This window comes from Streptococcus sp., assembly GCF_030825805.1.
In the GTDB taxonomy this organism is placed as follows: domain Bacteria; phylum Bacillota; class Bacilli; order Lactobacillales; family Streptococcaceae; genus Streptococcus.
Map to the genome: position 1 here is coordinate 1 of NZ_JAPJPF010000007.1, position 50,751 is coordinate 50,751.

42 protein-coding genes are annotated in these 50,751 nt (G+C 42.5%); 37 read left to right on the forward strand and 5 right to left on the reverse strand.

Features of this window, described 5'->3' with window-relative positions:
- Positions 1-79: 79 nt before the first annotated feature.
- Positions 80-1,420, forward strand: coding sequence for a dipeptidase (locus tag RCH62_RS01990; protein WP_285338106.1), 1,341 nt, complete (start codon positions 80-82; stop codon positions 1,418-1,420).
- A 50-nt stretch (positions 1,421-1,470) separates the two neighbouring features.
- Here RCH62_RS01990 and RCH62_RS01995 read toward each other — a convergent pair whose 3' ends face one another.
- Together RCH62_RS01995 and queA are read right to left on the reverse strand one after the other, a co-directional pair.
- Positions 1,471-1,941, reverse strand: a complete 471-nt coding sequence (locus RCH62_RS01995; RefSeq protein WP_006596653.1) for an arginine repressor — start codon at positions 1,939-1,941, stop codon at positions 1,471-1,473.
- Between the two features lie 12 nt (positions 1,942-1,953).
- Positions 1,954-2,982, reverse strand: a complete 1,029-nt coding sequence (queA, locus tag RCH62_RS02000) for a tRNA preQ1(34) S-adenosylmethionine ribosyltransferase-isomerase QueA (protein ID WP_048689224.1) — start codon at positions 2,980-2,982, stop codon at positions 1,954-1,956.
- 203 nt (positions 2,983-3,185) lie between these two features.
- On the opposite strand from queA, the gene RCH62_RS02005 reads away from it, so the two are divergent.
- The 12 genes from RCH62_RS02005 (at position 3,186) to alaS (ending at position 18,288) form a co-directional block, all read left to right on the forward strand.
- Positions 3,186-3,887 (forward strand): glucosamine-6-phosphate deaminase, encoded by a 702-nt coding sequence (locus tag RCH62_RS02005; RefSeq protein WP_129822235.1) that lies wholly within the window; start codon positions 3,186-3,188, stop codon positions 3,885-3,887.
- Between the two features lie 107 nt (positions 3,888-3,994).
- Entirely contained in the window at positions 3,995-5,329 is a 1,335-nt protein-coding gene (locus RCH62_RS02010; protein ID WP_129822234.1) for a DUF1958 domain-containing protein, read from the forward strand.
- A gap of 72 nt (positions 5,330-5,401) precedes the next feature.
- Positions 5,402-6,565, forward strand: coding sequence for an MFS transporter (locus RCH62_RS02015; RefSeq protein ID WP_306474505.1), 1,164 nt, complete (start codon positions 5,402-5,404; stop codon positions 6,563-6,565).
- 80 nt (positions 6,566-6,645) lie between these two features.
- Entirely contained in the window at positions 6,646-7,935 is a 1,290-nt protein-coding gene (locus RCH62_RS02020) for a D-alanyl-D-alanine carboxypeptidase family protein (protein ID WP_306474506.1), read from the forward strand.
- A gap of 474 nt (positions 7,936-8,409) precedes the next feature.
- Positions 8,410-8,961, forward strand: coding sequence for a hypothetical protein (locus RCH62_RS02025; RefSeq protein ID WP_306474507.1), 552 nt, complete (start codon positions 8,410-8,412; stop codon positions 8,959-8,961).
- Positions 8,962-9,323: 362 nt separating this feature from the next.
- Positions 9,324-9,878, forward strand: a complete 555-nt coding sequence (locus tag RCH62_RS02030) for a hypothetical protein (protein WP_023026610.1) — start codon at positions 9,324-9,326, stop codon at positions 9,876-9,878.
- Between the two features lie 424 nt (positions 9,879-10,302).
- Complete coding sequence (locus RCH62_RS02035) at positions 10,303-11,253, forward strand: competence protein CoiA (protein WP_023026611.1); 951 nt, start codon at positions 10,303-10,305, stop codon at positions 11,251-11,253.
- 70 nt (positions 11,254-11,323) lie between these two features.
- Positions 11,324-13,126, forward strand: a complete 1,803-nt coding sequence (gene pepF / locus RCH62_RS02040; protein ID WP_023026612.1) for an oligoendopeptidase F — start codon at positions 11,324-11,326, stop codon at positions 13,124-13,126.
- Position 13,127: 1 nt separating this feature from the next.
- A complete protein-coding gene (locus tag RCH62_RS02045; protein WP_023026613.1) occupies positions 13,128-13,841 on the forward strand; it encodes an O-methyltransferase in 714 nt (237 codons plus the stop codon).
- A gap of 77 nt (positions 13,842-13,918) precedes the next feature.
- On the forward strand, positions 13,919-14,860 hold the full coding sequence (locus RCH62_RS02050; RefSeq protein ID WP_048717181.1) for a peptidylprolyl isomerase: 942 nt from the start codon (positions 13,919-13,921) through the stop codon (positions 14,858-14,860).
- 290 nt (positions 14,861-15,150) lie between these two features.
- A complete protein-coding gene (locus RCH62_RS02055; protein WP_006596642.1) occupies positions 15,151-15,633 on the forward strand; it encodes an LURP-one-related/scramblase family protein in 483 nt (160 codons plus the stop codon).
- A gap of 36 nt (positions 15,634-15,669) precedes the next feature.
- Complete coding sequence (alaS, locus tag RCH62_RS02060; protein ID WP_154852415.1) at positions 15,670-18,288, forward strand: alanine--tRNA ligase; 2,619 nt, start codon at positions 15,670-15,672, stop codon at positions 18,286-18,288.
- A gap of 115 nt (positions 18,289-18,403) precedes the next feature.
- Here the strand turns inward: alaS and nrdF are convergent, their stop codons facing one another.
- From nrdF to nrdH, 3 genes are all read right to left on the reverse strand, one after another.
- Positions 18,404-19,363, reverse strand: a complete 960-nt coding sequence (gene nrdF, locus RCH62_RS02065; RefSeq protein ID WP_023026617.1) for a class 1b ribonucleoside-diphosphate reductase subunit beta — start codon at positions 19,361-19,363, stop codon at positions 18,404-18,406.
- A 122-nt stretch (positions 19,364-19,485) separates the two neighbouring features.
- Positions 19,486-21,645 carry a class 1b ribonucleoside-diphosphate reductase subunit alpha gene (gene nrdE, locus RCH62_RS02070; protein ID WP_154852418.1) on the reverse strand — a complete coding sequence of 720 codons (2,160 nt, stop codon included), beginning with the start codon at positions 21,643-21,645 and terminating at the stop codon, positions 19,486-19,488.
- Positions 21,646-21,776: 131 nt separating this feature from the next.
- The gene (nrdH, locus tag RCH62_RS02075; protein ID WP_006596951.1) at positions 21,777-21,995 is read right to left on the reverse strand and encodes a glutaredoxin-like protein NrdH; all 219 of its coding nucleotides are present in this window, start codon (positions 21,993-21,995) and stop codon (positions 21,777-21,779) included.
- Positions 21,996-22,425: 430 nt separating this feature from the next.
- Here nrdH and RCH62_RS02080 point away from each other — a divergent pair, with 430 nt between their 5' ends.
- The 24 genes from RCH62_RS02080 to RCH62_RS02195 all read left to right on the forward strand — a co-directional run bounded on the left by RCH62_RS02080 (position 22,426) and on the right by RCH62_RS02195 (position 50,690).
- Entirely contained in the window at positions 22,426-22,689 is a 264-nt protein-coding gene (locus RCH62_RS02080; protein ID WP_006596636.1) for a phosphocarrier protein HPr, read from the forward strand.
- Positions 22,690-22,691: 2 nt separating this feature from the next.
- A complete protein-coding gene (gene ptsP, locus RCH62_RS02085; RefSeq protein ID WP_120702149.1) occupies positions 22,692-24,425 on the forward strand; it encodes a phosphoenolpyruvate--protein phosphotransferase in 1,734 nt (577 codons plus the stop codon).
- 388 nt (positions 24,426-24,813) lie between these two features.
- Positions 24,814-26,715: a 1,4-alpha-glucan branching protein GlgB gene (gene glgB / locus RCH62_RS02090; RefSeq protein ID WP_306474508.1), complete on the forward strand. Its 1,902-nt coding sequence runs from the start codon at positions 24,814-24,816 to the stop codon at positions 26,713-26,715.
- A 117-nt stretch (positions 26,716-26,832) separates the two neighbouring features.
- A complete protein-coding gene (locus tag RCH62_RS02095; protein WP_195348176.1) occupies positions 26,833-27,975 on the forward strand; it encodes a glucose-1-phosphate adenylyltransferase in 1,143 nt (380 codons plus the stop codon).
- Positions 27,965-29,101 carry a glucose-1-phosphate adenylyltransferase subunit GlgD gene (gene glgD / locus RCH62_RS02100; RefSeq protein ID WP_123160097.1) on the forward strand — a complete coding sequence of 379 codons (1,137 nt, stop codon included), beginning with the start codon at positions 27,965-27,967 and terminating at the stop codon, positions 29,099-29,101. Before RCH62_RS02095 ends, glgD begins: the two co-directional genes overlap by 11 nt.
- A complete protein-coding gene (gene glgA, locus RCH62_RS02105; protein WP_123160098.1) occupies positions 29,101-30,528 on the forward strand; it encodes a glycogen synthase GlgA in 1,428 nt (475 codons plus the stop codon). The genes glgD and glgA overlap by 1 nt, the downstream gene beginning before the upstream one ends.
- A gap of 244 nt (positions 30,529-30,772) precedes the next feature.
- Entirely contained in the window at positions 30,773-36,619 is a 5,847-nt protein-coding gene (locus tag RCH62_RS02110; protein ID WP_306474509.1) for a ZmpA/ZmpB/ZmpC family metallo-endopeptidase, read from the forward strand.
- Between the two features lie 272 nt (positions 36,620-36,891).
- Positions 36,892-37,092 carry a F0F1 ATP synthase subunit C gene (locus RCH62_RS02115; RefSeq protein ID WP_006596628.1) on the forward strand — a complete coding sequence of 67 codons (201 nt, stop codon included), beginning with the start codon at positions 36,892-36,894 and terminating at the stop codon, positions 37,090-37,092.
- A gap of 32 nt (positions 37,093-37,124) precedes the next feature.
- A complete protein-coding gene (gene atpB, locus RCH62_RS02120; protein WP_287517113.1) occupies positions 37,125-37,841 on the forward strand; it encodes a F0F1 ATP synthase subunit A in 717 nt (238 codons plus the stop codon).
- 15 nt (positions 37,842-37,856) lie between these two features.
- The gene (gene atpF / locus RCH62_RS02125) at positions 37,857-38,351 is read left to right on the forward strand and encodes a F0F1 ATP synthase subunit B (protein WP_306474510.1); all 495 of its coding nucleotides are present in this window, start codon (positions 37,857-37,859) and stop codon (positions 38,349-38,351) included.
- The gene (locus RCH62_RS02130) at positions 38,351-38,887 is read left to right on the forward strand and encodes a F0F1 ATP synthase subunit delta (protein WP_293887095.1); all 537 of its coding nucleotides are present in this window, start codon (positions 38,351-38,353) and stop codon (positions 38,885-38,887) included. The genes atpF and RCH62_RS02130 overlap by 1 nt, the downstream gene beginning before the upstream one ends.
- Positions 38,888-38,902: 15 nt before the next feature.
- Positions 38,903-40,408: a F0F1 ATP synthase subunit alpha gene (gene atpA / locus RCH62_RS02135; protein WP_238656160.1), complete on the forward strand. Its 1,506-nt coding sequence runs from the start codon at positions 38,903-38,905 to the stop codon at positions 40,406-40,408.
- A gap of 15 nt (positions 40,409-40,423) precedes the next feature.
- Positions 40,424-41,305 carry a F0F1 ATP synthase subunit gamma gene (locus tag RCH62_RS02140; protein ID WP_306474511.1) on the forward strand — a complete coding sequence of 294 codons (882 nt, stop codon included), beginning with the start codon at positions 40,424-40,426 and terminating at the stop codon, positions 41,303-41,305.
- A gap of 88 nt (positions 41,306-41,393) precedes the next feature.
- Complete coding sequence (gene atpD / locus RCH62_RS02145) at positions 41,394-42,800, forward strand: F0F1 ATP synthase subunit beta (protein ID WP_006596622.1); 1,407 nt, start codon at positions 41,394-41,396, stop codon at positions 42,798-42,800.
- Between the two features lie 13 nt (positions 42,801-42,813).
- Positions 42,814-43,233, forward strand: coding sequence for a F0F1 ATP synthase subunit epsilon (locus RCH62_RS02150; protein ID WP_125335373.1), 420 nt, complete (start codon positions 42,814-42,816; stop codon positions 43,231-43,233).
- A gap of 239 nt (positions 43,234-43,472) precedes the next feature.
- On the forward strand, positions 43,473-43,703 hold the full coding sequence (locus RCH62_RS02155; protein ID WP_306474512.1) for a DUF1146 family protein: 231 nt from the start codon (positions 43,473-43,475) through the stop codon (positions 43,701-43,703).
- A gap of 66 nt (positions 43,704-43,769) precedes the next feature.
- Entirely contained in the window at positions 43,770-45,053 is a 1,284-nt protein-coding gene (murA, locus tag RCH62_RS02160) for a UDP-N-acetylglucosamine 1-carboxyvinyltransferase (RefSeq protein ID WP_287517082.1), read from the forward strand.
- Positions 45,043-45,231 (forward strand): DNA-directed RNA polymerase subunit beta, encoded by a 189-nt coding sequence (locus RCH62_RS02165; protein WP_006596916.1) that lies wholly within the window; start codon positions 45,043-45,045, stop codon positions 45,229-45,231. Before murA ends, RCH62_RS02165 begins: the two co-directional genes overlap by 11 nt.
- A gap of 105 nt (positions 45,232-45,336) precedes the next feature.
- The gene (locus tag RCH62_RS02170; RefSeq protein WP_195550211.1) at positions 45,337-46,149 is read left to right on the forward strand and encodes a DNA/RNA non-specific endonuclease; all 813 of its coding nucleotides are present in this window, start codon (positions 45,337-45,339) and stop codon (positions 46,147-46,149) included.
- A gap of 166 nt (positions 46,150-46,315) precedes the next feature.
- A complete protein-coding gene (locus RCH62_RS02175) occupies positions 46,316-47,035 on the forward strand; it encodes a matrixin family metalloprotease (RefSeq protein WP_195550172.1) in 720 nt (239 codons plus the stop codon).
- 2 nt (positions 47,036-47,037) lie between these two features.
- Positions 47,038-47,409 (forward strand): hypothetical protein, encoded by a 372-nt coding sequence (locus tag RCH62_RS02180; protein WP_306474513.1) that lies wholly within the window; start codon positions 47,038-47,040, stop codon positions 47,407-47,409.
- Between the two features lie 82 nt (positions 47,410-47,491).
- Complete coding sequence (locus tag RCH62_RS02185; protein WP_306474514.1) at positions 47,492-49,399, forward strand: ABC-F family ATP-binding cassette domain-containing protein; 1,908 nt, start codon at positions 47,492-47,494, stop codon at positions 49,397-49,399.
- 54 nt (positions 49,400-49,453) lie between these two features.
- Positions 49,454-49,810: a hypothetical protein gene (locus tag RCH62_RS02190; RefSeq protein ID WP_129268810.1), complete on the forward strand. Its 357-nt coding sequence runs from the start codon at positions 49,454-49,456 to the stop codon at positions 49,808-49,810.
- A 4-nt stretch (positions 49,811-49,814) separates the two neighbouring features.
- Entirely contained in the window at positions 49,815-50,690 is an 876-nt protein-coding gene (locus tag RCH62_RS02195; protein WP_306474515.1) for an XRE/MutR family transcriptional regulator, read from the forward strand.
- Positions 50,691-50,751 lie beyond the last annotated feature (61 nt).

A 50,751-nucleotide genomic window follows, 5' to 3' on the forward strand; every position in this document is an offset into this window, starting at 1 on the left:
CGATTGTAGTGATTACCATTGCCCTTCTTCTACTAGGAACTGTGGTTCCATTCTTACAATAGAATAAAGTAGGTGTTTCATGAAAAATAGAATAAAGGACGATGTAAAAGAGCAGTTTTTAACCTCTCTTCAAACCATCATTTCTTATCCTTCGGTTTTAAACGAAGGCGAAAATGGAACACCGTTTGGACAAGCTATCCAAGATGTCCTTGAGAAAACGTTAGAAATTGCTCAAGAAATGGGCTTTCAAACTTATCTAGATCCTGAAGGATACTATGGATATGCAGAGATCGGTCAGGGGGAAGAACTCCTGGCCGTTCTTTGTCACTTGGATGTTGTTCCAGCCGGTGATTTAGAAGATTGGCAAACGCCACCTTTTGAGGCAACTCTGAAAGATGGATGGTTGATTGGACGTGGGGTACAAGATGACAAGGGGCCATCCCTTGCGGCCCTTTACGCAGTTAAGAGCCTGCTCGACCAAGGAGTTGTATTTACCAAACGGATTCGCTTTATATTTGGTACAGACGAGGAAACTCTCTGGCGCTGTATGAATCGCTACAATCAGATAGAAGAAAAAGCAGATCTTGGCTTTGCTCCGGATTCTTCTTTCCCATTAACCTATGCTGAAAAAGGCTTGCTTCAAGTGAAGCTCCATGGACCAGGCTGGGAGGATCGTCCTTTGCAGGCTGGTCGTGCCCTCAATGTGGTTCCAGATAAGGCGACTTATAAGGGGGAACGTTTAGAGGAACTTTTACCAGTGATCGAGCAAAGTGGTGTGAACTATACAGAAGAAGCAGGAGCAGTAACCGTTCTTGGACTGTCTAAACACTCTAAAGATGCGGCTGAGGGTGTCAATGCTATTGTCGGCTTAGCGGAAAGTCTTTCCTTGATTCAGCCTCATCCAGCTCTTCTCTTTATCGCAGATGCTGTTGGGGAAGATGCGACAGGAGTAGCTCTCTTTGGTGAAATCAAAGATGAACCAAGTGGTGCTCTTTCCTTCAATATTGCGACCCTCTCTATTGATGAAGAGCGATCTGAGATCGGGATTGATATTCGGATCCCTGTCCTAGCAGATAAGGATGCTTTAGTAGAGCGATTAACTGAGGTGGCGGCTAGTTACCAACTTCAGTATGAAGAATTTGATTATTTAGCTCCACTGTACGTGCCGTTAGATAGTCCATTGGTAAGTACTTTGATGAAGGTCTACCAAGAAGAAACGCGTGATCAAACCCCAGCTATGTCCTCAGGGGGAGCGACTTTTGCTCGAACCATGGAAAATTGTGTGGCTTATGGGGCACTCTTCCCTGATGCTCTCCAAACAGAGCACCAAGCGAATGAACGTGCTAAACTGGACGATTTGTATCGTGCAATGGAAATTTATGCCGAGACCATTCGACGGTTAGCAGGCAAGGAAGTCTAATATAGATTTGAAAAAGAAAGCTTAGATGGTCTGACCATCTAAGCTTTCTTTTATTTGCTAAAGAAGAAGGGAGGAGTAAATTCTTTCAATTTTTCAAAGCAGTCCAAGGCACCTTGATTGTCTTCACAGATGATGAGACAGACGTCATCTCCGCAGACGGTTGCGACAATTTGTGGTAATTCCAGGGCGTCTAGGATAGCACCGAAAGACTGAGCCAGTCCAGGGAGAGTTTTCACCACCACTTGGTTTTGGACGGGACGAAGCATGACGAGGGCATCCTCCATATAAAAACGCAGTCGATTTTCCCAGCGAGATGGGGCAATGCTATTGATAGCATAGTAAGAGGTATCCCCTTCGTTAATTTTTACTAGATTCAAGGATTTGACATCTCTTGATAGAGTTGACTGGGTCACGATGATGCCGTTAGCTTCCAGGCTGTCCTGTAATTCCTGTTGGGTTCGAATTTTCTTTTCTGAAATAATGGACCGGATCAGACGGTGGCGACTTTCAATCTTATTCATAAGGGGCTCTCCTTATTTGATAAACATAGCATCTCCAAAGCTGAAGAAACGGTAGCCTTGGTCGATAGCGTGCTGATAAGCATCCAGAGTGAGTTCTCGACCTGCGAAGGCAGAAACGAGCATGACTAAGGTTGATTTTGGTAAGTGGAAGTTGGTTGAAAAGGCATCGACAACCTGCCACTGATAGCCTGGTTTGATAAAGATATTGGTCCAACCAGAGTCGGCTTGTAACTCCCCATTAAACTTGTTCCCAATTGTTTCTAAGGTTCGGATAGAAGTGGTTCCAACAGCTACGATGCGGTGACCGCTCGCTTTAACTTGCCGAAGGGTTTGGGCAGCCTCTTCAGAGAGTTGATAAAACTCGGAATGCATCTCATGTTGGTCGAGATCGTCGACAGATACAGGACGGAAGGTCCCAAGTCCGACATGGAGGGTTAGATAAACCAAGTGAACGCCTTTGTCTTCAATTTTTTGTAAGAGCTCGGGTGTGAAATGGAGGCCAGCAGTAGGAGCAGCGGCGGATCCATTTTCTTTGGCATAGACTGTCTGGTAACGTTCCTGATCTTCTAATTTTTCATGGATGTAAGGTGGTAGGGGCATTTCCCCTAGACTTTCCAAGACTTCAAGGAAAATCCCTTGGTAAGAAAACTCTACGATACATCCTCCGTGTTCTAACTTCTTGATCAGAGTTGCTTGGAGACGTCCATCACCAAAGCTAACGACCCCACCCTCTTTGAGACGTTTGGCAGGTTTGGCAAGAACCTCCCATTGATCGCCCTCGATATTTTTTAAGAGGAGAAGCTCCACATGTCCCCCTGTATCCGGTTTGACCCCATGGAGACGGGCAGGAAGGACACGGGTATTGTTCATCACCAAAGCATCCCCTGGTTCTAATTCATTGATAATGGCATCAAAATGCTGATCTTCCATCTGACCTGTTTGACGATTGAGGATCAGTAGTTTTGAGGCATCGCGCTTTTCTAGAGGAGTTTGCGCAATTAACTCCTCGGGGAGGTGGAAATCAAAGTCGTTTGTATTCATGGTCTCTCCTTGTTTCTAAATTCTTCTATTTCTTACATTTAACCTTCCCCATTATATCATGAAATAAGAGTGAAACAAAGGAAATCACTAGGCGAATTTTAAAGGGATGAAGGTAAAAAATCCTTCTTTCGTATGAAGAAAGCGCTTGACAAAAATTGGTCTATACCATATAATGAATATAAGAAATAAGTGGAGGTTTAATCATGAAAGTTATTGAAGTAGCCAATCAAATTGAAGGAGGGCAGGTTGCTTTTGACCTGTTAAAAGAAAAGTTAGAACAAGGTGCGAAAACGCTGGGGCTTGCGACTGGAAGTAGTCCACTTGAATTTTATAAATTGATTCGAGAAAGTGACTTGGATTTCTCAGACATGGTCAGTGTCAACTTGGATGAGTATGTCGGTTTGACGGGAGAAGATCCTCAATCTTATCGTTATTTTATGCAGGAAAATTTATTCAATGAGAAACCTTTTAAAGTCAGCTATCTTCCGAAAGGAAATGAAGATACTGCAGAAGAAGAAACAGCTCATTACAATGAAATCTTGGCCCAAAACCCAGTAGATCTGCAAATTCTAGGGATTGGTCGCAACGGGCATATTGGATTTAACGAACCTGGAACCCCGTTTGACAGCCAAACGCATTTGGTCCATTTGGATCAATCAACGATTGAAGCCAACTCTCGCTTCTTTGAAAAAATTGAAGATGTGCCAACTCAAGCCATTTCAATGGGAATTGCAAATATTCTCGCTGCCAAGTCCATCATTCTCTTTGCATATGGTGAATCGAAAGCAGAAGCGATTGCTGGAATGGTCAATGGTCCAAAAACAGAGAGTTTACCTGCGAGTGCCCTTCAAGGTCATCCAGATGTCGTGATTATTGCAGACCAAGCAGCCTTGAGCCTACTGTAACCAGTTGAAACAGAGAGACCTATCTAAAATATCCTGAAAGATAGGTTTTTTTATAGATTGAAGTATGGTACAATAAGATAAAATTCTATATTTGAGGAAAATATATTTTGAAAAAGAAGTTGCTCGTTTTAGGAATCATCGTCTTATCTCTGTTCCGACCTTTGTCGATCGTGGCTGATGAGTTAGTGGATATGGCGCAAAAAATGTATCCCAATGATCATGTGCAGGCCTATAACCGACCAAGGTCTTCCCTCGTTATCGACGCGAATACCGGGGATGTTTTATGGAAAGACAATATTGATGAAGTGCGGGATCCTGCAAGTATGAGTAAGCTCATGACGTTGTATCTGCTTTTCGAATCCATGAAAGAGGGGAAGATTACCAAAGATACGGTTGTCACTGCAACAGCTGCGGATCAATCCATGTCAAAAATCTATGAGATTTCCAACAATAACATCGTTGCAGGCGTAGACTATACGGTCTCTGAATTGATTACCATGACCGCGGTTCCATCCTCCAATGTGGCCACGATTATGTTGGCCAATCTCCTTTCTAACCACGATGCGGATGCCTTTATTCAGCGGATGAATGAAAAGTCCAAGGAGTTGGGGATGACCAATACCATTTGGAACAATCCTAGTGGTGCGGCCATTTCAACCTTCCGAGGTTTATATACCAGTTATAACTATCCAAATGATGTTGCTAACCAGACGACTGCAAGAGACTTGGCGATTCTCGTCTATCATTTCGTGAAAGAATATCCTGATATCCTTAGCTATACCAATCAGGCTAAGGTGACCGTCAAACAAGGAACTCCTTATGAGGAGACCTTTGATACCTATAACTATTCCTTGCCAGGAGCTAGATATGCTCTTGAAGGAGTAGATGGTCTGAAGACAGGCTCGAGTCCTCGCGGTGCCTTCAACTATATCGCAACTGCTAAACGAGGAGAACAACGAATTATCTCCGTAGTCATGGGAGTTGGTGATTGGTCTGACCAGGATGGCGAATACTATCGACATCCATTTGGCAATGCCTTGATCGAAAAAGCTTTTGCAGATTATCGTTATAAGAAATTATTGGACAAGGGTGTTCAGACGATTGATGGAAAGACCTACACCCTAGATCAACCTTTCTATGCCACGGTCAAAAAAGGCGAAGAGGATCCAAAGCTAGTTGTTAAAGATGGACAAGTAGAGGCGGATTCAGGCTTGATGACCCTATCAGAAAAGATTTCTGATGGACTTCCAGTCAAAGAAGGAGCCGTGAATCAATCGGATACTCAAAGTACTACGGCTTCAACTACAGGGAAATCCTTCCATTTTCCTCTTGAAAGCCTGGTCATTCTGATTCCAATTTTCATTCTCGCTATGATTCTGTATTTAGAAAGAGCCCATCGTAAAGAACGTGCGCTCAAGGCTCAGGATCGATACAAAAAATAAATAATCAAAACTCAACTGAAATCCAGTTGGGTTTTGTCATTGCCTCTTATATTTAAATTTGAAAGGAAACTAATGAAAGCATTTCGAAATTCCTATCCTGCTTATTTATTTTTATATAGTTTTTACTTCATGTCGACTGCTCTCTTTACGACTCTAATCTCTGTCTATCTTATCGGCCAGCAGTATTCAGCCAGTCAAGTCTCTCATTTGGTATCAATGGCCTTTTTCCTATCCATGCTTACCCAGCCCTTATTTGGTTATATCAATGAACGATTTGGCATTGTTAAAATCACCACTTTGAGCTTGGGAGTCCTCATGGCAGGAGTGGCTGGCTTCATCTGGGCCCCTAACTACTTTTGGTTGACGATTTTTTATGGCTTGGTTTTGCTGTGTCTAAATGGGACGGCTCCCATGATGGAGGTTTTCGCTACCCAGAGTTCCTATGCTTTTGGAAAAATCCGCGTTTGGGGGACACTAGGGTATGCGGCTGGAGCGCAACTAGCTGGTTGGCTTTATGCTCATCTTAGCCCCCAGTCTGTATACTATTGTGTTTTGGTAACTATCCTTCTTAGTTTCCTCACTTTAGGAGCTATTCGTATCGACAAGACCAGTCGGGTACAGAAAGAAGCTGTATCGATCCGTCCTTTGCTCCACAATGGTCCCTATCTCTTTTTCTTACTTTTGATGGGGCTTGTGTCGGGCGTGGGCAATATTGGCCATACCTATATTCCAGCTCTCTTGATGGATAGTGGGCTCCCTGTCCAAATCGCATCTACGGTTGTGGCGATATCTGTCGTTGTTGAAGCGCCTCTTATCTTTTTCTCGGACCGTTTTATGGACCATTGGCCCTTGCGTCTGCTGGTTTTGCTTCCTGTGGGGATTCTCCTGCTCCAGTATTTCATCTATGCTCTTCCGAGTCCTGTCTTCTTAAAAGTGCTGGTCACTCTTTTGGCCAAGCATACGACGGGGATGGTGTTGATCATGGTCTCTTTACGTTTTATCTCTCAACAGGTGGATAAGAAAGATCTAGTCTTAGCCATGGCTCTCATGCAGGGAGTTCGCTACCTTGGTACCATTTTATTGCAACCGATAGCGGCTTTCTTTGTGGATCACGGAGGATTTTCAATGATGAGTTACTTCTTGGTGCTTGTCCTGATCCTCGTCCTTCTTCTCAGTATCTTTTTAAAGATGCCAAAAGGAAAATCTCCGGGTCTCTTTGGGAGTATGAAGGAGTAAAAAGATTAGGAAATAGTGTTTCTGAATAGAGGGACTTATGCTATAATGGAGAACGATGATGATGAAAGAAATGAGAGAGAATGAAGTTTAAACGTGCCTTATTTGCGACACTTTCCCTTGCTTGCCTATGTTCCCCACTGCTAGCAAAGGCGGATGATATTTACCAACAAGAAGACATCATGTCGATCACAGAAAAATCAGGGACATCGGTGGATGAATTTTTCCGTCCCAAGGCAGATATTGTCGTTGATGCTCACACAGGAGCGATTGTTTATGGAGATAATATTGATGCACCTCGTGACTCCGGTAGCATGGCTAAATTGATGTCTGTCTATGTTCTTCTGAAAGCCATTCAAGAAGGGCAACTGGATTATGACACCCTAATTACCGCGACAGATACAGATGTGATCATTTCTCAAAATCAGAAGTTGAGCAATAGTCCGATTGTGGCGGGTGCTAAATACAAGGTATCAACCCTCCTAAATATGATTTTTGTTCCTTCTTCAAGTGCTGCTACCATCATGATTGCCAATAAGGTGTCTGGAGGAGATCCGGATAAATTCTTGGATTTGATGAACCAGCGGGCTCAGGAAATTGGAATGACCAATACCAAGTGGAACAATCCTAATGGTGCCCCAACTGCAGTCTTGGATGGCTACTATAATCCGACACGCTATGATCAAAATGCCATTAACCAAACAACAGCGAGAGATATGGCTATTTTGGCCTATCACATGGTCAATGAGTTCCCTGAAATCCTCAACTACACCAAAAATGCCAAGATTACCCTCTTCAAAGGTACAGATTATGAAGAAACGCATGAGAATTATAATTATTCCTTAGAAGGTGGAAGGTATTCTCTTAAGGGAGCGGATGGTCTGAAAACAGGCTCTAGTCCGACCGCAGATTATAATTACACCTTGACGGTTAACCGTGGGAACCAGCGATTTGTTCAAGTCATTATGGGAGTTGGCCATTACGATGTGGAGATTGCAGAGAGCCTGCGCCACGTCATTGGAAATGCCCTGATTGAAAGACTCTATCAGGATTATGAATACAAAGAGGTGCTGCCGGCGGGGGATCACACCATTCAGGGGCAAACCTATCACTTAGAAAAACCTTTCTATGCTACGGTGAAAAGAGGGACCAATCCAGAGGTCAGTGTTCAAAATGGCCAGCTACAAATTGCAAATGGCTTGCAAACTGTTTCTCCGTCTATTCAGCAAACACAGGCTGTAAGCGCAGTACAGGCGTCCCATCAGAAGTCCACTAGCACGCGTCAAAAAGGCTGGGATCCAATGTGGCTTTTTTGCTTCCTTCCCTTCATTTTCTTAAGAGTTTTCTTTAACATCAGATATAAGAGAAAATAAAAAGATTTCCAGATTTGGAAATCTTAAATTAAAGAAATAGTATTCCTAGAAACTTTCCTTAGGTGAGTACGGACGTCAGCGAACTTCGAAGAAGTTCCATGACTTAGTTTTGGATCTAAGGCTCCAAAACTCCCGAGTGCTAGAAACAAGAGTGTTTCTAGCACTTTTCTCACAGCGGAAAGTTTTTGTCCTTCTTAAATGCCTAAAAAATATAAGTCATTCTTTGATAATCATCCGACTATCTTAAGTAAAAAATAGTTTCTCTACATTCGAAGATTTCCAAATACGGAAATCTTTTTTTGTAGTGAACAAAAGGAACCGCTGCTTCCTGGGAGGAGAGAAGCAGTGCTAGAGCAGTTGTTCTCCTACATTTTCGGATTTGATTTCACAATCTATCATCAGTTAGTGATTGATTTGACTGTCAAATTATTCGATGATACAATGGTCTCGAATCAATATTAAAGGAGTAATCGAATGAAAAAATTGATTTTATCTACTACAGCCTTGTTGGCAGCTGCTTCGCTTGCAGCTTGTTCAGGTAAGCAAGAAGTAAAAACCGAAGCTTCTTCATCTACTGAGAAGACAGAAAAGGTAACAAGCAAGTCTTCTAGCTCATCTAAGACAGAAAAGACTTCTTCTAATACTAGCTCTCAAACAACTAGTGATATATTCCCATCAGATGAAGAGCTTGAGAAGTTAAAAACAGTTGGTGATTTTAAAAAGTGTTTCGCAAAAATCTTGGATGAATCCAATCGCCTGATGACTGAATCAATGGAATCTCTTCCTGAAAGTGCCAAAGAGACATTTGCTCAAACGGCAGATTCTCTTAAGGAGACTCTTGCAAAATCTAAGGAAGCATTTAACAAAGCGGTTGAGCGTTATGGGGATGATAATGCGGAAGTTCCAAAAGAGTTTCGTGAAACCTTTATTGAACAGTTGAAGGATGCTCGCGACTCTGCCAAAGATTCATCAGAGTCACCAGTGGACCATGATTCAGACGATGAAGACAGCGATTCAGATGAATAAATAGATGGCTAGCATTGGACTTTTTGGTTAAAAGCCAAAAGGAGGAGACGAGTGGAGGGATTTTCTACTTGCAAGAATCTCCCTCTTCCCTTAGGGTATCCTCTCTTATACCTCATGTTGGAGAAGTTGTAGAGATAGAAGAACTTGTCCACGTGATGCCGATATTTTCTAGGATTTCGACAGTGAATCAACCTTTAAGTATCTGGAGATAAGGGAGAGGTGCGCCTCATCCAAATAAATCGATAGACCGGAGATCAACTGATCTCTGGTCTTTTTTAGAAAGTCTCAGGGAGGATGCATGAATTGACGGCAACCTAGCTTGATGCTAAAATGGTAGTGGAAGCTTAAAAAGGAGAGAGTGAATGAAAAAAATACTATTATCGACGCTTGCTTTACTGGGAGTGATGGGGCTAGTAGCCTGCTCGAATCAAGAAGGGACCTCGTCCAGTGAAAAGTCTGTAAAGGAAACACGCCAGTCATCAACCTCTTCTCAGGGCAAGAAAGTGACCAGCTTGAAAGGATCCTCAGAGTCTCCTTTTGTCTTGTATACAGATGAGGAACTTGAAAATGCTAGAACTGTTGGAGACTTTAAAGCGCTCTATGCTTTGATGATGGACCGAACCGTTGCTCATTCAGAGGAAGCAGGAGCATCACTGACGGGCTCAGCTAAAGAGACCTATGAGACCTATCTGAAAGATTTGAAAGAGAAAATGGAAACGAGCAAGGCCCGCTTTAATGAATCCATGGATACGATAGGGTCCGAAGATACCGAAGTTCCGGAAGCTACTCGTGCAACCATTGTTGAAAAATTTGAAACGGCTCGAAAACAAGCTGAAGCATCTGAAAATGGGACCGCTCCATCATCGGAAACTCCAGATCCGGCATCAGACGAGAATTCGAGCGAGTCAGATCAATAAGCGAGGGATGTTTTTAAACGTCTCGTCTAGGATGGATGAGCAGTTGCTTTACATGTAAGGACGATTATATCTAAACAAGGAGCTTGGCTCCTTTCAGATTGAAGATAAAGTAATTTTAGAAACTTTCCTTAGGTGAGTACGGACGTCAGCGAACTTCTACGAAGTTCCATGACTTAGTTTTGAGCCTAAGGTCTCAAAACTCCCGAGTGCCTGAAACAACTGTGTTTCAGGCACTTTTCTCACGGCGGAAAGTTTTTCATCTTCTTAAACGACTAAAAAATGAAAGTCATTTTTTGAAAATCATCCAGCTGTTTTATAAAAAAATAATAGTTTGTCTGGATTCAACAAGGAGCTGGGCTCCTTTTTTTCTTTCTCTTCTATAGAAGCCTCTTCGGTTACGAATTATATAAGTGGAGGTGATGACATGTTTATTGCGACAGATGCAAAGCAACAGCGTTGGAATTGTTTGGAGAAGATCCCGATGAAAAAGGAAGGTCCTTTTTTCTGTCTCTTGTGTGGAAAGGAAGTCCGCTTAAAGAAAGGGGTCGTGATGCGTCCTCATTTTGCTCACGTTAGCCTAGAGGCTTGCCCCTTTCATCATGAGACGGAAAGTCCCGAACATCTAGAGTTAAAGCTGGGGCTTTATCAATGGGCCAAGCAAAACTCAGATGCTGAAGTAGAAAGTCCTCTGCAGGCTTTCCAACAGATTGCGGATGTTCTCCTTCCGGATCAAAAGATTGCCTTAGAAGTGCAATGTAGTTCCTTGTCTATGGAGCGTTTGAAAGAACGGAGCGATGCCTATCGCAAGCATGGTTATCAGGTCTATTGGTTGTTAGGGAAAAACTTGTGGCTTAAGAAAAGCTTGTCTGCTCTGCAAGAAGGTTTTGTCTATTTTAGTCAAAATAGGGGCTTTCATCTCTGGGAGTTGGACCTAGAGAAGCAGGAAGTTCGTCTCCACTATCTCATTCATCAAGACTTGCGAGGGCGTCTTTATTATCGGACTCAACATTTTCCTTTTTATGGAGGGAATCTGTTAGAAGTTTTGCGGACGCCTTATGCCCAACAAAACTTGCAACAAATGACAGTCCCTCTAGACAGACAGTTTAAGGACTATCTTCGTCAACAGCTGTACTACCGGCATTCTAAATGGATGGCTCTTCAGGAACAACTCTATCTGAAAGGAAAGCATCTCCTGGAATTGGACTTGGAAGCTTTTTATCCCCTTTGTCGGCCGCTGAAGTCTTCCCATTTTATCCAGATTAGGGGAGATTGGCGAAGCTATTACCAGGACTTTATGACCTACTATCGTTCAACTGGAATGAAAGCGACGCAGACTCTTTATTCACCTCGTTTTTATCAGAATGGGAAAGCTTAAATTTCCGTGAATTAAATACCCCCAAATGGTAATATATGTGATAAAATAGAAACATTGGAGGATTTTTGTAATGGTAAAACAACGAAATGAAATTGATGAAAAATACCAATGGGATTTGTCAACCATTTTTGCGACAGACCAAGCTTGGGAAGAAGAAGCAACTGCTTTAGCTGCAGCGATTAAAGATGCTGCCCATTTTGCAGGCTCTTTATTGTCTTCTCCAGCCAACCTATTAGAAACAACAGAAGTTTATTTGGACTTGAGCCGTCGTTTGGAGAAGGTCTATGTCTACGCCCATATGAAGAATGATCAGGATACGCGCGTAGCCAAATACCAAGAATTCCAATCAAAAGCCATGTCCCTTTACAGCCTTTTAGGGGAGACTTTTGCCTTCTACGAACCAGAATTTATGGAGATCACCGAAGAGCAATATGCCAACTTCTTGAAAGAAGTCCCTGCCTTAGAAGCTTATGCTCATTACTTTGACAAATTGCTCAAAACCAAAGAGCACGTTCTTTCTCAAAAAGAAGAAGAATTGCTAGCAGGAGCGGGTGAAATCTTTGCTGCTGCGGGTGAAACCTTTGAGATTCTGGACAATGCCGATATCGTCTTCCCAATGGTGAAAGATGACCAAGGGCAAAAAGTGCAGTTGACTCATGGAAACTATATTTCTTTGGTAGAGTCGAAGGATCGCCAAGTCCGTAAGGAAGCTTACCAAGCCTTGTATGGTGTCTACGAACAGTACCAACATACTTATGCCAAGACCCTTCAGACCAACGTCAAGGTCCACAATTACAATGCTAAGGTTCGCAAATTCTCTAGCGCGCGTGAAGCAGCTCTTTCTGCTAACTTTATCCCAGAGAGCGTCTATGATAGCTTGGTAGAAGCGGTTAACAAGCATTTGCCTTTGTTACAACGCTACGTGAAACTTCGCTCAAAAATCTTGGGAATTGAAGATTTGAAGATGTATGATGTCTACACACCATTGTCTTCTACTGATTACAAGTTCACCTACGAAGAAGCCCTTGCTAAATCTGAGCAGGCTTTGGCGGTGCTTGGTGATGATTACCTATCCCGCGTGAAGCGCGCCTTCACCGAACGTTGGATCGACGTCCATGTCAACCAAGGGAAACGCTCAGGGGCCTATTCAGGTGGTTCATACGATACCAATGCCTTTATGTTGTTAAACTGGCAAGATACATTGGACAACCTCTTCACCTTGGTGCATGAAACTGGTCACAGTATGCATTCTAGCTATACACGTGAGACCCAACCTTATGTCTATGGAGATTATTCTATCTTCCTTGCTGAGATTGCTTCCACAACCAATGAAAATATCTTGACTGAGCAATTGTTGGCAGAAGTAGAAGATGATGAAACCCGTTTTGCCATTCTCAACCACTTCTTGGATGGTTTCCGTGGTACCGTCTTCCGTCAAACCCAGTTTGCTGAGTTTGAGCATGCCATTCATAAAGCAGATCAAGAAGGACAAGTCTTGACCAGCGAATTCTTGAATGAGCTCTATGCGGACTTGAACGAGAAATACTATGGTCTTTCTAAAGAAGACAATCCAGAAATCCAATACGAATGGGCTCGTATTCCTCATTTCTACTATAACTACTATGTTTTCCAATATTCAACCGGTTTTGCAGCAGCTTCTGCCTTGGCTGAGAAAATCGTTCATGGAACACAAGAAGATAAGGACAAATATCTAGAGTATTTGAAGGCCGGAAATTCAGATTACCCACTCAACGTCATCCGCAAGGCGGGTGTTGATATGGAAAAAGAAGACTACCTCAATGCCGCCTTTGAAGTCTTTGAACGTCGTCTCAATGAATTTGAGGCCCTGGTTGAAAAATTAGGATTGGCCTAAGATGGTAGAGTCTTACAGTAAAAATGCCAACCACAATATGCGCCGCCCAGTTGTCAAGGAGGAAATTGTCTCTTTCATGCGGGAGCGCCAAGCGCCGGTAACGGATGCTTTAAAGGAGCTAGAAGAATTTGCTCGACGGGAAAATATTCCCATCATCCCTCATGAAACGGTTGCTTTCTTTCGTCTCTTTTTGCAGACCATGCAACCCAAGTCAATCTTAGAAATTGGGACAGCAATCGGCTTTTCGGCCCTCTTGATGGCAGAGCAAGTGCCTGATGCAAGGATTACAACCATTGATCGCAACGAGGAAATGATTGGTTTTGCCAAGGAAAACTTTGCTCGTTTTGATCAACGTAACCAAATCACCCTCTTAGAAGGGGATGCGGTCGATCTGCTGGAGCATATCGAGCAACGCTTTGACTTGATTTTTATGGATTCGGCTAAGTCCAAGTACATCGTCTTTCTTCCAGAAGTTCTCAAACGGTTGGAAGTTGGGGGAGTGGTGATTTTAGACGATATCTTCCAAGGGGGAGATGTAGCACGTGATATTATGGAAGTCCGTCGTGGACAACGCACCATCTATCGAGGTTTGCAACGTCTTTTTGACGCCACTTTGGACCATCCTGGCTTGACGGCCAGTCTGATTCCGCTCGGTGATGGCATTCTCATGATCCGTAAAAACGAGGAAGAGATTTCCTTGCCGACAGAAGAGTAGCTTTTAGTCTTATTTAAGTTATCCTTTTGAATTTGTGGTAAAATAGAAGCAGTGAATTTTAGAATGGAGAAATAAACATGAAGAAAAAATTTGTAGCTGGAGCGGTGACCCTTTTATCCGTTGTAGCGCTAGCAGCTTGTGCAAAAGGTGGCAGTGACAAAGATATCGTCACAATGAAGGGTGACACGATCACTGTTGGTGATTTCTATGATGAAATCAAACATAACCAAGGTGCACAACAATACCTGTTCCAAATGACCATTAATAAAGTCTTTGAAAAAGAATACGGCTCAAAAGTCTCAGACAAAGATGTTGAGAAAAAAGTTGATGAGCAGAAAAAACAATTGGGTGAAGCCTTCAATAGCTACCTCACTCAACAAGGGTTGACAGAAGAAACCAACAAACAACAAATCCGTAGTAACCTTTTGTTAGAGTATGCGGTTGACCAAGCTATTTCAAAAGAGTTGACAGACGAAGCTTATAAAAAAGCCTTTGAAAGCTATACACCAGAAATCACTGCAAATGTGATAAAATTGGATTCAGAAGAAAAAGCGAATGAAGTTCTTGCAAGTGTAAAAGCTGAAGGCGCTGACTTTGCACAAATTGCCAAAGAAAATTCTACAGATGCTAGCACCAAAGAAAAGGGTGGAGAAATCAAATTTGACTCTGGAACAACAACTGTTCCAACCCGTGTCAAGGAAGCAGCATCTAAGCTTGATGTAAATGGTATTTCAGATGTCGTTATTGATCCTGCTAGTCAAAAAAGCGCTGGTGCCTACTATATCGTTAAAGTAACTAAGAAGGAAGAAAAAGGATCTGACTGGAAGAAATACGAAAAACGCTTGAAAGAAATTCTGACGGCAGAACGTAAAAATGATGCCAACTTTATCCGTAGCATCATTGCCAAAGCAATGACAAATGCCAATATCAAGGTCAAAGATGATGCCTTCAAGGCAACCTTCAACCAATACATGCAAAATATTGGTGCAACAACAGAAGATAGCTCATCTTCTAAATAAGGATATTAGTTGACGAGCATTGTATTTATCTGTATAATGAGATAGTTGAGAATAAATCATTTAGAATCAGATTCAGAGAAGTGGCGGGGGTGCGAGCCATGGAAGAGGAATGATTTTGCTACTCAATAGAACAATTACATAATCGAATGAAGAATGACAAGTTCATTGAATGAAGGTGGTACCGCGGTTTTTCGCCCTTCGTTAGTGAGCTTGTCTTTTTTTCAGCATTTCTACCGGAGATCCTTTCTAATAAGAGAAAGGTTTTAATAAGGATTTGCAGGAGGAAACTGATGAAAACGTATCTGGTCAAACAAAAGTTTCGACTTGGAGGGGAACGCTTTGATATCAAAAATGATCTGGGAATGGTAGAATACCAGGTAGAAGGTTCATTTTTGAAAATTCCTAAAACCTTTACGGTATTTGATGTGGAAGGCCAGAAGGTCAGCCATATCACGAAGAAGCCTTTTAGCCTCTTACCTCAATTCACTGTAGAATTAGCGGATGGCTCCAGTTTTTTTATCCGTAAAAAACTGACCTTACTCCGTGATAAGTACGAAATTTCTAATTTAGGACTACGCATCGAAGGCAATATCTGGGATTTGGATTTCAAGTTATTGGATGATCGCGACCAGCTGGTTGCAGAGATTAGCAAGCAAGTCTTTACCTTGACGTCGACTTATCAGGTTTCCGTCTATGAAGAGGAATATGCCAATCTGGTGATTTCCTTGTGTCTTGCCATTGACTATGTAGAAATGATGGAAAATGGCTCCTAAGCCAATCAATAGAAAACAATAAATAGAGGAGAAAACATGAAACAATTATCTAGTGCACAAGTCCGCCAAATGTGGCTTGATTTCTGGGCTACCAAAGGTCACTCAGTAGAACCATCTGTTAGCTTGGTTCCTGTCAACGATCCAACCCTTTTATGGATCAACTCAGGGGTAGCAACCCTTAAGAAATACTTTGATGGGACTATCATCCCTGAAAACCCACGGATTACCAATGCGCAAAAGGCCATCCGTACCAACGATATTGAAAACGTAGGAAAAACAGCTCGTCACCATACCATGTTTGAAATGTTGGGTAACTTCTCAATCGGTGATTACTTCCGTGATGAAGCCATCACTTGGGCTTATGAACTTTTGACAAGTCCTGAATGGTTTGACTTCCCCAAAGACAAACTCTACATGACCTACTACCCAGCTGATACGGATTCTTACAATCGCTGGATTGAAGTGGGTGTAGATCCAAGTCACTTGATCCCAATTGAAGACAACTTCTGGGAAATCGGTGCTGGACCTTCTGGACCAGATACAGAAATCTTCTTCGACCGTGGGGAAGCCTTTGACCCAGAAAACATCGGTATTCGCCTCCTTGCAGAAGATATCGAAAACGACCGTTACATCGAAATCTGGAATATCGTTTTGTCACAATTTAACGCAGATCCAGCTGTACCTCGTAGTGAATACAAGGAATTGCCACACAAAAACATTGATACGGGCGCTGGTTTGGAGCGTTTGGTAGCCGTGATCCAAGGGGCGAAAACTAACTTTGAAACGGACCTCTTCATGCCAATCATCCGTGAAGTGGAAAAATTGTCTGGTAAAGTTTACGACCAAGATGGTGACAACATGAGCTTCAAGGTCATCGCAGACCATATCCGTTCTCTTTCATTTGCTATCGGTGATGGGGCTCTCCCTGGAAATGAAGGCCGTGGTTATGTCCTTCGTCGTCTTCTTCGTCGTGCATCTATGCATGGTCAAAAATTGGGCATCAATGAGCCTTTCCTTTACAAACTGGTTCCAACCGTTGGTAAAATCATGGAAAGCTACTATCCAGAAGTGCTTGAAAAACGTGACTTTATCGAGAAAATTGTGAAGAGCGAGGAAGAGTCATTTGCTCGTACCCTTCACTCAGGTCAACACTTTGCAGAAACAATCGTAGCAGACTTGAAAGAAAAAGGTCAAACGGTTATCGCTGGTCAAGATGTCTTCAAACTCTACGATACTTATGGATTCCCAGTGGAGTTGACAGAAGAAATCGCTGAAGAAGCTGGTATGACAGTTGACCGTGAAGGTTTTGAAGCAGCTATGAAGGAACAACAAGAACGTGCGCGTGCGTCAGCTGTCAAAGGCGGATCCATGGGGATGCAAAACGAAACCCTTCAAAATATCACTGTTGAGAGCGTCTTTAACTACAATGCTAGCCAATTGCCTTCAAAATTAGTGGCTATCGTAGCAGATAACGCAGAAGTAGAAGCTGTTTCAGAAGGAACTGCATCACTGATCTTTGCAGAAACTCCATTCTACGCTGAAATGGGTGGACAGGTTGCTGACCATGGTCAAATCTTGGATGCTACAGGAAATGTCGTAGCGACTGTAACAGACGTTCAAAAAGCACCAAACGGACAAGCTCTTCATACCGTTGAAGTTCATGCTCCACTTGCTTTGAACCAAGAATATACCTTGGCAATCGATACGAACCGTCGTCATCGTGTCATGAAAAACCACACAGCGACTCACTTACTCCATGCAGCTCTTCACAATATCCTTGGCCACCATGCTACTCAAGCAGGATCTCTTAACGAAGTAGAATTCCTTCGTTTTGACTTCACTCATTTCCAAGCGGTAACTCCTGAAGAATTGCGTGCCATTGAACAACAAGTCAATGAAAAGATTTGGGAAGCGATCGCTGTAGAAACAGTTGAGACAGATATTGATACAGCTAAAGAAATGGGAGCTATGGCCCTCTTTGGTGAGAAATACGGTAAGGAAGTCCGTGTTGTCACCATTGGTGACTACTCAGTCGAGCTTTGTGGTGGTACCCACGTTGGCAATACTTCTGAGATCGGTCTTTTCAAGATTGTTAAAGAAGAAGGGATTGGATCAGGAACTCGTCGTATCTTGGCAGTAACTGGTAAAGAAGCCTTCGAAGCCTACCGTGAACAAGAAGATGCACTGAAAGCAGTCGCAGCAACCTTGAAAGCACCTCAACTCAAAGAAGTCCCTCACAAGGTAGAAGGCCTTCAAGAACAACTCCGTCAATTGCAAAAAGAAAATGCAGAATTGAAGGAAAAAGCTGCAGCAGCAGCGGCAGGTGATGTCTTCAAGAATGTCCAAGAAGCAAACGGTCACCGTTACATTGCTAGCCAAGTTTCTGTTTCAGATGCAGGTGCCCTTCGTACCTTTGCGGATAACTGGAAACAAAAAGACTACTCTGATGTCCTTGTTCTTGTCGCAGCCATCGGTGACAAGGTCAACCTTCTTGTAGCCAGCAAGACAAAAGACATCCACGCTGGAAACTTGGTTAAAGAATTGGCTCCAATCGTCGATGGACGTGGTGGTGGGAAACCAGACATGGCCATGGCAGGAGGAAGCAACCAAGCGAAAATCCAAGAATTGTTGGATGCAGTAGCAGGTAAATTGTAATGAATAGGAGAGGCTAGGACTTTTGTCCCAACCTCTCTTTTTTCAAAAAAAGAAACGTACCCAATTAGAAAAAGATTGCAATAAAAAAACCTTTCCATCTGGAAAGGTTTTTGACTTATAAACCGTAGTTATAATCGTCATCCTGCATAGCTTCTACTTCACCGAGAAGGTAACCGTTTCCGACTTGAGAGAAGAAGTCGTGGTTGGATGTTCCGGTTGAGATTCCGTTCATAACGATTGGGTTGACATCATCTGCTGAGTCAGGGAAGAGCGGATCTTGTCCCAAGTTCATAAGGGCTTTGTTAGCATTGTAGCGAAGGAAGGTCTTGACTTCCTCTGTCCAGCCCACACCGTCATAGAGACTCTCTGTGTAGCCTTCTTCGTTTTCATAGAGGGTGTAGAGTAGGTCATACATCCACTCTTTGAGTTTTTCTTGCTCTTCTTCTGGTAATTCGTTAAATCCAAGTTGGAACTTGTAACCGATGTAGGTTCCGTGAACAGATTCGTCCCGAATGATCAACTTGATGATCTCAGCTACGTTGGCCAACTTGTTGTTTCCAAGATAGTAGAGCGGTGTGAAGAAACCAGAGTAGAAGAGGAAGGTTTCAAGGAAGACGCTGGCTACTTTCTTTTCTAGAGGAGTTCCATTGAGGTAGATTTCATTGATGATTTCTGCCTTCTTCTGAAGGAAAGGATTGGTATTGGTCCATTCGAAAATCTCTTCGATTTCTGACTTGGTATTCAAGGTAGAGAAGATAGAAGAGTAAGACTTAGCATGGACAGATTCCATGAATTGGATGTTGTTAAAGACAGCTTCTTCGTGGGGAGTGCGAATATCTGCACGAAGAGCTTGCACACCAGTTTCGGACTGCATAGTATCCAAGAGTGTCAATCCACCAAAGACTTTACCTACCAAGTCTTTTTCTTTGAGAGATAACTTTCTCCAGTCGTCCAAGTCGTTTGACAAAGGAATACGTGTATCCAACCAGAATTGTTCGGTTAGCTTTTCCCAAGTAGATTTATCGATGACATCTTCGATGGCATTCCAGTTAATGGCTTTGTAGTAAGTTTCCATTTGAAATCTCTTTCTTTTTCTAATTCATTCGATCATACAATCATTGTTATTCTAACACAATTGTTAGAATACTGCACAAAAAGTCGGCGGACCGACTTTTGGTAGCAATGGATCAGAGTGTCTTAGATGACACAGCTTTCACATTGGTTCGCGCCAACTTCTCCACCATCATCTGTAAAGGTACGGACGTAGTAGATAGACTTGATTCCCTTATTAAAGGCATAGTTACGAAGGATAGACAAGTCACGAGTGGTTTGTTTGTTTTCAGTTTTCCATTCGTAAAGACCTTTTGGAATGTCACTGCGCATAAAGAGAGTCAGTGAGAGTCCTTGGTCCACGTGCTCAGTTGCGGCAGCATAGACATCGATGACTTTCCGCATATCCATATCGTAGGCAGAAGTGTAGTAAGGAATGGTATCTGTTGATAATCCTGCTGCAGGGTAGTAGATCTTACCAATTTTCTTCTCTTGACGTTCTTCAATCCGTTGTGTAATTGGGTGGATAGAAGCAGACACGTCATTGATGTAGCTGATAGAACCATTTGGTGCGACAGCTAAACGGTTTTGGTGGTAAAGACCATCTGCTTTCACTTTATCACGAAGTTCAGCCCAATCTTCTGCATTAGGGATGAAGATGTCTTTAAAGAGTTCTTTGACACGCTCTGATTTTGGAACAAACTCTCCAGTCGTGTACTTATCAAAGTAAGTACCGTTTGCGTAGTCTGATTTTTCAAAGTTGTGGAAGGTAACGCCACGTTCACGCGCGATATTGTTTGATTCCACGAGGGTCCAGTAGTTCATGAGCATGAAGTAGATGCTAGTGAACTCAACAGACTCAGGTGATCCGTACTCGATCAATTGTTGCGCAAGATAGCTATGAAGTCCCATCGCACCGAGGCCAAAGGTATGCGCTAGGCTATTTCCATGGTCGATCGTAGGAACAGCGACGATGTGAGAACTATCTGTCACAAAGGTCAAAGCACGAACCATGGCACGAATAGAACGACCAAAGTCAGGTGAGGTCATCATGTTGACTACGTTTGTTGAACCAAGGTTACATGAGACGTCGGTCCCCATTTTAATGAATTCTTGAGCATCGTTGATCAAGCTTGGTTCTTGAACCTGGAGGATCTCTGAACACAAGTTACTCATGATGATTTTGCCATCAACTGGGTTGGCGCGGTTAGCAGTATCAATATTGACTACATATGGGTAACCAGATTCTTGTTGCAATTTAGAAATTTCTGTTTCCAAATCACGGGCTTTAATTTTTGTCTTACGGATGTTTGGATTAGCAACCAACTCATCGTATTTTTCAGTGATGTCGATATAGTTGAATGGCACTCCGTATTCACGCTCTACAGAATATGGGCTGAAGAGATACATTTCTTCATTCTTACGAGCCAACTCATAGAACTTGTCTGGTACGACGACACCAAGTGAGAGAGTCTTAACACGAACTTTTTCATCGGCATTTTCTTTCTTAGTTGAAAGGAAGGCGATGATGTCTGGGTGGAAGACGTTGAGGTAAACAACCCCCGCCCCTTGACGTTGACCAAGTTGGTTAGAGTAAGAGAAGCTATCTTCAAAGAGTTTCATAACAGGAACGACCCCAGAAGCAGCTCCTTCATAGCCTTTGATCGGTGCTCCAGCTTCACGAAGGTTGCTGAGGGAGATTCCAACCCCACCACCGATACGTGAAAGTTGAAGGGCAGAGTTGATAGAGCGTCCAATCGCATTCATATCATCTGTTACTTGGATCAAGAAACAGGAAACCAATTCTCCACGGCGGGCACGTCCAGCATTTAAGAAAGAAGGAGTAGCTGGTTGGTAGCGTTGGTGGATGATTTCGTTTGCGATGTCTTTGGCAATGTCTTCATTTCCATCTGCAAAATAGAGAGCATTGAAGAAGACGCGGTCTTCCATGCTTTCGAGATAGTATTCTCCATCATTTGTTTTAAGCGCATACTGGTTATAGAATTTATAGGCAGCCATGAAGGACTTGAATTGGAAGTTTTGGTCTTTGATAAATTGATAAAGTTCTTCCAAGAATTCTGGACGATATTTCTTGATAAAAGCTGTTTCGATATAGTTGTGTTCAATAAGGTAGTTGATTTTATCCGTTATTGAATCAAAGGCCATAGTATTTGGCGCAACATTTTCTTTAAAGAAAGCATCCAAGGCTTCTTTGTCTTTATGAAGCATGATTTGACCGTTTACTGGACGGTTGATTTCATTATTAAGACGGAAGTAGGTTACGTCTTCAAGTGATTTTAATCCCATAATGTTCCTTTTTCTAATTCAAAAACAAAGGGGAGGCAAGCTCCCCTGTACAAGTAAAAGGGCCAGGGAACACAGTAGTCAAGGACTACAGTCATCCATTCCCTAGACCAATCAAATCCTGTTTGATAATGTTAAGATAATTTCTTGAGCTTAGCTGGTTGGAAGCCAGAGAAGACTTCATCTGCCGTTTGGATAACTGGCGCAGCATTGAAACCAAGGTTCTTCACATGGTCTACAAACTCAGGTTGCTCATCTAGATTAATTTCACGGTATTCAACGTGATTGGTATCTAAAAAACGTTTGGTCATTTTACATTGAACGCAATTATTTTTTGAATAAATTGTCACCATAATGTGATCTAACTCCTCTAAATTCATAAATCTGTATCTAGTATAAACAAAAGGTTTTTCCTTGTCAAGAGTTTTAACTAAATATTGTGCACATAAATTAACTATACCGGAAGATACCACAATATGTAGTATTGTAAGAATTAGTGAAAATTGAGGAAAACGTGATAAAATATAGGTTTTTTAAGTCAAAGGAATTCCTATCTTTTTCCTAAAATTCTATATACTGTGTCCGTGAAAGCAATTCTATTTATTTAATAGAAGAAAGTAAAAAAAGAAGATCAAAAGAAGAGAAAAATTGAGTGCTTCCTGTAAGTATTTTCAGTAAGTGTGTGATAAAAATCTTGAAAAATAATGAAGAAGATGATATAATAGCAAATTGTAAGGGTTATCACAGATAACTCAAAACTAATTTTAAAAGGAGAGTCAAACTATGGCTTCTAAAGATTTCCACATCGTGGCAGAAACAGGTATCCACGCACGTCCAGCAACTTTGTTGGTTCAAACTGCTAGCAAATTTGCTTCAGATATTACTCTTGAATACAAAGGTAAATCAGTTAACTTGAAATCAATCATGGGTGTTATGAGCCTTGGTGTTGGTCAAGGAGCTGACGTTGTAATCTCAGCTGAAGGAGCTGACGCTGATGATGCTCTTGCAGCAATCGCTGAAACAATGGAAAAAGAAGGATTGGCATAAACATGACAGAAATGCTTAAAGGAATTGCAGCATCTGATGGTGTTGCCGTTGCTAAGGCATATCTACTTGTTCAACCCGACTTGTCATTTGAAACAATCTCAGTTGAAGATACAAATGCAGAAGAAGCTCGTTTGGATGCAGCTCTTGAAGCTTCACAAAACGAGCTTTCTCTTATTCGGGAGAATGCAGTAGCGAGCCTTGGTGAGGAAGCAGCACAAGTATTTGATGCTCACATGATGGTTCTTTCTGACCCTGAAATGGTTGGTCAGATCAAGGAAACAATTCGCACGAAGAAGGTGAATGCTGAGGCTGGTTTAAAAGAAGTTACAGACATGTTTATCACCATCTTTGAAGGAATGGAAGATAACCCATACATGCAAGAACGTGCAGCAGATATTCGCGACGTTACCAAACGTGTTCTTGCAAACTTGCTTGGTAAAAAATTGCCAAACCCTGCGACCATCAATGAAGAAGCAATTGTGGTTGCGCATGACTTGACCCCATCAGATACAGCTCAATTGAACAAACAGTTCGTTAAAGCTTTTGTTACAAACATTGGTGGCCGTACAAGTCACTCAGCGATCATGGCGCGTACACTTGAAATCGCAGCTGTTCTTGGTACAAACAACATTACAGATCTTGTAAAAGATGGTGATGTTTTGGCCGTATCTGGAATCACTGGTGAAGTTGTTATCAACCCAAGTGAAGAACAAATCGCAGAATTCAAATCAGCTGGTGAAGCTTACGCGAAACAAAAAGCTGAATGGGCTCTTTTGAAAGATGCGAAAACTGTTACTGCAGATGGGAAACACTTCGAGTTGGCTGCTAACATCGGTACACCTAAAGACGTTGAAGGTGTGAATGAGAATGGTGCAGAAGCAGTTGGACTCTATCGTACTGAATTCTTGTACATGGACTCTCAAGACTTCCCAACTGAAGATGATCAATACGAAGCATACAAAGCGGTTCTTGAAGGTATGAACGGTAAACCTGTTGTCGTTCGTACGATGGATATCGGCGGGGATAAAGAACTTCCTTACTTCGATCTTCCTAAAGAAATGAACCCATTCTTGGGTTACCGTGCTTTGCGTATTTCCATCTCTGAAACTGGTAACCAAATGTTCCGTACACAATTGCGTGCCTTGCTTCGTGCATCTGTTCACGGTAAATTGCGGATCATGTTCCCAATGGTTGCTTTGTTGACGGAGTTCCGTACCGCTAAAGGTATTCTTGAAGAAGAAAAAGCGAAATTGGTTGCTGAAGGTGTTGCCGTTGCTGACGACATCGAAGTAGGTATCATGATTGAAATCCCAGCAGCAGCAATGTTGGCTGACCAATTTGCCAAAGAAGTTGACTTCTTCTCAATTGGTACAAACGACTTGATCCAATACACAATGGCTGCTGACCGTATGAACGAACAAGTATCATACCTTTACCAACCATATAACCCATCAATCCTTCGCTTGATTAACAACGTTATCAAGGCAGCTCACGCTGAAGGTAAATGGGCTGGTATGTGTGGTGAAATGGCCGGTGACCAAACAGCTGTTCCACTCCTTGTCGGAATGGGCTTGGATGAGTTCTCAATGTCAGCTACATCAGTCCTTCGTACACGTAGCTTGATGAAGAAATTGGATACAACTAAGATGCAAGAATACGCTAACCGTGCTCTTACTGAATGTTCAACAATGGAAGAAGTTCTTGAACTTTCTAAAGAATACGTGAACGTAGATTAATTGATTTTAAGAATCTGATAACAAAGTTATCACCTTGGAAGAGGTGGTAGCTTTTTTATTTTGCTACTTTATTTGTCTTATAAAGGAAGTAGCTGAATAAAAATAGAGTAGATATCCCTATATCAAAACAAAAAATCTAAATTTTCTAAAAATTTTCGGAAATAGGTTTAATTACAATGATTTTTATAGTATAATGTTAGAAAGATAGTTTGAAAGCTGAACAATTGTGAATTGATTTTAGGAAATTTCAGGGAAAACTTGGAAGTTTTGAATTATTTTCATATATTTTCATCGCATTATTCAAGAAATAATCTTGAATATTTCAACTATTTATAGTAGAATAATACTATTAGGAAGCGCTTTCATAAGAGGCGAGAGAGGTGAGTGAATGGATACGAAACAAGCATTGTACACATTTGGAACCGGAGAGAACTTTCATCTTCAACATTATCTAGGGTCTCATAAAGAGCAAGTAGATGGTGTGGAGGGGTATTGTTTCCGCGTATGGGCTCCAAATGCACAGGCAGTACACTTAGTAGGTGATTTCACCCAATGGGAAGAAAATGAAATTCCTATGGTGAGAAATGAAGCTGGTGTTTGGGAAGTTTTTACAACAGCACCTCAAGTGGGAGATATTTATAAGTACCATGTTACAAGACAAAATGGCCACCGCTTGATGAAGGTGGATCCTTTAGCGGTACGCATGGAAAAACGTCCAGGTACAGGAGCGGTTATTACTGATATTCCAGAGCGGAAATGGAAAGATGGACTGTGGATGGCGAGACGGAGAAAACTTGGTTTTCGATCTCGACCAGTTAATATCTATGAGGTTCATGCTGGATCCTGGAAACGGAATGAAGATGGAAGTCCTTATTCCTTTGCTCAGTTGAAGGAAGATTTGATTCCTTACTTGGTGAAAATGAACTATACCCATGTGGAGTTCATGCCGGTGATGGCTCACCCGCTCGGACTAAGTTGGGGCTATCAATTGATGGGTTACTTTGCCTTGGAACATACTTACGGAACACCGGAAGAGTTTCAGGATTTCGTTGAGGCCTGTCACTTGAATAACATTGGGGTGATTGTGGACTGGGTGCCCGGACACTTTACGATCAATGATGATGCCTTGGCCTATTATGATGGGACACCAACCTTTGAATATCAGGACCATCATCGGGCTCACAACTATGGTTGGGGAGCAATGAACTTTGACCTAGGGAAAAACCAGGTCCAATCCTTCCTTATTTCTAGTGTAAAATTCTGGATTGAGTTTTATCATTTGGATGGAATCCGGGTCGATGCGGTCAGCAACATGCTCTACTTAGATTACGATAGTGGTCCATGGACACCAAATATCGATGGTGGAAATCTCAATTATGAGGGGATTCATTTCCTTAAACGAATGAATGCGGTGATTAAACTTGAGCATCCTGATGTGATCATGGTTGCTGAAGAAAGTTCATCTGGAACTAAGATTACTGGTCCAGAAGAATACGGTGGCTTAGGTTTTGACTACAAGTGGAATATGGGATGGATGAATGATATCCTTCGCTTCTACGAGGAAGATCCTATTTACCGGAAATTTGATTTCAATTTGGTGACCTTTAGCTTTATGTATGCTTTCTCTGAGAATTTCTTGTTGCCGTTTTCTCACGATGAAGTGGTGCATGGCAAGAAGAGTCTCATGCATAAGATGTGGGGAGATCGCTACAATCAGTTCGCCGGCTTGAGAAATCTCTTGACCTATCAGATTTGTCACCCAGGGAAGAAATTGCTCTTCATGGGTTCAGAGTTTGGCCAATTCTTAGAGTGGAGGTCTGAAGAACAGTTAGAATGGTCTAATCTGGAAGATGACATGAACCGCAAGATGCAAGAATTTACTTCCCAGCTCAATCAATTCTACAAAGACAACAAGATGTTGTGGGAAATTGATGATAGCTATGATGGTATTGAGATTATTGATGCAGATAACCGAGATCAAAGCGTTTTGACCTTTACTCGTAAGGATAAAAAAGGAAATCATTTGCTTTGTATCTTTAATATGGCACCAGTAGAGCGCAAGGACTTTACAGTCGGCGTCCCTGTAGCTGGGGTCTATGAAGAAATTTGGAATACAGAATTAGAGAAATGGGGAGGTGTCTGGAAAGAGCACAACCAAGAAGTGAAGACTCAAGAGGGATTATGGAAAGATTATCCACAAACCTTAACCTTTACTTTACCGGCTCTTGGAGCTAGTGTATGGAAAGTGAAACGAAAACTTCGTTCCAATGTGTCTAAAACAAAAGAATAGTTGTTGGTGATCTACTGATCGCGGTCTATGATCCCATTCCTAACTCTGTAGAAGAGGCCACAGTGCCTCTCCTCAGAACTGGGAAGAAGGTCTCGTCAATCCAAAAAGGAGTAATCAATGAAGAATGAAATGCTAGCTCTGATCCTTGCTGGTGGGCAAGGAACTCGCCTTGGAAAACTCACTCAAAGCATTGCCAAACCTGCAGTGCAATTTGGGGGACGTTATCGTATTATTGACTTTGCCTTATCCAACTGTGCCAACTCAGGTATCCACAATGTTGGCGTGATTACTCAGTATCAACCGCTTGCCTTAAACAATCATATCGGAAATGGTTCAAGTTGGGGTCTTGATGGTATTAATACTGGGGTTTCTATCCTTCAACCTTATTCTGCAAGTGAAGGAAATCGTTGGTTTGAAGGAACAAGTCATGCGATTTTCCAAAATATCGACTACATCGATAGCATCAATCCAGAGTACGTATTGATTCTTTCTGGAGACCATATCTACAAGATGGACTACGATGAAATGCTTCAGTCTCATAAAGATCACAATGCTAGTCTTACAGTAGCTGTATTGGATGTCCCTTTAAAAGAAGCTAGCCGTTTCGGAATTATGAATACGGATGCCAACAATCGAATTGTCGAATTTGAAGAAAAACCTGCAGAGCCAAAATCAACAAAAGCTTCTATGGGGATCTACATTTTTGACTGGTCTCGTCTTCGCAACATGCTAGTAGCTGCAGAGAAGAGTGACATGGATATGTCTGACTTTGGTAAAAACGTTATTCCAACTTACCTTGAATCTGGAGAAAGCGTCTATGCTTATGAATTCAATGGCTATTGGAAAGACGTGGGAACTATTGAATCTCTCTGGGAAGCGAATATGGAATACATTGATCCAAACAATGCCTTGGACAGCCGTGATCGTCACTGGAAGATCTATTCTCGTAACTTGATTTCACCACCAAACTTCTTTGGCGAACATGCCCATATTGAAGATTCCTTGGTAGTGGATGGGTGCTTGGTAGACGGAACAGTAAAACATTCTATCTTGTCTACGGAAGCACAAGTTCGTAAAGGTGCAGTCGTTGAAGATTCTGTCGTCATGAGTGGTGCCATTATCGGTCAAGGTGCTGTGATTAAACGTGCTATTATCGGTGAAGGAGCAGTTGTTTCAGAAGGTGTTGTCATCGATGGAACGGAAGAAGTACAAGTCGTTGGATATAACGAAAAAGTGGGGGTAGCAACAGATGAAGATTGATAAGTATTCAGCCATTTTAGGAAACACAGTAGGCTTCCATGATATGTCGTCATTGACAGATCATCGTCCTGTTGCCAGTCTGCCATTTGATGGGAAATATCGCTTGATCGACTTCCCGCTTTCTAGCCTCGCTAATGCAGGAATCCGTAGTGTATTTGGTATCTTCCAGCAAGAAAATATCAGTTCTGTCTTTGATCATATTCGCTCTGGTCGTGAGTGGGGCTTGTCAACCCTATTGAGTCACTACTATCTCGGTATCTACAACACTCCAGTAGAAAGTTCAAACGTTGGTAAAGAATACTACGAGCAACTCTTGACCTATTTGAAACGCTCTGGGTCAAACCAGACAGTCGCTCTTAACTGTGATATCTTAGTAAACATTGATTTGAACCAAGTCTTCCACTTGCACAATACCGTTGACAGACCAATCACAGTGGTCTACAAGAAAATGCATCATCGTGACATCTCTGAAGTAAATGCGGTTTTAGAAATCGATGAGACAGATCATGTAAGTGGACAAAAGTTGTTTGATGGAACAGATCCAGATGCTCTCTATAATATGTCAACGGATATCTTTATCGTTGATACACCATGGTTGATTGAAAAATTAGAAGCAGAAATCCATAAAGAACATCCAGAAAAATTGCGTTATATCTTACGTGATTTAGCGGTTGAATATGGAGCATTCGCATTCGAATACACTGGCTATATTGCCAATATTCACTCTGTTGAATCCTACTACCGCGCTAACTTGGATATGTTGGAAACCAATAAATTCATGTCTCTCTTCTCACCAAATCAAAAAGTTTATACCAAGGTGAAAAATGAAGAGCCAACTTACTATGCTCCTGGTTCGCAAATTAAGAATTCGCAATTTGCATCAGGAAGTATTGTCGAAGCTTTGGTGCATGATTCTATCATTTCTCGTCGTGTTCATCTCCACAAGGGGGCAGAAATTCGTAGCAGTCTCTTATTCCCGGGAGTCGTTGTCCATGAGGGAGCTGTCGTAGAGCATGCGATTCTTGACAAGGGCGTCGTAGTTGAGACTGGTGTAACCATTCGTGGAACCAAAGAAGCACCTCTTGTGATTAAAAAAGGTGCTGTGATTACAGAGGATATTGGATAATGAAATTATTGTTTGTTGCCGCTGAAGGAGCTCCTTTTTCAAAAACGGGGGGCCTAGGAGATGTGATTGGAGCACTTCCTAAATCCTTGGCTAAAAAGGGACATGATGTCCGTGTCGTCCTTCCTTATTACGATATGGTAGAGGCGAAATTTGGCGATCAGATTGAAGATGTGCTACACTTTACTACAAAGGTAGGTTGGAGAAGTGAGTATGTTGGGGTAAAACGTATTTTTAGAGATGGTGTTACCTTCTACTTCATTGATAATCAAAAGTACTTCTTTAGAGGACACGTCTATGGAGATTTTGATGATGGGGAGCGTTTTGCCTTCTTCCAATTGGCAGCGCTTGAGATGATGGAACGTGTAGATTTCATTCCAGATATCATCCACGCTCATGACTACCATACAGCCATGATTCCTTTCCTTCTTAAGGAAAAATACCGTTGGATTCAAGCTTACAATGGTATTAAGTCTGTCTTGACCATCCATAATCTGGAGTTCCAAGGGCAGTTTGACCCAGGGATGTTATGGGATTTGTTTGGAGTTGGATTTGAGCGCTATGAAGATGGCACTCTTCGGTGGAAAGATTGCTTAAACTGGATGAAGGCTGGGATCCTCTATGCTGATCGTGTGACGACTGTTTCACCAAGTTATAGTTATGAAATCAGAACAGCTGAATATGGTTGTGGCCTCGATCAAATCTTACGCATGGAATCTGGTAAATTAACGGGGATTGTGAATGGAATCGATACAGACCTCTACAATCCTGAAACAGACCCGCTCTTGACCTATCATTTCAATAAAGATGATTTATCAGGAAAAGCAGCAAGTAAGCGAGCTCTTCAGGAACGTGTCGGACTTCCGGTTCGTGATGATGTTCCCTTGTTTGGAATCGTTTCTCGTTTGACCCGCCAAAAAGGGTTTGATGTGGTGGTTGAAGAACTCCACAACCTTCTACAAAAGGATATCCAAATCGTTCTTTTGGGAACGGGAGATCCTGGTTTTGAACATGCCTTTTCTTGGTTTGCTCAAGCTTATCCAGATAAACTCTCTGCCAATATTATGTTTGATGTCCAGTTGGCGCAAGAAATCTATGCTGCTTCGGATGTTTTCTTGATGCCAAGTCGTTTTGAACCATGTGGACTATCTCAAATGATGGCTATGCGCTATGGTACGCTACCATTGGTTCACGAGGTAGGGGGACTGCGAGATACAGTACAAGCCTATAATGTGCTTGATGGCAGTGGTACTGGTTTTAGCTTTAACAACCTATCTGGTTATTGGTTGAATTGGGCTGTCGACCAAGCTTTGACAGTTTATACTCATGATAAGGATGCTTGGTACGGTCTCCAAAGAGAAGCCATGAGTCGTGATTTCTCTTGGGATACGGCTAGTCAACACTATGCGGATCTCTATCAGTCCTTATAAGATGAATGAAAACGCCTATTTTTAGGCGTTTTTTTCTTGAGGAAGTAAGAAGTTGCAACTAAAATATAGGGAATGAAATAAAGGAAAAAATCTAAGTAAAATAAGTTGCTAAAAGATACGAAAAAAGATAAGATAGATAAAGGTAAAAAATCACGGGAAGCTGATTTAGGGAGAGTGTTGACCTTCTCCAAAATAAATGAGACTTCCTATGATTTACAAATATTACTATGTAGGAAGTTATAGGATGAAACAAAGAAGACAAGCTTTTGAAAAGATTACCAAGTATTCGATTCGGAAATTATCCGTCGGAGTGGGTCCGGTTGCTATTGGAGCCCTTCTTTTTGCAGGGAGTGTATTAGGAGCGCCTTCTGTACAAGCTGATCAATTCACGGCAGAAGCGACGGTTCATATGGGGTATGTCACGGAAAATGAGTTGACTCCTGAGGAACAAGCGCAAGTAATTCGTGCTATTCCTGAAGAATATCAAAATGAAGATACCTTTTATCTGGTCTATAAGAAGAAAACACCTAGTCAAGGTCTACTGCCACAAACAGGGACGACCGAATTGGCGATTGCTGGCCTTAGTTTAGCGACTGCCTCTTTAGCAGTTCTTTTGCTGTCCAAAAAACATCGTAAAAAAGTAATGGGACTCCTATTAATTGGTTCCATGGGGCAATGCTTACTCTTATCCATTGATGCCGCAGCCTTGCAAAATATTGAATTAGCAAGCTACAATCAGACTCTTTCAATTGCAAGCAGTAAAGAACTAGCCAATGCTGTCATCCAGATAGAAGGCTATGACTATGTTGGCTACCTTCGTTGTCCGGTTGATCCAAGAGCTACGGGCCAAGAACCTCATGTAAGAGTGGAGGAGAAGCCAGTATCCCAACCTGCAACAGAAGGAAAGACTCTATCGCAGGTAACACCTGAAGAGAGTCCTGTTTTCCCTATAGTGGACCAGCCAAACGTTGAAGTTTCAACAGAAAGTATTCCGTTTGAAACGGTAGAACAAGCAGATCCTACTTTGGCAAAAGGTCAAACAAGGGTTCTAAGAGCTGGACAAAATGGTGAACAGACTGTTTTAACAGAAGTGAGTACGGTAAATGGTCAGGAAGTTCGCAAGGTAGTTGAAAGCAAGGTTACTAAAGAACCAGTTTCACAAATTCTTGCTGTCGGGACCAAGGAGGATGTTCAACCAAGTCCACAACCTGCCCCAGTGGTCACAGCTAAGGGAACGCAGGAAGAAGGTCATGTAGGAGAAGCGCCTGTTCAGCCGGAAGTCCCAGCCTATACCGGTGTGGTGGAAGCTAAAGGAACCCAAGAAGAAGGTCATGTAGGAGAAGCGCCTGTTCAACCGGAAGCCCCAGCCTATACCGGTGTTGTTGAAGCCAAAGGGACCCAAGAAGAAGGCCATGTCGGCGAAGCTCCCATTCAACCAGAGACTCCAGCCTATACAGGCCTGGTGGAAGCCAAGGGAACACAAGAAGAAGGTCATGTCGGCGAAGCTCCTGTTCAACCGGAGAACCCAACCTATCAAGTAATAGAAGGGACGGTAACAGAGACAGAAACGGTGGCCCTCCCATATGCAACAGAGTATGTAACGGATGCCAATCGTTACACCGATGAAGAAAGCCTCCTTCAAAAAGGCGAGGCTGGTAGCCAGGAAATTCGCCGTGTCTATAAAACAGTCAATGGTGAGAAAGTCGGAGAGCCTCTCAGTACGACAACTGAAACTGTAAAAGCTCCTGTGACAGAAAAAATTAGTCGAGGAAGTAAGACGATTGAAGGCCAAACAGAGGCTGTTTCATTTGAGGAAATTCCATTTAAGACGGTAACCGAACAAGATGCCACCTTGTTAAAAGGAAGCGAAAGGATTTCTCAAGCTGGTAAGAATGGGAAGAAAAAAATCACTAAGGTCTATAAGACCATCAAGGGGGTTAAAACGGCGGATGCTCCTACTGTTTCTGAGGAAGTAGTTGAACAAGCACAAGATCAGATCATTCAAAAAGGGAGCAAAGAACTTGAAAAGCCTACCTTAACCTTGACCCAGGTCGATAAGGAAGAATTGAAGCGCAGTGCCAAAGCTACTTATCGTTTGGATAAACCAGACGGTGTGACCATCAAGTCTATCCAGACTGTATTGAAGAAGGGCGATCAAGTGGTGAAAACTTTTGCCCTTTCTGAGACGGATTTAGCGGCTGCTTTAGCAGACTTAGACTACTACAAGGATTATACGCTTGCAACGACCATGGTCTATGATCGTGGAAATGGGGATGAAGAAGAGGTTCTCAAGGAAGAACCACTAAGACTTGACCTTAAAAAAGTTGAAGTCAAAAACATCAAGGAAACTAGTCTGATTAGTGTGGATGACCAAGGCCTTGAGACCGATCGTAGCCTCTTGTCAGAAACACCTTCAGATGTGAAACCTTATTACTTAAAGGTTACCACCCAAGATAATAAGGTCACAAAACTGGCAGTTGATAAAATCGAAGAAGTCACAATTGATGGAAAAGTATTATACAAGGTGACTGCTAAAGCACCTGATCTCATCCAACGAACAGAAGAAAAGCTGTTCAGTGAGGATTATGTCCACTACATTGCGAAGCCGAAAGCTCATGAAGGAGATGTCTACTACAATTTCAACGAACTAGTAAAAGCTATGCAAGCCAATCCGACTGGTACCTTTAAGCTTGGTAGCAGTATGAATGCAAGTAACGTGCAACCAGCTGGCAAGTCTTATGTAACCAATGCCTTCAAGGGAATATTGGAAAGTACAGAAGGCAATAAATTTGCCATCCATAACATTACGAGACCACTGTTTGGGAACATTGAAGGTGGTACTGTCAAGAATCTCTTGCTTGAAAATGTCAACATTGACATGCCTGGATTTGATCGAGTAGCACCAATCGCAAATGTTATCAAAAATAATGCGACTGTCGAAAATGTTAAAGTAACAGGTAATGTTATCGGGGGCAACGATGTAGCTGGTATTGTCAATAAAATTGATGGTAGTGGTAAGGTAAGTAATGTTGCCTTTATCGGTAAAATTCACGCTGCTGGAAACAAAGGTTGGTACTTAGCAGGGGTTCTAGGTGAAAACTGGAAAGGTATCGTAGAAAAAGCCTACGTTGATGCTGAAATTACTGGTAACAAGGCAAAAGCTGCAGGTTTAGTTTATTCTTCTCAAAATGGTGGGAATAACCACACGGTAGGTAAAGAAGGTGTTCTCAGAAATTCAGTTGCTAAAGGTTCAATTGAGCTGAAAGAAGCTGTTCAATCTGGTGGCTTGCTGGGTACTAACTGGGCCTTGGGTGCTATTGAAGACAACATCACTATGATGAAAGTCAAAACAGGTGAGATGGTATTTGGTCATTCAGATATCGATGCAGATGATTACTTCACCTATTCAAGAACTAAGCGCAATTACAGTGTGGAAGGCGTGAGTGAAGGGAAGAAAACCTTTAACAACTCCCGTAAAATCCCAAGCATCTCGCTGGCAGAAGCTGAGCAGAAAATCGAAGCAATGGGAATCACTGCTGATAAATTCACCAGCAGCAAACCGATTGAAGATACGCTCAATCACCTTGTTAGCAAAGACGATCAATACAAAACAATCACGGGCTACGATGCCACTCGTGAGCTAGCTTACCGCAATATCGCTAAATTGCAACCTTTCTATAATAAAGAATGGATTGTCGACCAAGGGAATAAATTGGCTGCAACTAGTCCTCTCTTGACCAAGGAAGTCTTGTCTGTGACCGCTATGAAGGGCAATGATTTTGTCACTGAACTAGCTGATGTCGACCACATCCTGATCCACTACGCAGATAAGACCAAAGATGTCTTCAGCATTTCACCGAAAGAGTCTAAAGTCAAACAAGTCAAAGAGTACAGTGTAGCGGAGCTCGGTGAAGTAGTCTACACGCCGAATATGGTGGACAAAGATCGTAGTGATCTCATTAGTGCCATCGTAGGGAAATTAAGTCCTGTCGAATTGCAATCGGATCCAATTTACACACATCTTGGTAGAACTGGTCCAAACAAGGTCAATGCCATTAAGAACCTTTACCTCGAGGAGAGTTTCCAAGAAGTCAAGGACAATCTGACTCACTTTGTCAAACAACTGGTTGAAAACCAAGACCATCAATTGAACACGGATGAGGCTGCCCAACGTGCGCTCATCAAGAAGATTGAGGACAATAAAGCGGCAGTTCTTTTGGGTCTTTCTTACCTCAACCGCTATTACGGAGTGAAGTTTGATGATGTCAATCTTAAGCAGCTCATGTTGTTCAAGCCAGACTTTTATGGGAAGAATGTTGATGTCTTAGACCGTTTGATTGAAATTGGTTCAAAAGAAGACTACATCAAAGGGACTCGTACCCACGATGCCTTCCGTGAAGTTGTGGCTAAATCGACTCTTTCTGGTAACTTAAATGACTTCCTGAAATACAATATGGAGCTCTTTACAAGTGATACAGACTTGAATGATTGGTTCATCAAAGCAACCAAAGACAATGTCTATATTGTGGAGCCTGAGACGACCAATCCAGCTTTCGCATCTGCTAAGCATAGAGCCTATGAGGGCTTAAACAATGATGTGCACGGTAAAATGATCTTGCCACTCTTGAACTTAAAAGATGCCCATATGTTCTTGATTTCAACCTACAATACAATGGCTTATAGTTCCTTCGAGAAATATGGTAAGAACACGGAAGCGGAACGAAATGCCTTCAAGGCGGAAATTGATAAGGTCGCAAAAGGGCAACAAAATTACCTAGATTTCTGGTCGCGTCTAGCAACGGATAAGGTTCGCAATCAGCTCTTGAAGAGCAATAATATGGTTCCGACCCCTGTTCTCGATAACCAAAACTATAAAGGCATTAGCACAGATCGTTATGGACATACAGATAATGGCAAAGATGTCGCTCCAATCCGTGAATTGTACGGGCCTACCGATCGTTACCATGCGACAGATTGGCGCATGGGGGCTGTAGCTCGAATTTACGGAAATCCATATAAAGACGACTCTGTCTTCTTCATGGTGACCGATATGGTCAGTGACTTTGGGGTGTCTGCCTTTACCCACGAAACGACTCACGTCAATGACCGTATGGTTTACTTAGGTGGGTGGAGACACCGTGAAGGGACTGATATTGAAGCCTTTGCCCAAGGAATGCTCCAAACACCATCTGTATCGAATCCAAATGGGGAATACAAAGCTTTAGGTCTCAACATGGCCTATGAACGTCCTAACGATGGAAACCAATGGTACAATACCAATCCAAACGATCTTCAATCACGTGATGAGATTGATCGCTACATGAAGGGCTATAATGACACCCTCATGCTTCTGGATTACCTAGAAGGGGAAGCTGTATTGGACAAACATAGTAAGGACTTAAACAATGCTTGGTTCAAGAAGGTTGATAAACAATACCGAGGAGCTAACACCAAGAATCAATTCGATAAGGTTCGGCCGTTGAGTGATGAGGAAAAAGCGATTGCTTTACATACAGTAGATGACCTCATCACCAATAATTTCATGACCAACCGTGGTCCTGGAAATGGCGTTTATAATCCATCTGACTTTAGATCAGCCTATGTGACCGTACCGATGATGACAGGGATCTATGGTGGGAACACCAGTGAAGGGGCTCCTGGAGCAATGTCCTTCAAACACAATACCTTCAGACTCTGGGGTTATTATGGCTATGAAAAAGGATTCCTAGGTTATGCTTCAAACAAGTATAAACAAGAGTCCAAACAAGCTGGACTTGCCACTCTAGGAGATGACTTCGTAATTCAGAAGATTTCTGATGGAAGATTCAGTACCCTTGAAGACTGGAAGAAAGCTTACTTCAATGAAGTGGTAACCAGTGCCAAAAACGGAATTCAGGCTATTGACATCGATGGTAAAACCTACAATAGCTATGAAGACTTGAAACGTGCATTTGCTGAAGCAGTAGATAAAGATAAGGCTACTCTAAGTAACGGTTCTGTCAAATTTGACAATACTGTTTCACTGAAAGAAAAAATCTTTAAGAAATTGCTGCAACAAACGGACAGTTTCAAAACCCCTATTTTTAAATAGGAAGAAAATGCTCATCTGCTCGTCAGGTGAGTTTTTTCTATCCTTGGTAATAATGCTTCCTCTTCTGATAAAAATAATATAAATTTGTGTGGAATACAAAAATAGACAAAGTGTCTAAAAACGATTAGGGTCTTTTGAAAACTAGTGGCAAGAGGAATTTTGAAAGTAGTAACAGAATTGCCGTAAAACGTTTTCTTTCTAGGCAAACATTTGACTATTATATCTTTTAGGAGTAAACTAAGGGAGTAAAATTTATTTAAGGAGAATTCATCATGAATTTAACATTTTTAGGTCTTTGTTTTGCCTGCTTCGGCGTGTCCATTGCTGAAGGATTGATTATGAGTAATCTTTTCAAAGCTGCTTCTCGTCAACCAGAGATTATCGGTCAATTACGTAGCCTTTTGATCCTCGGGATCGCCTTTGTAGAAGGTACCTTCTTCGTAACCTTGGCCATGGCCTTCGTTATTAAATAGACTTCTCTATTTAGGAAAGGAGGTGTCAAACCTTGGAAGAAAGTGTGAATCCAACCCTAAATATTGGACCTGTATCCTTTGATTTGACCCTACTTGCCATGTCTCTTGTAACCGTTCTGATGGTCTTTGCCTTTGTCTATTGGGCAAGTCGCAAAATGACCCTTCGTCCCAAGGGCAAACAAAATGCTCTTGAGATGATCTATGATTTTGTCATTAGTTTTACCAAGGGAAACATTGGAGAGCACTATATGAAGAACTATTCTTTGTTCTTGTTTTCTCTCTTTCTCTTTATCTTGGTGGCCAATAATATTGGTTTAATGGCAAAAGTTCAAACAACAAACGGTTATAACTTGTGGACTTCCCCAACGGCTAACCTCGGCTATGACTTATCTCTCTCCTTTATGATCACCTTGATCGCACATGTGGAAGGAGTTCGTCGTCGAGGCTTTAAGGAATACTTGAAGGCCTTTGCGACTCCTGGTTTTATGACCCCGATGAACCTCCTAGAAGAGGTGACCAATTTTGCTTCCTTAGCAATTCGGATCTACGGGAATATTTTTGCCGGTGAAGTATTGGCAGGCTTGCTTTTAGCCTTGTCTCAACAAGCCTTTTATTGGTATCCAGTAGCCTTTATCGGAAGCATGTTATGGACAGCCTTTTCGATTTTCATTTCATGTATCCAAGCCTATGTATTTACCATGTTGTCATCCATGTACATAGGTAAAAAAATAAACGGTGAGGAAGAGTAAGTAGAGGAGTAGAAGATGGATTTAACAATTGGTACCATTATTGGTGACTTTATACTAATCGCTGGTTCCTTCCTCTTATTAATCTTTTTAGTAAAGAAATTTGCTTGGGGCAATATTACCAGTATTTTGGATGCGCGTGCTGAAAAAATTATCAATGATATTGACCAAGCAGAGGCGGCCCGTAAAAAGGCTGAGGAACTAGCTGCAAAACGCGAAGAAGAGTTGGCAGGTAGTCGTCAAGAAGCAACGACCATTCTTGAAACGGCTAAGGAAACAGCCGAAAAAAATAAGGCTCATATTCTCAGTGAAGCCAACCAAGAAGCCCTTCGCTTGAAAGAAAAAGCGCAATTAGAAATTTCGCAAAATAAAGAAGAAGCGATGAACAGTATCAAGGGAGATGTCGCAGACCTAACCGTTAACTTGGCAGGTAAATTGCTAAGCCAACAGTTGGACTCTGAAGGCCATCGCCAACTGATCGATCGCTACCTAAATGAATTAGGAGATGCCTAATGGACAAAAAGCAATTAATGGTAATTGAGAAATATTCCCAGCCTTTTGTTCAATTGGTATTTGAAAAGAATCAGCAAGATGACGTTTATGAACAACTAAGTCAAATAAAGGCTGTTTTTGAAGAAACAGGCCTTGCTGCATTTTTAGCTCATATCGGTGTAGAGGATGAAGAGAAGGCGAAAAGTCTGCGACTTTTCCAAAACTCGGATTCAGCATTACTAGACCATTTGATTGAAGTGGTTATTCTCAATCATCGTGAAGCCTTATTTTATGACATTGTCAGAGTTAGTATGGATCAAATTCAACAAGTGAGCAACTGTTTCGAAGTAACCGTTTCTTCGGTTGCAGGACTCGATCAGGCTCAAAAAGAGAAATTGATTCCTATTATTGAAAAGAAATTTGGCATCCAAGTTCGTTCGTTGAAAGAAAAATTGGATCCAGATTTGATTGGTGGTTTTGTGGTTTCAGCAAATCACAAGACCTTAGATACTAGTCTCAAACGTCAATTGCAAGTCATAAAAGCAAATTTGAAATAGAAAGTGGTGTGAATTTTGGCGATTAACGCACAAGAAATCAGCGCTTTAATTAAGCAACAAATTGAAAATTTCCAGCCAAATTTTGACGTCACAGAGACCGGAGTCGTTACCTATATTGGTGACGGGATTGCGCGTGCTCATGGCCTTGAAAATGCAATGAGTGGTGAGTTGTTGATCTTTGAAAACGGCTCATACGGGATGGCGCAAAACTTGGAAACGACAGATGTCGGGATTATTATCCTTGGAGACTTCACGGATATTCGTGAAGGAGACTCGATTCGTCGGACTGGTAAAATCATGGAAGTCCCTGCTGGGGATGCCTTGATTGGTCGGGTTGTCAATCCTCTTGGTCAACCAGTGGATGGCTTGGGAGACATCGTAACAGATACCTTCCGTCCAGTTGAAACACCAGCTCCTGGTGTTATGCAACGGAAATCTGTCTCAGAGCCCCTTCAAACCGGTTTGAAAGCCATTGATGCCCTCGTTCCAATCGGACGGGGCCAACGGGAATTGATCATCGGAGACCGTCAAACAGGGAAAACCTCTATTGCCATCGATACCATCTTGAACCAAAAGGATCAAGACATGATCTGTATCTATGTCGCAATTGGACAAAAAGAATCAACGGTTCGGACACAAGTAGAAACACTTCACAAGTATGGAGCAATGGATTATACCATTGTCGTAACAGCATCAGCCTCACAACCGTCTCCATTGCTATTCCTTGCACCATATGCAGGGGTTGCGATGGCCGAAGAGTTCATGTACAATGGCAAACACGTTTTGATCGTCTATGATGATTTGTCAAAACAAGCCGTTGCTTACCGTGAATTGTCCCTTCTTCTTCGTCGTCCGCCAGGACGGGAAGCCTTCCCAGGGGATGTCTTCTACCTTCATAGCCGTTTATTGGAACGTTCTGCCAAAGTATCAGATGAATTGGGTGGTGGTTCCATCACTGCGCTTCCAATTATTGAAACACAAGCAGGAGATATTTCCGCTTATATCGCAACTAACGTGATTTCGATCACAGATGGACAAATCTTCTTGCAAGATAGCCTCTTTAACTCAGGTATTCGTCCAGCCATCGATGCGGGATCATCTGTCTCACGGGTTGGTGGATCAGCCCAAATCAAGGCTATGAAGAAGGTTGCGGGGACTCTCCGTATTGACCTAGCTTCTTACCGTGAGTTGGAAGCCTTCACCAAGTTTGGTAGTGACTTGGATGCGGCTACTCAAGCTAAGTTGAACCGTGGTCGCCGGACAGTAGAAGTCTTGAAACAACCGGTCCATGAACCATTAACTGTTGAAAAACAGGTTGTGATCTTGTATGCATTGACACATGGATTCTTGGATAGTGTACCAGTTGATGATATCCTTCGCTTTGAAGAGGAACTGTTTGCCTTTGTAGAAGCACATCATGCAGATATCTTTGAAACCATTCGTACTACCAAAGATCTTCCAAGTGAAGAAACAATGGATGCAGTGATTACTGACTTTGTCAACCAATCAAGTTTCAAATAGAAATAGGAGTGGCAGATGGCAGTTTCTTTAAATGATATCAAAAATAAAATTGCATCGACAAAGAATACCAGTCAAATTACAAATGCTATGCAGATGGTATCTGCTGCCAAACTTGGGAAGTCTGAGCAAGCTGCCAGGGACTTCCAAATTTACGCATCTAAGGTTCGTAAACTATTGACCGACCTCTTACATGGACACGAGGCTGAAAATGCTAAGTACCATCAATTTTTAAAGAGTCGTCCGGTCAAAAAGTCTGCTTATATTGTCATCACTTCTGACCGTGGACTCGTGGGGGGCTACAACGCCTCTATCCTCAAGTCTGTCATGGAATTGAAGGAAGAATACCATCCAACAGGTGAGGATTTTGAAGTCATCTGTATTGGAAGTATTGGGGCAGATTTCTTTAGAGCAAGAGGCATCCAGCCGGTTTATGAACTACGTGGTCTAGCTGATCAACCAAGCTTTGATGAAGTGTGGAAGATCATCACCAAAACAGTCCAAATGTATCAAAATGAATTGTTTGATGAATTGTATGTCTGTTATAATCACCACGTCAATAGTTTGACCAGTCAATTGCGGGTAGAGCAAATGCTTCCGATCATTGACTTGGACCCCAATGAAGCAGATGCAGATTATATCTTGAATCTGGAGTTGGAATCAGACCGCGATGCGATTTTGGATCAATTGCTTCCACAGTTTGCGGAAAGTATGATTTATGGAGCCATCATTGATGCCAAAACAGCTGAAAATGCTGCCGGTATGATGGCCATGCAAACCGCAACAGACAATGCCAAGAAGGTAATTGATGAATTGACCATTCAATACAACCGTGCTCGTCAAGCAACCATTACGCAAGAAATTACGGAAATTGTTGCAGGAGCGAGTGCGCTTGAGTAGTTGATTCGATGCACATTTTAACAATACAAACATAAGCTTGATGGTGTGTATTCACAAGCTTAGAAACTTAATAGAATAGGAGAATGACATGAGTTTAGGCAAAATTTCTCAGGTTGTAGGCCCTGTCGTTGACGTAGCTTTTGCTGCGGGCGATAAACTCCCTGAGATTAATAATGCGCTTGTAGTCTATAAAAATGACCAACAAAAATCAAAAGTCGTTCTTGAAGTAGCTCTTGAACTTGGGGATGGTGTCGTTCGGACCATTGCCATGGAATCAACAGATGGCTTGACTCGTGGGATGGAAGTATTGGACACTGGTCGTCCAATCTCTGTGCCTGTTGGAAAAGAAACTCTTGGACGTGTCTTCAACGTCTTGGGAGATACCATTGACTTGGAAGAAGCATTTCCAGAAGATGCCCCTCGTGAATCCATTCATAAAAAAGCTCCATCCTTTGATGAGCTTTCTACTTCAGAAGAAATTCTTGAAACAGGGATCAAGGTCATTGACCTTCTTGCCCCTTACTTGAAAGGTGGGAAGGTCGGTCTCTTCGGTGGTGCCGGAGTTGGGAAGACCGTCTTGATTCAAGAATTGATCCACAACATTGCCCAAGAGCACGGTGGGATCTCTGTATTTACCGGAGTTGGAGAACGGACCCGTGAAGGGAATGACCTTTATTGGGAAATGAAAGAATCTGGCGTTATCGAAAAAACAGCCATGGTCTTTGGACAAATGAACGAACCACCAGGAGCACGGATGCGTGTAGCTCTTACTGGTTTGACTATTGCGGAATATTTCCGTGATGTAGAAGGTCAAGACGTTCTCTTGTTTATCGACAATATCTTCCGTTTCACCCAAGCCGGTTCAGAAGTATCAGCCCTTTTGGGACGGATGCCTTCTGCCGTGGGTTACCAACCGACCTTGGCAACTGAAATGGGACAATTGCAAGAACGAATTACCTCAACCAATAAAGGTTCTGTTACATCGATCCAAGCCATCTATGTGCCAGCCGATGACTATACAGACCCTGCCCCAGCAACAGCCTTCGCCCATTTGGACTCAACGACCAACTTGGAGCGTAAATTGGTTCAATTGGGGATCTACCCTGCCGTGGACCCATTGGCATCTAGCTCTCGTGCCCTTTCTCCAGACATCGTCGGAGAAGAGCACTATGCGGTGGCTTCTGAGGTCAAACGCGTTCTTCAACGCTACCATGAACTGCAAGATATCATTGCCATCTTGGGGATGGATGAATTGTCTGATGATGAAAAGACTTTGGTGGCTCGTGCCCGTCGTATTCAATTCTTCTTGTCTCAAAACTTTAACGTGGCGGAACAATTTACTGGTCAACCAGGTTCTTATGTACCGGTTGCAGAAACTGTTCGTGGCTTTAAGGAAATTTTGGATGGGAAGCATGACCACTTGCCTGAGGATGCCTTCCGTGGTGTCGGTTCGATCGAAGATGTGATTGCGAAAGCTGAGAAAATGGGATTCTAAGAAGAGGTGAAAGATGAGTCAAATGAACGTCCAAATCGTTACACCGGATGGACTGGTTTATGATCATCATGCCGCATTTGTATCTGTCAAGACAATTGATGGTGAATTAGGGATTTTACCTCGTCATATCAATACCATTGCGGTTTTGGCTGTAGACCAAGTGAAGGTCCGTCGGGTCGATGACGAAAAACACATTGATTGGATCGCCGTGAATGGTGGGATTATCGAAGTGGCAGATAATGTCATTACCATCGTAGCGGATTCGGCGGAACGCGCTCGAGACATTGATATTAGCCGGGCTGAGCGTGCAAAAATGCGTGCTGAAAAAGCCCTTGAAGAAGCCAAAGATCAACATTCTGTTGATATGGAGCGTCGTGCAAAAATTGCCCTTCAACGCGCTATTAACCGGATTAATGTCGGAAATCGATTATAAAAAGTTAAAGAGGCTGGGACAGAAGTCCTAGCCTCTTAATTGTTTTTGGATTGTCGAGCAAGACGCAGTGGTTGAGTGGGCTCTACTACGCTGATTTCATCAGCTTTACAGCCCTACTCAACTGTGCGGAGGTGGGACGACGAAATCGAATTCTAACGAATTACCGATTTCTGTCCCACTCTCTTTTTTTGAATCTAAAGAATATGAAGGGAAACTTTGTCTTATGGTATAATAGAGGTATGATTCAAATGATTTTTACTTTTTGCAGTCACTCATTGTTTATTTTATTTGCCTACCACCTTCTTTCAACGGTGGTTCAGTGGGAGCGTTTTTTAAAGGTAACTGCCGATACAGCTGTGAAAATTCGGCTTCTTATTTTATTGATCAGCATTAGTGTAGGCTATTTAACTAGTAGCTTCTTTATCAGTATTTACGAATTCAGTCGGCAACTGTTTAACGGGAACTTTTAGATTCTTTTTTGATGAATTTATGGTATGATAGTAGTCGTGACTGAATGAAATGGAGTAATAACGAGTATGGAAAAAATTATTGTAAATGGTGGTCAAAATCGCCTAGTTGGAACTGTGAAAATCGAAGGAGCAAAGAATGCAGTTCTTCCTCTTTTAGCGGCAACTGTTTTGGCCAGTGAAGGAACAACAACTTTGACCAATGTTCCAGTTTTATCAGATGTCTTCACTATGAATAATGTGGTTCGAGGCTTAAATACCCAAGTCGCTTTTGATGAGGGAAATAACACGGTAGTGGTTGATGCGACCCAACCATTGACAGAAGAAGCTCCTTACAAGTATGTCAGCAAGATGCGGGCTTCTATCGTTGTTTTAGGTCCTGTCTTGGCTCGAAATGGTCATGCAAAAGTTTCCATGCCAGGAGGCTGTACAATTGGAAGTCGTCCGATTGATTTACACTTGAAGGGCTTGGAAGCCATGGGAGCTCAAATTACCCAAACAGCTGGATACATTGAAGCAAAAGCTGACCGTCTTCATGGAGCGCATATCTATATGGATTTTCCATCCGTAGGTGCGACGCAAAACATCATGATGGCAGCAACTTTGGCAGATGGGACTACTGTTATCGAAAATGCGGCTCGTGAACCTGAGATTGTCGATTTGGCCTCTCTTTTGAATAAAATGGGCGCTAAGGTTCGTGGTGCTGGAACGGAAACCTTGACGATTGTTGGGGTAGATTGCTTGCATGGAGCGGTTCACAATGTTGTTCAAGACCGAATTGAGGCAGGTACTTTCATGGTTGGTGCAGCCATGACAGGTGGTGACGTTTTAATTGAGGATGCTATTTGGGAACACAACCGCCCCCTTCTTTCTAAGATGCAAGAAATGGGCGTTGAGGTCACGGAAGAAGAGAATGGCATTCGCATTCGCTCAGATGTTTCTAAATTGAAGCCAGTGACGGTGAAAACCTTACCTTATCCAGGCTTCCCTACAGATATGCAAGCCCAATTTACTGCTTTGATGGCCATGGCTTCTGGTGAATCGACCATGATTGAAACGGTATTTGAAAATCGTTTCCAACACTTGGAAGAAATGCGTCGGATGGGCTTACACTCAGACATTATGAGAGATACGGCCCGCATCCAAGGTGGAGCTAGCTTACAAGGGGCTGAAGTAATGTCGACAGACTTGCGTGCTAGTGCAACCTTGATTTTAATGGGGCTTGTGGCTGAGGGAGAAACCAAAGTGAGCAAGTTAACCCACCTTGACCGTGGATATTTTAAATTCCATGAGAAATTGGTGGCTCTTGGAGCAGATGTACGTCGTGTGAAGGAAGATGATGATGAAAACTAAATTAAAAGCAATCGGAAAACAATTGGGAATCGTCTTATTGGTTCTTACTATCTTAGCGATTGTCTTCGCTCTTGGCTTAGTCATTGGATATGGTGTCATTGGCAATGGGAAGGATCCTTGGTCCATTCTCTCGCCAGATACCTGGAAGGAAATCCTTCAGAAATTTTCAGGTAAGTAACTATTTATCAAAAAGAGGAGCTTGAGATCGTGATCCCAGGCTCTTTCCCATTCAGTAGAAACAGAGGAAACCAGTGTGGCAAATAATCAAAAGAAACCACTTAAAATGAAAAAATCAGGACAAACCCTACTGGGCTTGGTGGTGGCAGCAGCCCTCTCCATCGGTGGCTATTACTTTAGTCAACCTCAGCCAGTCGCTAGTCACTCTCAGGTTCAAACGGTTGTTACTTCGAGTCAAGAAGCAACACCGAGTAAGGAACTAGCGGAGAGTGTTCTGACAGATAGTGTTCGAGCTAAACTAGGAAAGAACATTCAATGGAACGAAGCGGGCGCTTTTATCATTAATCAAAACAAAACCAATCTGGATGCGGATGTTGCTAGTCTCCCTTATGCAGATACTAAGACAAAGACTGTAAAAGGACGAGAGATTCCAACAGTTGCCAATGCTTTGATGACCAAGGCGACTCGTCAATACCAAAAAAGGGAACAGACGGATGTAGATTGGGCTCCCGCTGGCTGGCACCAAGTAACCAATTTAGCTGGGGAATATGACCATGCGGTTGATCGGGGCCATCTTCTCGGCTATGCCTTGATTGGCAACTTAGATGGGTTTGATGCCTCGATGACGAATCCTAAAAATATTGCGGTTCAAACAGCTTGGGCCAACCAAGCGCGTGACAGTTTTTCAACGGGACAAAATTACTATGAAACCCTTGTTCGGAAGGCCTTAGATAAAAATAAGCGGGTCCGTTATCGGGTAACTCTCTACTATGCTTCAGATGAAGATTTGGTACCAGTTGGCAGTCAAATTGAAGCAAAATCGAGTGATGACAGTCTAGAGTTTAACGTTTTTGTTCCAAATGTCCAGAGTGGGATTAGTTTGGATTATCGTACTGGAAAAGTAACAGTGCATCGTTAAGCTGCGTATAAAAGAAGAAGCAGGATGAAAAGGATTCGGTTGGCTTTGCTGTCAACTGGATCTTTTTCCTTTCATGACGTCATCCTTTAGCTTATTTTAAGAAAACTGAGGTAAAATAACCTCTTCTAGACCTAAACAAAGGTCTTCCTAAGGAAAGGAGGAACTTGTGAGAACCATTATAGCCATGATTCGTTTTCTAATACGGGTTATTTGGAGTCTTGTTTGGGGCTTGTTTTGGACTATCGCCCTTAGTTTTGCTTTGCTGGTTGCTACTTTATTCTTTAGTGGCAAAACCGGTAGCGGAATTGATGGGGTCAGTCGCGCAGCCCAAACGGTTGTCACCCAGGTAGATGCTTACTTTCATCGAGATAGTCCTCTACTGGGTCAGGGAAGTCCATCTACTCAAGAGGACTTAGCAACAGATGGCCATACCTCTACAGGAGCAAGATGGGATCAGGCAAGTGCAAAAGTTTATCTAGATCCTGAAATGGATGAGACCTTTACCCGTGCCTATGAGGAAGCTCTTGAGTCTTGGAATCAGACAGGAGCCTTCACTTTCCAACTCGTCACCAGTGAAGAAGAGGCCGATATCCTCTTGACAGAGATGGATGATAGCACGGTTTCTGCAGCAGGTGAGGCTGAATCTCAGACCAATGTTTTAACCAATCGTTTCAAAAGGGTGACCGTTCGCTTGAATCGCTATTACCTACTTAATAAGCAGTACAACTATTCCCATCAGCGGATTGTAAACACAGCTGAGCATGAACTAGGCCATGCGATTGGTTTGGACCATACTGAGGAAGAGTCCGTCATGCAGGCAGCCGGTTCCTTTTATAGCATTCAAGAGAGGGATATTGAGGCTGTTCATCAACTATACAAGGAGTAAGAATGATCAAACGCATACTGTATGTTATTCGAACCTTTCCAGAACAAGTGGCACTTTTTGTGTTTAACTCTGGAATCTTTCTATGGCTATCCCAAAAAGGGCAAGCAATTTCCCATGAATTAGGCATTCAACAGGCTTGGGAAAACTATGCTCCTGAGGGAGTCCGTCAATTTTTCGGAGACAATAAGGAAGCCGTCCAAGCTTTCTTCTCGCATTCGGCCATCACTTGGCTGATTGGCTCCATGATGATCCTACTTGTGATTCGCTTTGTAAAGGGAGTCATCAAATGGGGCTTGCTTTTGCTGGTGATTGGCATCGGGCTTTTCCTCGCCTATCAGTACAGCCAAATGGCCTCCAATATCTCAGCTATTTAAAAAGTTAGGACAGGTCAAGCGCATCTAGCGTTTGGCCTTTTCTTCAATTGTCAATTTGTCAAAAGTAAGGTACAATGAAACTATGATTATTTTACAAGCCAACAAAATTGAACGCTCTTTTGCAGGGGAGGTTCTTTTTGATAATATCAGCCTGCAAGTGGATGAACGGGACCGGATTGCCCTGGTCGGAAAGAACGGAGCCGGCAAGTCTACGCTCTTAAAAATCTTGGTGGGAGAAGAAGAACCAACTTCAGGAGAAATCAATAAAAAGCGGGATCTTTCTCTCTCCTATCTGGCCCAGGATAGTCGCTTTGAGTCGTCCAATACCATCTACGATGAGATGCTCCATGTCTTTGACGATCTCAGAAAGACCGAGAAAACCTTGCGTCAAATGGAGCTTGCGATGGGAGAAAAAACTGGGGCTGACTTAGAAAAGCTCATGCAGGACTATGACCGACTATCGGAAGAATTCCGTCAGGCAGGTGGTTTTACCTATGAGGCAGATATCCGTGCGATACTCAACGGCTTCAAGTTCGATGAGTCCATGTGGCAGATGAAGATTGAAGAGCTGTCTGGTGGGCAAAATACCCGTCTAGCTCTGGCCAAGATGCTTCTAGAAAAACCAAATCTTTTGGTATTGGACGAGCCGACCAACCACTTGGATATTGAGACCATCGCCTGGTTGGAAAACTATCTGGTCAATTATAGCGGAGCCCTTCTCATTGTCAGCCACGACCGGTATTTCCTCGATAAAGTTGCTACCATTACCTTGGACTTGACCAAGCATTCTTTAGATCGCTATGTCGGTAATTACTCCAGTTTTGTGGAGCAAAAAGAGCAAAAATTGCTGACCGAAGCCAAGAACTACGAGAAGCAGCAAAAAGAAATTGCAGCTCTGGAAGACTTTGTTAATCGTAATTTGGTGCGGGCTTCGACTACCAAGAGAGCCCAGTCTCGGCGCAAGCAGTTGGAAAAAATGGAGCGTCTAGACAAGCCGGAAGCTGGGACCAGGTCTGCCCATATGACCTTCCATTCCGATAAGACATCTGGAAATGTCGTCCTGACAGTAGAAGAGGCAGCCGTCGGCTATGACGATCAAATCCTCTCAGAGCCTATTAATTTGGATATCCGCAAGATGAATGCAGTCGCTATTGTGGGACCAAATGGAATCGGGAAATCTACTCTTATCAAGTCCATCGTCGGGCAGATTCCTTTTATCAAGGGAGAGGCTCGTTTTGGGGCCAATGTCGAGGTAGGCTACTATGACCAGACTCAGAGTAAGCTAACCCCTCACAACAGTGTCTTGGATGAGCTCTGGAATGACTTTAAACTGACACCAGAAGTGGAAATTCGCAATCGCCTGGGAGCCTTTCTTTTCTCTGGGGATGATGTCAAGAAAACTGTCGGCATGCTGTCGGGTGGAGAGCGGGCGCGCTTGCTTCTAGCCAAGTTGTCTATGGAAAATAACAACTTCTTGATTCTCGACGAGCCAACCAACCACTTGGACATCGATAGCAAGGAAGTACTGGAAAATGCCTTGATTGATTTTGACGGGACTCTTCTATTTGTCAGCCACGACCGTTACTTTATCAATCGGGTTGCTACACAAGTTTTGGAACTGTCAGAAGAGGGCTCAACTCTTTATCTAGGAGACTACGACTATTATCTAGAGAAAAAAGCGGAGTTAGAGGCCCTTGTTGCAGCGCAAGCAGAAGCTGTGCCTGTTTCTTCAACGGAAGAAGTCACTGGCAATGATTATCATCTGCAAAAGCAAAACCAAAAGGAACTCCGCAAAATCACCCGTCGCATTGAGCAATTGGAAGCAGAGATGGAAGAGCTAGATCAAAAAATCCAAGCTATCACCGAAACCATGCATAGCACCAATGATGCAGCCGACTTGGTTCAACTCCAGAGTGACCTGGACCAACTGACTGTCCAGCAGGAAGCGGTCATGGAAGAGTGGGCAGAACTGTCAGAGCAGGTGGAATAGATGGAAGATCTAGCGGAGAAAGTGTAGTTTTCTAATTTGCCTAAGGAGAACATTATGACGGCTGAAAATGATTGGTTTATGAATCAGATTAAAGGTGTAGCCGATATAATTGGTACAACTTTGCGCCTACAGATTCAGAATTTAGATTTGGGGCAGTATGAGGATGAGGAAGGAAGACTCATCAACGGAGCTCACTATCTTCAGCAAGTTTTAGAAGAGCAGCGCTTTCCAGAGGCCATTTCTTTTGTTGAAGAGCAGATGAAACGCCTACCTCTTCATCAGTATGATCTATTGGTTGATTGGCTGATTTCTTACTTAAGACAATTAGATGTTTCCGTGAAAGAAGATCACAGATTCTACGAAGGATACTTGCAAGAGTTAGAAAGGTACTTAAAGGAATTTAAGTGGTAATCAAATGGAAGATCTAGGCAAAATTTTTCGTGAATTTCGAATTAGTAAAAATTATTCGTTAAAAGAAGCTGCAGGAGAAGCCTGCTCGACCTCTCAGTTATCCCGCTTTGAATTGGGCGAGTCAGATATTGCTACGTCGCGCTTCTTTGAGATATTAGACAATATCCATGTGACGATTGAGAATTTTATGGATAAGGCCAGAAATTTTCAACACCATGAACATGTGGCCTTGATGGCCCAGATTATTCCGCTTTACTATGCAAATGATATTGCGGGTTTTCAAAGGATTCAAGGAGAACAACTTGAAAAAGCTAAACGTTCGACCAATTCCCTTTATTTTGAATTGAACTGGATTTTGTTACAAGGATTGATTTGCCAGAGAGATGCCAGTTACACGATGAAGCAACCTGATCTGGATAAGGTGGCGGATTACCTCTTTCAAACGGAAGAATGGACCATGTATGAGTTGATCCTCTTTGGCAATCTCTATAGCTTTTATGATGTGGACTATGTCTCACGGCTTGGGAGAGAAGTGATGGAGCGTGAAGATTTCTACAAGGAAATTGGTCGCCATCGCAAACTGGTCTTGATTCTAGCCCTGAATTGCTACCAGCATTGTTTAGAACACCGTTCTTTTGAAAACGCCAGCTATTTTGAATCCTATGTAGAAAAGATTATCGGCAAGAGCATCAAGCTCTACGAACGCAATGTCTTTCATTATCTCAAGGGATTTGCCCTGTATCAAAAGGGGCAAACAGAAGAAGGGCGGCAGCAAATTAGGGAAGCCATGCATATTTTTGATGTACTGGGACTGCCAGAGCAGGTGGCCTATTATCAAGAACACTTTGATAAATTTGTAAAAAATGAATGTTCTAAATAGGACAGTGATAAAGGAGATTTTATGAACCGACATGCGGTCCAATTAATTAGTCGTGGAGCTA

What these genes read in the sequence shown, in the direction of transcription:
- RCH62_RS01990 (WP_285338106.1), top strand. Translation starts at nt 80, where the DNA reads ATGAAAAATAGAATAAAGGACGATGTAAAAGAGCAGTTTTTAACCTCT.
- RCH62_RS01995 (WP_006596653.1), bottom strand. Translation starts at nt 1,941, where the DNA reads ATGAATAAGATTGAAAGTCGCCACCGTCTGATCCGGTCCATTATTTCA.
- queA (WP_048689224.1), bottom strand. Translation starts at nt 2,982, where the DNA reads ATGAATACAAACGACTTTGATTTCCACCTCCCCGAGGAGTTAATTGCG.
- RCH62_RS02005 (WP_129822235.1), top strand. Translation starts at nt 3,186, where the DNA reads ATGAAAGTTATTGAAGTAGCCAATCAAATTGAAGGAGGGCAGGTTGCT.
- RCH62_RS02015 (WP_306474505.1), top strand. Translation starts at nt 5,402, where the DNA reads ATGAAAGCATTTCGAAATTCCTATCCTGCTTATTTATTTTTATATAGT.
- RCH62_RS02020 (WP_306474506.1), top strand. Translation starts at nt 6,646, where the DNA reads ATGAAGTTTAAACGTGCCTTATTTGCGACACTTTCCCTTGCTTGCCTA.
- RCH62_RS02025 (WP_306474507.1), top strand. Translation starts at nt 8,410, where the DNA reads ATGAAAAAATTGATTTTATCTACTACAGCCTTGTTGGCAGCTGCTTCG.
- RCH62_RS02030 (WP_023026610.1), top strand. Translation starts at nt 9,324, where the DNA reads ATGAAAAAAATACTATTATCGACGCTTGCTTTACTGGGAGTGATGGGG.
- RCH62_RS02035 (WP_023026611.1), top strand. Translation starts at nt 10,303, where the DNA reads ATGTTTATTGCGACAGATGCAAAGCAACAGCGTTGGAATTGTTTGGAG.
- pepF (WP_023026612.1), top strand. Translation starts at nt 11,324, where the DNA reads ATGGTAAAACAACGAAATGAAATTGATGAAAAATACCAATGGGATTTG.
- RCH62_RS02045 (WP_023026613.1), top strand. Translation starts at nt 13,128, where the DNA reads ATGGTAGAGTCTTACAGTAAAAATGCCAACCACAATATGCGCCGCCCA.
- RCH62_RS02050 (WP_048717181.1), top strand. Translation starts at nt 13,919, where the DNA reads ATGAAGAAAAAATTTGTAGCTGGAGCGGTGACCCTTTTATCCGTTGTA.
- RCH62_RS02055 (WP_006596642.1), top strand. Translation starts at nt 15,151, where the DNA reads ATGAAAACGTATCTGGTCAAACAAAAGTTTCGACTTGGAGGGGAACGC.
- alaS (WP_154852415.1), top strand. Translation starts at nt 15,670, where the DNA reads ATGAAACAATTATCTAGTGCACAAGTCCGCCAAATGTGGCTTGATTTC.
- nrdF (WP_023026617.1), bottom strand. Translation starts at nt 19,363, where the DNA reads ATGGAAACTTACTACAAAGCCATTAACTGGAATGCCATCGAAGATGTC.
- nrdE (WP_154852418.1), bottom strand. Translation starts at nt 21,645, where the DNA reads ATGGGATTAAAATCACTTGAAGACGTAACCTACTTCCGTCTTAATAAT.
- nrdH (WP_006596951.1), bottom strand. Translation starts at nt 21,995, where the DNA reads ATGGTGACAATTTATTCAAAAAATAATTGCGTTCAATGTAAAATGACC.
- RCH62_RS02080 (WP_006596636.1), top strand. Translation starts at nt 22,426, where the DNA reads ATGGCTTCTAAAGATTTCCACATCGTGGCAGAAACAGGTATCCACGCA.
- ptsP (WP_120702149.1), top strand. Translation starts at nt 22,692, where the DNA reads ATGACAGAAATGCTTAAAGGAATTGCAGCATCTGATGGTGTTGCCGTT.
- glgB (WP_306474508.1), top strand. Translation starts at nt 24,814, where the DNA reads ATGGATACGAAACAAGCATTGTACACATTTGGAACCGGAGAGAACTTT.
- RCH62_RS02095 (WP_195348176.1), top strand. Translation starts at nt 26,833, where the DNA reads ATGAAGAATGAAATGCTAGCTCTGATCCTTGCTGGTGGGCAAGGAACT.
- glgD (WP_123160097.1), top strand. Translation starts at nt 27,965, where the DNA reads ATGAAGATTGATAAGTATTCAGCCATTTTAGGAAACACAGTAGGCTTC.
- glgA (WP_123160098.1), top strand. Translation starts at nt 29,101, where the DNA reads ATGAAATTATTGTTTGTTGCCGCTGAAGGAGCTCCTTTTTCAAAAACG.
- RCH62_RS02110 (WP_306474509.1), top strand. Translation starts at nt 30,773, where the DNA reads ATGAAACAAAGAAGACAAGCTTTTGAAAAGATTACCAAGTATTCGATT.
- RCH62_RS02115 (WP_006596628.1), top strand. Translation starts at nt 36,892, where the DNA reads ATGAATTTAACATTTTTAGGTCTTTGTTTTGCCTGCTTCGGCGTGTCC.
- atpF (WP_306474510.1), top strand. Translation starts at nt 37,857, where the DNA reads ATGGATTTAACAATTGGTACCATTATTGGTGACTTTATACTAATCGCT.
- RCH62_RS02130 (WP_293887095.1), top strand. Translation starts at nt 38,351, where the DNA reads ATGGACAAAAAGCAATTAATGGTAATTGAGAAATATTCCCAGCCTTTT.
- RCH62_RS02140 (WP_306474511.1), top strand. Translation starts at nt 40,424, where the DNA reads ATGGCAGTTTCTTTAAATGATATCAAAAATAAAATTGCATCGACAAAG.
- atpD (WP_006596622.1), top strand. Translation starts at nt 41,394, where the DNA reads ATGAGTTTAGGCAAAATTTCTCAGGTTGTAGGCCCTGTCGTTGACGTA.
- RCH62_RS02150 (WP_125335373.1), top strand. Translation starts at nt 42,814, where the DNA reads ATGAGTCAAATGAACGTCCAAATCGTTACACCGGATGGACTGGTTTAT.
- RCH62_RS02155 (WP_306474512.1), top strand. Translation starts at nt 43,473, where the DNA reads ATGATTCAAATGATTTTTACTTTTTGCAGTCACTCATTGTTTATTTTA.
- murA (WP_287517082.1), top strand. Translation starts at nt 43,770, where the DNA reads ATGGAAAAAATTATTGTAAATGGTGGTCAAAATCGCCTAGTTGGAACT.
- RCH62_RS02165 (WP_006596916.1), top strand. Translation starts at nt 45,043, where the DNA reads ATGAAAACTAAATTAAAAGCAATCGGAAAACAATTGGGAATCGTCTTA.
- RCH62_RS02170 (WP_195550211.1), top strand. Translation starts at nt 45,337, where the DNA reads ATGAAAAAATCAGGACAAACCCTACTGGGCTTGGTGGTGGCAGCAGCC.
- RCH62_RS02180 (WP_306474513.1), top strand. Translation starts at nt 47,038, where the DNA reads ATGATCAAACGCATACTGTATGTTATTCGAACCTTTCCAGAACAAGTG.
- RCH62_RS02185 (WP_306474514.1), top strand. Translation starts at nt 47,492, where the DNA reads ATGATTATTTTACAAGCCAACAAAATTGAACGCTCTTTTGCAGGGGAG.
- RCH62_RS02190 (WP_129268810.1), top strand. Translation starts at nt 49,454, where the DNA reads ATGACGGCTGAAAATGATTGGTTTATGAATCAGATTAAAGGTGTAGCC.
- RCH62_RS02195 (WP_306474515.1), top strand. Translation starts at nt 49,815, where the DNA reads ATGGAAGATCTAGGCAAAATTTTTCGTGAATTTCGAATTAGTAAAAAT.